The organism is candidate division WOR-3 bacterium (genome assembly GCA_011052815.1).
Taxonomy (GTDB): Bacteria; Hydrothermota; Tepidihabitantia; order SM23-42; family SM23-42; genus DRIG01.
Genome location: DRIG01000061.1, coordinates 1 through 46321, shown reverse-complemented (window position 1 = coordinate 46321; position 46321 = coordinate 1). Strand labels below are relative to the sequence as shown.

Genomic DNA, 46321 nt, shown 5'->3' with positions numbered 1-46321 from the left:
TTTCCATCGTATTACAACCATTCCGATTAAGGGAAGTGCTCCACACAGTGAGAGGTTTAAATATGAGGATAACAGTGTTATTCCTGGTGTTGGCTATTACTATAGATTGGAAAATCTGAAGCAGAACAGTGATCTTTAAAAGCCTCGGAAAGGAGAAGAATTGGTTATGTTCTTCCCGCAGGAGTGTATTTTGTGAAACGCAAAGGTGCGGATAATAAGTCTGTTAAAGTAGTAAAGATTAGATGAAGAAAAAAAGCAAAGGAGGCAGGAATGAAACGATTGATATTTGTGATTTTGTTTTTTCTCCCGGTTATGCTCAGTGCGCAATGGGAGAATGTGGGTCCAGAAGGAGCAATACTTTATTCACTTGATAGCCCACAGCCAGGGATATTCTATGCCGGTGGTTATGGCACAGGATTATGGAAAAGCACAGATAACGGTAACAGTTGGTCTTTAGCATCCTTTGTTTACGAGACACCCATCTGGGATATATGTGCAAGTCATCAAGACCCCAATCTTATATTTGTTCTTACTGCTGAATTATCTGGATGGGGTTATGGGGAAACCAATCTCTACAAGAGCACAGATGGTGGTGTAACCTGGAATCCCTGTTCTAACCCTGATGTTCTCACCTGGCCTATCCTTGTGCATCCGGAAAATGATAGACTTATCTTAGCCTGTGATGCACAGGGAGGTGCTGGATATAAAAGCACGGATGGTGGTGGGACCTGGACACAATTACCTTTTAGTGAATATGCACAGTCCTTTGGTGTTCATCCACTATCACCCAATATCGTTTTTGCAGGATGTGGTGGATATGGTGGTGCTGCACAGATATACAAAAGCACTGATTACGGTGCAACCTGGACACTTGTTTTTCAACCCACTTACGGTGGTATATGCCATGCATTTGCATTTGACCCGGTAGATACAAATATTGTCTATTCCACCTACAATATGTATGGCTATGGCTCTTACTTGTTAAAGAGTACGGACAGAGGGGAGAGTTGGGCTATTGGCGATAGTGTTGCAGGTTGGGTAAGAGAATTGTCGATAGACAAAAATGATGCTAATTTAATGCTTGCTGCCTGTGTGGGGGGTGGTGTTTATAAAAGCACTGATGGAGGACTGAACTGGTATCCGTCTAATTCTGGTATTCAGGTTCCCTATGCCTGCGAGATTGTGCAGGACCCTGATTCATCTTTCACATATTATATACCTAATGTTCAGGGGTTTTATAAAACAACAAATGCAGGGCTTTACTGGAGTCAATTCCAGAGTGGGCTCAGGGCAGTTTACGCAGACGGTATTGCATTTGACCCAAATGACGAAAATACCATCTATATTGCTTCAATGGCAAATGGTGTTTTCAAGACAACAGATGGTGGTGATACCTGGACACTTGGTCACCAGGGGATAACTGATTTACGTTTAAGCGATGTAGCAGTTGACCCGAATAATCCACAGAGAGTTTACACTGCACATTCTCCCGGTCATGAATACTGGGCGCCAACACCGAAGTTTTTCAGAAGCACAGATGGGGGTTTAACCTGGGAATATACAACCAATGTATGGCATGTTTACGGTAGCACAGGATGTGCTAAAATCCTTGTAGGTTCAACCTCTGCTATCTATTTTCTTTCACAGTCTACGAGTAATTTTGGCGATAGGGATGCTCAACTTTTTCGGAGTACTGACTTCGGCACTAACTTTTCTGAACCAATGGATTCAATTGTGGGTTGGAATTCTGGAATCACAATGGATGATAGCGAGAACGTCTATCTCTGTATGTCCGGTTCTTATTCAACAAGCCATTTTGGTGCTGTTGGTAAAAGCTGCGATGGTGGCTATTCGTATACAACCTTTGCCCCTCTTGGACCCTATACAGGTTCAGCAGTTGACGTATACGAGTCTGACACTAATTTTGCCATTTATGGGGATTTAGGTGGTAATGTTTACAAAACAGACAATGGGGGTAATTTCTGGTATCTTCTAGGCAATTTTGTCAAACCAGTATTCAATGTTTGCTTTGCACCAAATATCTCAAATCGAGTTGTAGTGGGAGTAGGAAACCCCAGTCACGCATATTATGTATACTATGAAATTGCACCTTATGATAGCGGAAAGATTTACTACACTGATAATGGTGGCGTCTCCTGGACAGAGCTTGACAGTCTTCCCAATCATCATCTTAATAGGCTTGTGATGCCCGACGATAGCACCATCTATGTTACCACAAGAGGTGGAGTATACAGGTATAGATTCCCCTCTCAAGGTGTGACAGAAAATGAAAGAAAACCTATAATGAGTTTTGTTAGCAATATTACACCAAATCCTTTCAAGAGGAGTGCTGTGATATCCTATTCAGTTTCAAGTTCTCAAACGATAAATATTTCAATATACGATATAACGGGTAGAAAAGTGAAAACGCTTGTCAAAGGAAGGAAAGAGAGAGGTTTCTATAAAGCCAACTGGGAGGGCACTGATGATTTCGGTAAAAAACTTCCTACTGGTGTTTACTTTGTGCGTTTGACGGCATCCGATGAGAGTTTTACCAAAAAGGTAATATTACTGCGGTAGAGACAAAGGAACGGAGAGATAAGGGAAAACGATGAATGTCGTACTAACTTGAAGTAGTTACTAATCGTGTGGAGTATTAATGTCTCCATTTCTCCGAAGCTCGGTCACTTCCCACACTCACTTACCATCTTTCTTATTTCTTCTGAGTCGGGTATTATCTTCAAAACTTTCTCGAGCACTTTTTTCGCATCGTTTTTATTGCGATGCTCCAGGCATGACTTGGCAAAATGAATCGTCTCAGTCTCTAAGTTATTCAATATCACCCGCCGCATGTTTTCTGACCACGGGTCGTACATCTTCTTAAACGGCTCACCCCGAAATACTCTAAAAGCCCTTAAATATTCTTTTTTTGCAAAACCCCATTCGCCCGCACGCTCAAGTGCCTTTGCCCGCGTTAGAATCTGTTCAAATTCCTGATAATCGGTCGTAATATATCCCTTGAAATGAAGAAATCCTTGTCTTATTGAAAGTGTATCAGGAGGTAGTTTGAGATATCTTCGAAGGTTATACAAAAGCTGAGAAAGTGAACCCTTTGGGTCTTTTGCAGTGGACCAGAAATTTCTATATATTGATTCCAATTCTATCTTTTTTTTGAGACCAAGGTGAATAATAAGACTTGCAGATATTGGCGTTGGGTCATTTCGCAGTTTTATACGATTTCGATAAATACGCACCGGGCCTAAGAATTTTAAATGATAAACTGGAATATTTTTTTGAAACACAGGGAGTTTTAATAATGCCTTGGGCAATCCGGTGGATTTTCCTTTGGCAATAAGATTGTTCACCGGCTCTGGGAAGAAGAGAAGTAACCGATGAAAAAGTCCCATAAGTTGCTGAGCAGTAGCATAGTTAAAGGCCTTTCTGTAATCTCTTATCTTCAAAGAATGTGAGGCCTTTTTCAATTGTAAAGCGAGTTTCAAAGAAGGACTTAACTTTGTATCTTTAGGAGGGATATCTTGACCAAGGAGAATGCGAGGTAGAAGAAGATCATATTCCATGCCGTACTTCTTCAGAACAGGTAATATCTTTCTCAGGAGTTTCTTCCCCTTTTTTTCATCACCAAGGGCACATAAGCAGCAACTAATGACCATGGAGGAGGTAGCAAAATAGTTGCGGATTATCTCCTCTTTTGATTGTTGAAGGGCTTCATTGGCGGATTTCATTGCTTCCTGAATCTTTCCTTCTCCAATAAGACACTGCGCTTCAATGATTAAAAAAAGAGTTTCAATGCCTCTTTTTTCTATATGAACTTTTTTTAACTTCCTTCTTGCATCGCGATACTTTCCTGCTTTGGCAAGTGTACTAGCGAGAAGTAGATTCAGAATTACCTTATCTTCTGCTTTGGCGTATTTAAAGCTCTTTAATAACCATTGATTAGATTTCCTGAATGAGCCGATTCTGGCATAGAGCGTAGCGATGTCCCTGTAGCTAGAAGAAGTTAATAAACATCGGCAGATAGTTTTACATTTCCTGATGCAGCAAAGAGCTGCCTTGATTTTTGCAAGAGTCCCAAGTGCCATTCCTTTTGAAACAAGAAGTTTGAAACGTAGAACAGCATTACTGTTATCACGCTTTCCTTGTTTGCGCCTCATCTTCATCAGAAGTGAATTTACAAGCTTGATCTGTTCTTTGGGGTTTCCTATCCATTCCAGTGCGTTAAGTTCAATACATCCTGCACGTATGGATAAGTTAAGAAAACCTTCTTTTTCAGCTTTTTTACGGAGAATCTTTGCTTTCCGTAACCGTTCCATAAAAGGGCTATCGCCAAATGTCATCTCAAGTTTCTCAACTTTCCTTGGAAGCGAGAGAAGTCTGTCTGGAATTCTCTTCAGAATATCCTTATTAGTGCAGGAAGGTAAAGCATTCAATATTCGTGCCGCTTTTTTTGGGTCTCCTTTATTCAATACCTGCTCAGCTTTTTTTAACCCATCATTAAGTTCTGGGGCTGTCTCAATTTTCTCGGTTTGTCGAGCATTTGTTCTATAAGAACCCACCAAATCATACCTTTCCCAAACACCCCAGATTCCATGAACAGAAATTCTAATCCCCCTTTTTTTGAGAAGTCTTTTTGCCTCAGAAAGTGTAAGCGAGGGGTAATTCTCTTTCAATAATACAATCTGATGTTCAACTGAAGGAGAAATTCTATTCCAAGCTCGGTAATAGGCTTTTTTCCTATTGAGACTTTCTTCACCACCTTCTTTATACCATTGAACCCAGCGTTTCAGAGTGAGTGGATGGACCTTATATAAATTGGCACATTTATTCAATAAACCCGAACCGAGATAGCATTTTACTGCCTTGAGTCTAATAATTTCATAATTGTTTCTCATAATAAGGTTGCGGGAAAATTATATAAAAAATTTGCAATTTTGTCAAGGAGGAAATATAACGCTTTAAAGTCTTTAAAATTCAAGCGTTTGAAGCAGGAAATGGCTATAAAAAATACATATTTATGATTATAATTTTGTGGATTAAATCTTGGGATAGGATTAAATATTCTAACCCGGCAAAAATTTGAAAGGAGGTTTAAATGAAAAGTGGCAACATAATGGTGCGAGGTTTTGTGATTCTGACGACTCTCTTGGTTGCGCATAGCTTTTCGGCAACCCAGATGTGGGACATTCCATGTCATGTCAGTCAATACAAGAATAGTAAAATGCAACGCGGCGAGTGCGAATATGGCGCTGGTGAATTAACTGATACTCAAACGATTAGTTTCCCTATAGTAGGTCAGGCAATGAAGGAGGAGAAAACGAGTTTGACTAGAGCTGATAGTTTGAATATGTATATGAAAGGAAGAGCACTCTTTGGCATAGCAGAACATGCTATAATAAGTGGCAACTATGCATATACCCCAGCTGGACACTCTCTGGTAGTCGTCGATATTTCTACCCCTGGTTCCGAGACTGTAGTAGGATACTATGACACAGAAGTATGGGTTTCGGATATCTACCTCGTAGACACTTTGATATATATAGCAAATAGCAAGAATGGACTCCAGATAATAAATGTAGCTGACCCCATGAACCCCAAAAGAGTTGGTCAGTGCGCCAGTGGTGCAAGTGCCATGGGTGTTTATATAAAAGACACTTTAGCGTATCTTGCAAATGTAAATCCCATCTCGGATGGCTTGCGAATCGTCAATATTGCCAATCCAGCGGCACCGTATGAAATTGGTTCCTTTATGACCTCTGAGCAGGATTGGGATGTCCATGTGAAAGATACAATTGCCTACATGGCTTCATCATATGATGGGACAGTGATCCTAAATGTGAGTGACCCAACAAACCCTATACAAATTGGGAACATTCCCAATGATTTTTATACTGACGGTATTTATGTTCAAGACAGCGTAGCATATGTTGTGGACGGTGGTGTGAGGATATTTGACATTTCTGATCCAACTAATCCGATTGAGTTAAGTAACTGGGGAAGCAACTATGTACACGATGTCTTCGTTGAAGACACTCTTGCCTATGTGGCTGAAGGAGACGGCGTGGCGGTTCTAAACTGTGCTGACTTGCAGAATCCTACAGTTGTGGGATTCTGCACAATAAATAGGGCGGCAGGAGTGAGATGGGTCCATAAGACTGGCGACTTGCTTGCCTGTGGCACGGGATATCAGGGAGTACGGATAATCAACGTTGCCAACCCTACTTCACCTATTGAAATCGGAGGCTATGTCACAGGCTTCAGAACTGAAGGTCTCTGGGTCTCTGATACACTTGCTTATGTTGCTAGTCTTACAAAAGGCATGGAAATAGTGAATTTTGCAGATTTAACATCCCCACAGGTAATCAGTACCTATCAAGACACAACTGATCAATCCGTGTATGGCGTATATGTCATTGATGATATCGCTTATGTTTGTGGTTATTACTGTCCTTATTATGATTGTGGCGGATTTCAGTGTATCGATGTATCAGATCCCACAAATCCGAACAAACTTGGTAAATATCCTGCTTTTGCTTATAACGTGGATATTAAAGACAGCCTTGCATACGTTACCTGTCGAACTGATGGTCTACGAATCATAAATGTTTCCGACCCGACTTCTCCGAATCAGATTGGTTTATGGACGACCACTGGCAGTACATGGAGAGTTCGTGTCATAGACACCTTGGCATATCTCGCAGATCACGCGGGACTTAGAATAGTTAGCTGTGCTACCCCCACAAACCCGGTCGAAATTGGATTTTATTCTGCAATCCAAGCATCTGGGATTGATGTAGTGGACACATTAGCTTACGTTTCTGCATTTGATGGATATCTAAAAATCATCAGCGTTGCCGACCCAACATCACCTTATGAAGTTGGGTCTTGCAGTACACCCAGTTCGGCATCGAGTGTAAGAGTTAAAGGTAATTTAGCTTATGTCACATGTTTTTCTTCAGGCATACGGGTAATTGATGTTTCTGACCCAACCACTCCATTGGAGGTTGGCTTTTACAATCCAAACACTGGTGGATGGGATGAAATGCTACACTGCTTTGTTCTTGATTCACTAATCTATACCGCTAATTCCAGAACCGGCATTCGTGTTTTTCAATGCTCTATCATAGGTGTTAAGGAAGACGCGGGTTTAAGTGGTCTACCATTGAAGACAACGTTGAAGTTGTATCCGAATCCATTTAAACGGATGACAGAAATCAGATATCAGATAGCAGATACAGATAAGACGAACAATATTTCGTTACAGGCTTATGATGCTGCAGGTCGGTTGGTTAAGCATTTTTCTTGCCCTCTGCTCGACGCTCAACGTCCTAAGCACATCCATTGGGATGGAACTGATGATTCTGGTTGTAAATTATCTACTGGCGTCTACTTTGTTCGCTTAACAACATCAAAGCAAAGTTATACTGCAAAGGTGCTACTATTGAAATGAAAAAGTTTAGGAAAAACTAAACTGTAAAAAGTTGCCAATAGGCTTTTATCAAGCCTAAGTATGATCTACATCAAGGTAAAGAAAGGAGGAATTATGAAATTTTTAGTTTTGTTAGGATTAGTAGTAATGCTTCAGGCCGATGTTGACACCCTAAACCCAGTGGAGGATGTCTACGTTGTTAGCTATGGCGGTGGTGAGGGTGGAAATCCATTCTTAAAATTTGACATCTCCTCGATCCCATCAAACGCACAGATCGATTCGGTGATTCTTGAGTGTTATGTCTGGCAGGTAGGTTATCTTTGGGATGCTGATGTAATCTACTGGAATGTCAACTCTCAAACCTGGACTGAGAATGATTCAGCTCACATAATTTGGCAGATTCCAACCTCTGATTCGACCCACCAGGCTTCAGGTTTTGGTGTCGATCTTGGTTGGGCAAGGTCGGTTGACCTGACGGACATCTTTAACCGGGATTACGAGGTCTCACATACATTCTGCACCATTAAGATGAAGGACCCCGATGATATGACCTCGGTGGTTCCATGGGGATTCATGCCCCATGACTCAAATGACAGTTTGTATGTCGGCCTTTGGGACGAGTGGGTCTTCTTCTATCCCCATGAGCATGGTTCTCAGATCCCAAGGCTGATTGTCTACTATGCCCCTATTGGCATTGAAGAAGAGATTACTACACCTTTGCAAGATTGGAACAGTGCAACGGTCATCTACGGGTCTTTACAGCTTCCAGAAGGTAAAAAGTGCAAAGTATACGATATCTCCGGTCGAGCAATTAATGCTAATAAGATAAAACCCGGCATCTATTTCATTAAAATTGAAGGGAAAATCAGTCGGAAAGTAGTTAAGATATAGTAAACAGGGCATCCGGCATAAAACACCGGATGCCCAAATATTTATTGGATTGTAAGTCCCCAAAGAGATACTACAAATTCCCAGGTGTTCCAGCAACCTCTTCTGAGCCGGGGATGATCCGCAATACCTTTTTAAGAGCTCTTTCGGCGCTCTTTTTATCTTTGTACGCCAAACATCTCTTTGCAAAGTGCACTGCCTCGGTTTCAAGTTTATTCAATATCACCCGCCGCATGTTTTCTGACCAGGGGTCGTACATCCTCTTAAACGGCTCGCCCCGAAACAAGTAGTATTGCTCGACTAAATCTCTCTATCCCGCGTCGCTGCTGAGTTCTGATCGGATATTTGATTTCTGCGTAAAGAAACTCACCAGCCAGGTAGCTAAGAATGATAATATAAACCCCGGGATAAGTTCATAGAGAAAATTTTTGAGCGCCGGCACATTATACCACACCACAATGGTCACCGCACCAACCACCATTCCGACAAATGCACCTATCTTTGTCGTCCTTTTCCATAACAGGGAAAGGATCAAAGGTGGACCGAAAGTCGCCGCCAGACCACCCCAGGCATACAGGACCAACCAGTAAACCAGTTGTTTGGCGAAAAGTCCTAAAATAAATGCCACCACAGAAATCACCACTGTGAAGATTCTCGCCAGTTTCACAAGGTATTTCTGCGAGGCGTCAGGATTGATCAGCTTGCGGTAAATATCTTCAGTAACCGCCGAGGCGGCTACAAGAAGCTGGGAATCCACAGTCGACATCATTGCTGCAGTCGCTGCTGCAAGGACAAAACCGACAAGCCATCCCGGCAGGATCTTCGCTGCAAAAGCAAGGGTAACGTGTTCCGGGTCGGTGATCTCTCCCCTTAGAAACGGAATCGCGATGAATCCCAAAAAAATCGCGCCGGCAACCGTAATTGTTGTCCAGGTCATTGCGATAATCGTCGCCTTTTTGACCTCTTTAACATCCTGCAACGCCATATAACGCATTACGATATGGGGCTGACCTGCATAACCGAATCCGATCGCCAGACCGCCGAGAATAAGACCGAGCCACAGTGCAGTTCCGCTCTTACCGGCGGATACAATCGCCGCCTCGGGATCAATGCCCTTTATATGAAGCATGATATTCCCGAGCCCTCCAGCAGCGACAACTCCGAGAATACAGAGCACGACGATCGCCACCGCCATAATCAATCCCTGAAAAAAGTCGGTCCATGATTCAGCGATAAATCCGCCCATCATTGTATAAAAGAGGATAATACTCAAACCGATCACCATTCCCACGACTTGATGGATATTGAATGTCGCGGCAAGGATCTTTCCGGCGCCGACGACCTGAGCCGATACATAAAGGGTGAAGAAGAAGACAATCAGAACAGAGGAAGTTATCCGTAGAAGATGTGATTCATCATTGAATCGGGATTCAAAATAATCGGGAAGTGTCAGGGCGTTGTATTTGCCCGCAAGTCTGCGCAACGGAGTTGCAATGACCAGCCAGTTGAACATGCTTCCCAACCAGACTCCGATGCCGGCCCAGATTGCACCCAGGCCCATCTTGAATGCCTGACCTGGAAGCCCGATCAATAGCCAGGCGGACATATCTGTTCCTTTTTCTGAAAGGGCGATGACCGGAGTCCACATCTTTCTGCCGCCCAGGATAAAATCATCCAGAGATTTTGAAGCAAGGCGGGCGGTTATCAGGCCAACGATTATCATACCGACAAGGTAAAGCAGAAAGACCAGCAGTATGGTACTCATAAAACCTCCAGATTTATACCTTTCTTATCTTGACAATAAAATAACCCTGAAAAAACCCTTTATGCTCCTATTGTATTCAAAAGCACTGGATCGTCAATAATATTTTATCCTTGCTTTTGTGCATTTCAGGAATATAATCTATTTGTCACTGTATTTGTAAATAAAGGAGGAAATAATGGTCAAACGTCTGATTACTTTTATGGTACTCCTCCTCTGTTTCGGGCTGTCGCAGATTGAGGACGTACCAAAGGCAAAACAACGTGCCGCACCGGCGTCAGAAGAAAAGATGACGGCTCAGGATGAACTGCTTATTCCCAGGTTGAGGTCGGAGACAGAACTAATTGCTGAAGAAGTCTCTTTCCCTTCAGGCAGAAAAGGCTGGAAGGTTTTGATTCCCGGCAGCCGCCCCCTTGCTACTGTAGCATATGAAGACGGTTTGATCTTTGTCGGCGGCGGATACGGCAGCTATGAATTCTATGCACTCAAGGCAAAGACCGGTGAACTCGCCTGGATGTTCAAGACCGGCGATGACGGACCGACCGCCGCGGTCGTAAAAAACGGCTATGTGGTTTTTAATACGGAATCCTGTATCATCTATGTTCTTAAGGCAAAGACCGGTGAAAAGGTGTGGGAAAAATGGCTGGGCGACCCATTGATGAGTCAACCTGCCGTGGATGATAAAAATGTATACATGGCATATCCCGGTAACGACGGCTTCCACCATCTCGCCTGTATGAAGTTGAAGACCGGCAAAGAAGTCTGGAATGTCAAAATCGCCGGCGATTTGATATCCGCACCCGTGATTTACAAAAACTCTGTTTATCTGACCTGTTTCGACGGCACCGTGTATAGATACAACACAATCAACGGCAAGCTTGTGTGGTCTCAGAAAAAGAACGCCACCTGTGCCCCCACGATCCACAACGACCGAATCTTTATCAGCCTCCGTCAGGAAGTGGAAAGCGGCAGGGATTCAATCAAACAGTACGAAGGTATCGCAACCTTGAACAACAAAGATGGCGCGCAGGAACAAAAAGAACCATGGACGCTCAGGGAAGCGCCGTATCTCGTGTATGGACGCACAACGGCGAATACCGCCGTTCAGGAAAATCTTGATGCAAGTGTCGGATTCGGAAGCGCTCCGGCGGCAGCGAAGCTTGATCAGGCGAAGACGAATGTGGGGCAATATTCTGTCGTGGGCTGCTGGGCATATCAGGGCTCGCGGCCGGTCGTACGCGGAGGCTGCTCTTATAATGCCATGGGAAACGAAATCCAGGCCGTGGATATAAAAAGCGGTGAGGTCAAATGGGTGCAGAAGTATGATGATTTAACCACCGAAGGTGTCGGCGGCAGAGTCTTTGCACCGCCTGCTTATGCAAATAAAAAACTCTTTATCGGCTCAGGAAACGGAGAAATCTTCTGTTTGAGGGAAAAAGACGGAAAGCTTCTCTGGAAAGAAAAGCTCGAAGGCGCGGTCAGTTTTCAACCGGCGGTGGCGAAAGGATTCGTCTTTGTCTCCTGTGATAACGGCCTTTTATACGGCATTGAAACCGGAGATAAAGATGACGACGGCTGGTATATGTGGGGAGGAAATTCCGAACACAATAAATAACAAAATTAAACAGCAGAATCTATCGCAAGAAAACGATCTTTCGGCTTTGTCTGACTCCACCTAGTGATCGAATAAACTAACTCTATAAAGATCAAAACCGGTCTTTGACAATCACCTGGCCCGCATTCTCTCCGGTAACCCTTCCAATCACCGGAGCAGGACCCGTATAGTGCTTTCTGAAAACCTCTAAATTCTTCTCAGGAAGAGCGATCGCCAGACCACCTGAGGTCTCGGAACTGAATATTATCTTACCAATGGACTCATCAACCGCGGTTCTGTCCACGCGACTATCGAATGAGGTCAGGTTCATGGTGATCCCGGGATCTTCCACGCCTTTACCGAGAATTTCCAGTGCGCCTTTGTGGATAGGAAACCGGGAGGCATCCAGTTCAATGCCGACCCTGCTTGCTTCAGCCATCTCAACCAGATGTCCGATAAGTCCGAATCCCGTGATATCGGTCGCCGCATTGACCCCGGCTTTTCTCATTGCAAGGGAAGCATCACGGTTCAGGGCCGTCATTGCATTAACCACCGGTGTGAAGTCGATTCCTTCGGCTTCACCGACCAGAACGGCCTGGATAAGAAGCCCGCTGCCGATCGGTTTTGTCAAAACAATAACATCACCGGGCTTTGCTCCGGCATTCGTGATGATCTTATCCGGATGAATATAGCCGATAACCGAAAGGCCGTATTTTATCTCTTTGGTGACAAAGGTATGTCCGCCGAGAATGGTCACACCCGCCTCCTGAGCCTTTTCATGACCGCCTCTTAGAATTTCACCCAGGGTCTCCGGATCTCCGTTGTCGGGAAAACCTATTATATTAAGAGCGAGTTTCGGGTCGCCTCCCATTGCATAGATATCAGAAATAGAATTGGCGGCGACGATCTTGCCGTACAGATAAGGAGACCTGACCACCGGAGTAAGAATGTCAACCGTATATACAACAGCCGAGTTTGCACTGATTTTATAAACACCCGCGTCATCAGCAGTATTTACGCCCACGAGGAGGTTTTTATCCTTTGGCCGCGGTAGGATTGCAAGCGCCTGCGCCAACTGCGCAGCTGACATCTTGGACGCTCAGCCAGGACAGGTAATGGTCTTGAGAATATCCATCTGTTTCTTCTCAAAACCTTTACGATAAAACAGCCGGCAGTGACAAAAACCTTCTTCCGCAACCTCCTTATCAAGGGTCGGACAGGGACAGACGACATCAACCTCTGGGTCCACGGGATGGTGCTGTTTACAGGGACAAAAATATTTTCCATACTCTTCAAAGTTATTCGTCATCAACCTGATTACCTGTTTCACCCAGTCCTCATTGGAGTTGAAGACATAACCCTTTTTCTCGGCGATCTTCTTTAAACGGGTAAGGTTTTTTTCATAGAGATTTTCTTTTCTATCCATAATCAAGGTATTATATTATAAATCAAGCACTCTGTCAACAATAACAATCTTTTATTCTCCGTTTCATCCAATATCGAGAATCAAGTACCCAGTGTAATAATTCAACAATTGTGTTTATTGACATTCTACTCTATTTTGAATACACTGTGGAAATGGCGAGGAAAAAATTCGAATATCTCAATCACACGGCCGACCTCGGCATCAGGGTTTTCGGCTCAACCGTAGAAGAACTGTTTATCAACACTGCTCAGGCAATCTTTGAAATCCAGATATCCGGAAAACTGGCGATAAAGAAAGAAATCGAAATAGTAGTTGAAGCCGAAAATCTTGAAGAACTGCTTATCGACTGGTGTCGGGAATTGCTCTATAACTTTTCGGTTCACAGATTTATCCCGATGAATTACGATATTTCACTCCAGCAGTTAAAACTTTCCGCACGGATAAACGGCGACCTCTTTGATTTGAAAAGGCATAAAATAAAAACCGATATCAAAAATGTCACCTACCATAATCTGACAGTAAAAAAGCAGAAAAACGGTTATGAAGCCACGATTGTCTTTGATGTATAAAATTTTTCAATGAAAGAAAGTGGAAGCAAAGAATAAAAGAAAAACCTTTCCCGGCATAGCATCCTTTCAAATTCTGGCGATGTTCAGACGGGGCCTTTTTTACAGCTATCTCTCTGTGTATCTCAGATTTTTTCTCGGCCTGAGTGTAACCGAAACCACGTTCTTTGCAACCTTTCCGATGATTCTAAATATTGTCTTTCAGACGTTTATCTGGGGCGTGCTCTCTGACCGCTATCAGAAGCGAAGAACGCTCATTATCGTCGGTGAAATCTTAGCGGCGTTATTTACGGTACTGGTCTGGTTCCTGCATACCCTTCCCACGAGTAAATATGTAGCCGGCTACATCATCATTCTCGGGTTGTCCTTTATTGAAATCTTCTGGTCCATGTCAAATATCGGCTGGAGTGCAATCATCTCTGATCTCTATCCAGAACAGGAACGAACCAGTATTCTGGGGAAGCTCTCAAGTATCGGAGCACTCGGAAGAATTCTGGGAGTATGGATCGGCGGGCTCGCCTATGACGGGCTGTCACGATACTATGAAGGATGGGGTTTTGACAAAGGACTTCTCTTCTTCATCGCATCGGGAATAATGCTCCTCTCGACCATACCGATGTTCTTTGTTCCTGAAGGAGGGATTGCTGAAAAAGAGAAAAAAGAAGGAACGCAACAGGGAATCAAACTCTTTGTCTACTCAAAACCATTTCTTATCTTTCTCCTGGCGATGATCTTCATCAACTTCGGAAGAAATTCAATAGCTATCATCAAGGCACAATATCTTGTCCTTGACCAGGGATTTAATGTCTCGAGCAATCTCCTGGGTTATATCGTCAATATGCAATCAGCAGCACTTTTCATTATGGGCATCCTGGTGTCAAAACTCGCCCGCCGCTTCAGTGACGCCGCTCTTCTTTTATCAGGAACGATCATCGCGATATTGAATCTGCTGGGTTTTATGCTCGGACAGACCCTCCAGATAATATTCTTCAGCAATTTCCTCGCCGGCGTCTCAGAAGTAATAATTCTGGCGGCTTCATATTCTTATGCTTCAAAATTGATACCACCTGAGCACCGCGGTAAACAATTTGCCCTCTTCAATGCCACCTTCTTCCTCAGCTGGGGAGTCGCCGGCACCCTTATTGCCGGTCCTTTAGTTGATCTTTTAATAAAATCAGGTTCAACTCAGGTATTTGCATATCGCATGGCTTTTTTATCTTCAACAATACTGGTTGCGATCGGTATATTCATTCTCCTCTTTGCCTTCCGTATTAAAAAACAGTATAAAAACGCTTAACTTTCCGCATAAAAAATTACCATCACCAGCAAATGTATTTGTGATTCTCTTTTCCTTCTTGGCTAATGCTGAATGTTGAGATTTGATCCCATTAGTTACTCAAATATTTACCTGCCAACAGCCGTTTTCTCTTGACTTTCTTTGGATTCTGGCTAAAATAACTGTTATGAAATTAATTGAAGAAATAAAGAAAGCCGAAGAAAAAGCCGAAAAATTAAAGAAAGATGCCGAAATTAAAGGACAAAAATTAGTGGAGCAGGAACTGACGCATGCCGAAGAATCATTGAATGCGCTGGACGCCGAGAGAGAAAAACTGATAGACAAAAAATTGTCTGAAGCCGAAGAAGTAATTAAAGAAGAGATCAAAAAACTGGAGAAAGCCCACGATAAAGAGATAAAAAAATTACAGGGTGCGTATAAGCAGAACAAAGAAAAGGCACTGAAAAGTGTCCAGGAAATAATTCTTAAATGGCCATCATCCCGGTAGAAAAGATTCATATAGTCATCCATAAAAGCATCAAGGAAAAATTCCTTAAGGAGTTGCAGAAAGAGGGCCTGGTACACATTACCGAGCTGGAAGAGTCCTCAGCAAGAAGCTCTGACCAGTTGATGAAGATCAGCGACGCCCTGAGCCAGCTCGCCGGCTATAAGAAAAGAAGCATTCTGGAAACATTCATTAAAATAAAAAAACCGATTCGCTTTGAAGAGTTTGAAAAGTCTGTCCGCTCTTATGACTATGCAAAAACAGTGGCTGAGCTCGAAAGGGTAAAAACAGAAAAAGAAAAAAGTGAAGTCCGCCTTCACGCACTCGAAGAAAAGCGCGCTCTTCTCACACCGTGGGCGCCGATGAAATACGACCTCGGGTTGTTGCGCTCTTTTAAACAGACCGAGGCGGTACCCTGCATCATCCCTTCAAAGGAAATTCTGGAAAAGCTTCTGGAAAAAGTCGAGGCGATCCCTTATTCCTTTGAAGTGGTCAATACAACAGGTCCGACTTTATATTACATATTTTTTATAAAGAAAGAACAGAGCCATCAATTCCGTGCCCTGTTAATTGAAAACGAGTGTGAAATAGTCGATTTCAAGGAGTTTACAGGAAAGCCCGAAGATATCCTTGCGTCAATAAGGAAAGAGATGAAAGAACTCAAGAACCGCCTTGAAGTACTGCAAAAGAGAGAAGCTGAACTGTCCAGGGAAATTTCCATCCTGGAGCTGACCTATGATCTGTTTGTAAACGAACAGAAGAAAGAAGAAATCGCAGAGTCCCTGCCTGAAACTGCAGCCACGGTTAACATTATAGGATGGATAAAAAAACGGGATATAAAACGCCTCGACGCATTGATAGAAAAAGCAGAACTTGCTGTTTATGAAAAGGTAAAACCAGAGCCCGACGAAAAACCTCCGGTTGCGCTTCAGAATCCGAAGTGGAGTCAACCCTACGAAATACTGATAAAACTATACAGTATGCCTGAACCACACGAGTTCGACCCCACTCCGTTTCTGGCATTCTTCTTCCCTGTCTTTTTCGCTTTATGTATAACCGATGCCGTATACGGCATAGTGTTAATCCTTTTCTCAATGTATCTTCTGAAAAAAGTCGCCGGCGACCGCAGTCTCATCTGGATTATACTGGTCGGCGGCATTCTCACGATCTTCGCCGGTGCAATGGTCGGCGGCTGGGTGGGCGACCTTTTTGAATACATCGGTATAACCCCGTTGATTCGATTCCGTCAGGCACTGATGCTCTTTGATCCATTAAAGGATCCGATGATCTTCATCGGCATCGCACTGGGACTGGGATTCATCCATATGATGCTCGGTATCGGCATTGAAGTATATGATTCAATGAAGAACCGTGAGTATGGTCAGGCGGTCTTTGCAAATCTGACATGGTTTATTTTCCTGCCGTCGATATTACTCTACTTCACACTATTCAATTCTTCCATCCTGGCTAAAATGATTCTCGAAATAATTCTGTGGCTCTGCGTGGTCGGGATCATCATCGGCTCACATCCTGAAGGAGACCCGCCGGTACTGGATCAACTCATCTGGGCGCCGATAATCTTCCTGGTCTGGGTGTTGTTAACAAGCACAATGGGTAAAGTGGTCGGGTTCAAGTACCAGATTCAGATACCTTCGTACATCTATGCCCTGATAATTCCTTTATTGATTGTGGAAATAATCCGTTTTAAAGAAGCAAAAAAAGTACTCGGAAAAATTGCCTGGGGATTGTATAATCTTTATGGAATTTCCAGTTACTTGGGGGTTATACTTTCCTATGTACGCCTTATGGCGCTGGGCATGGTCACCGGTGTCATCGCGATAGCGATAAACAAAATCGCCTGGATGATTACTGGTATTCCGATTGTGGGTTTTATCCTGGTCGTCTTGATTCTTATCCCCAGTCATCTCTTTAATATCGTGATCAACGCACTGGGTGGATTTATCCATACAATGCGTCTCCAATATATCGAGTTCTTCGGAAGATTTTACAATGGAGGCAGTAAACCTTTCAAACCGTTTGGTTTTGAGACCAATTATGTTGAATTTGAGTAAAGATATATTTATGCCGGCAGTTTGCGGCGGAGAAGCATCTGTCTGCTGTAATGCAGCAGAAGATAAAAAGGAGGTAAAATGACAGAATCTTTTGGCTTGGCAATAGCAATTGCAGGTGGTGCACTTGCTGCAATTCTTGGAGGAATTGGTTCAGCAATTGGAATCGGTTACGCAGCTCAAGCAGCCAATGGTGTTTTGAGTGAAGACCCTGAAAAATTCGGTAGCCTGTTGATCCTTGTCGCATTACCCGGTACTCAAGGTGTTTATGGTTTTATCGGAGCCTTTATGGTTCTGCAGAAAATCGGTATCTTCGGCGGAGAAATCGTCGCTCTAAGTCTGCAACAGGGACTCCAGATCTTCTTTGCTGCCATGCCCGTTGCGATCGCCTGCATCGCCTCAGCAATCTGGCAGGGTAAGGTCTGCACTGCAGGAGTGGAGATGGTTGCAAAAAGACCGACAGAAGCGGCGAAGGCGATGATTTATGGAATTCTGGTTGAGTTCTATGCGGTGCTGGGATTAATCGTCACGATTCTCGCCGTGGTTCAAATGAAGATCTAAAATGGCTACGCAAACCGTTACTGAAAAGATTATCAGCGATGCGAAAAAAGAAACTGAGAATATTCTGAAGAAATACAAAGAAGAGGCTGCCAAGATCAAAAAGGCTTCAGAGGAAAAGCTTGCGGCAAAGAGAAAAGAGATCGAGCAGGAAGCAGATGCCCGGAAAAAAGCCGAAATATTGAGGGCCGTTTCACAGAAAAGATTAGAATTGAATAAAGTCCTCGTTTTTGAAAAGAGAAAATTAATCCAGGAGGTTATTTCCGAAGCCCTTAAGAAATTAACGACGCACAAGAAATATCTTGATTTTCTCAAAGAGCTTATAGAAAACAGCGGAGAAAAAGACGGAGAGTTGATACTTAATAAAAAAGACCTGGAGAAGCACGGTGCGACATTAAAAAAATTTCTACAGAAAAAAGGATTGAAGTATAAAATCAACACAAACGACAAAATAATCGGCGGGGTTATGGTAAAACGGGAAAAGACCATTCATCATGGAACACTTGAATTAATCAGTGAATTATTAAAGGATGAGCTCACTATAGCTGTCTCAAAAAAATTATTCTGAAGGAGGAGTCAAAATGGCGGTAAAAAGTGTTAGAAATATAGGTTTTTTCGGACATGCAGGCTGCGGCAAGACGACGATCGCTGACGCATTTCTGTTCTGCACAGGAGCGAATAACAGATTCGGCAAAGTCGCCGAGAAAACATCGGTATTCGATTACGACCCGGAAGAGATCGAACGCGTATGCAGTCTGAATCTCGGTCTGGCGACCTTTGAATACAAAGACATTCTCATCAATATCGTGGATACCCCTGGTTATTCTGACTTTATCGGAGAAGCGGTCAGTGGAATTGAAGCCATCGACAATGCCGTCATGGTTATCGACGCAGCCAGCGGCATTGAAGTCGGCACGGAACGTCTTCTGCAAAAGATCGAGGAAAAAAATCTTCCCCTGATATTTTTCATCAACAAATTAAAAAAAGAGAATGCGGACTTTTATAAAGTGTTCTCTGAGCTTAAGACCATAACCAAACGAAGTATCGTTCCACTTACAATCCCGGTCGGAGAAGCCCAGGGATTCAAGGCGGTCATCGACGTGCTGAAGAAAAAGGCTTTTGGCGCTCAGGGAAAAGAAGAAGCGATGCCCGCAGAAATGGAGAAAAAAGTATCAGAATATGCCGAAAAGATGACTGAAGCGGCGGCGGATTTTGATGAAACCTTGATGAACAAATATGTGGAAGGACAGGAAATCGAGTTCAAAGAATGTCTTGATGCGGTAAAACAGGGAATTGTTCAGGGGAAGATCGCCCTATGTTTTGCCGGCGACGCCCTGGAACTGATTGGTATCCACAACCTCATCGAGGCGGTGACGACCTTTATGCCGGCTCCCACAGACCTGCCAGAACTTGATGTGGACGGAACAAAAATAAAAAGGAGTGAAGATTCGCCGTTTCTCGGCTATGTCTTCAAAACCACCGTGGAGCCGCATCTCGGTGAAATGTGCTTAATCAAGGTGCTGAGCGGCAAACTCAAGAGCGGCGACGTCGTCAAGAATACCACAAAATCGAGCGATGAAAAAATCAACCAAATCTTTCTTATCAAAGGAAAAGAAAGAAAAGAGACCAATCAGCTCAGCTGCGGGATGATCGGCGGTCTGGTGAAATTAAAAGACAGCCATACAAGTGACACCCTTGCTTCAAGTAAACTTAATGTCGTACTGCCGAAAATAGAATTCCCTCTGCCTTCGATCTCAATGGCGATCGTACCCAAGGCGAAAGGTGATGAGGAAAAAATTTCGAACGGCTTAACCCGCCTCCACGACGAAGACCCAACCTTCTCTTTTGCCTTTGATCCGGAAATAAAACAGCTGATAATCTCTGGAATCGGTGAACTGCATCTCGACATCATCCTCTCCCGCCTCAAGAGAAAATACGGGGTGAGCGTCGATTTGACCAAACCGAAAATTAAGTACCGTGAAACATTTACGAAAAAATCAGAGGCACAGGGTAAATACAAAAAACAGACCGGGGGCCATGGACAATACGGTGACTGTTGGTTGAGGATTGAACCTTTAGAACGGGGTGCCGGTTTTGAATTTGTCAACGCGATTGTCGGCGGTAAAATCCCCTCCCGCTACATCCCTTCGGTTGAAAAGGGTGTGAAAGAAGCACTTCAGCAGGGGTTTCTCGCCGGGTATCCGATAACCGACGTCAAAGTCACCGTGTATGAGGGTTCATACCATCCGGTTGATTCATCGGACATCGCCTTTAAAATAGCCGCCTCTATGGCGATCAAGGCGAATGCCGAAAAAGGCGGTGTGGTCCTGCTCGAACCGATCAGTGAAGTCGAGATTTATGTCCCGGAGACCTATATGGGTGACGTAATGGGCGACCTGAACAGCCGCCGCGGCAAGATAATGGGAATGGAGGGAGAGGGTAAAATCCAGAAGATTAAAGCCCTTGTTCCTGAAGCCGAGATGTATAAATATTCGACGAGCCTGCGTTCCCTCACCCAGGGCAGGGGATATTTTAATATGAAATTCCATCACTATGAAGAGGTGCCCAAGGAGATAACAAAACGCATAATAGAAGAGGCTAAAAAAGAGGAACAATGAGACCAATCCTGATTCAGATTGGTGAATTCGGCATCCCCTCTTATGGAGTGATGCTGGTGATTTCTTTTCTCTTTGCCATATTTTTCGTCAAAAAAGCCGCAAAGAAATTCAATATCCCCTTGGTGGTGATCGAAAATCTTGCTTTCTATGTCATGCTCGGGGTCATTGTCGGCGGAAGAGTTCTTTATGTGATTTTCCATTGGGCTCAATACGAACATAACGTTCTGGAAATCTTCGCCCTCTGGAGGGGCGGAATGATGTTCTTCGGCGGTTTTCTCGGCGGCCTGACGGCAGGGATCATCTATTTAAAGAAAGAAAAAATATCCGTCTTGCTCGTCGGAGACATCATCGCTCCGGCGATCGCACTTGGTGAATTCTTCACCCGCATCGGCTGTTTTCTGAACGGCTGCTGTTACGGCATTCCCTCCCATCTACCGTGGGCAGTGGAATTTCCGGGCAACTGTGCGGCAGGCAGTCAGTTCCCCGGGACAACGATTCATCCCACTCAATTATATTCATCACTCTTCGGTCTGGCGCTCTTCTTCTTTCTCTGGAGAAAACTTTATAAAAAGCACGTCCTCGGTGAAATTTTTTCTTTCTATCTGATATTCGCCGGCGGCTTCCGCTTCGGCATAGACTTTATCCGGTACTACGAAAACAACGCAAATCTCTGGATTAATCAAATAATTTCCCTGGCGACGATAATCCTGGGATTTGTGATTTTGGTGAAATCGTATAAGAAAAAAAGTTGAGGCTTCTCAAGGAAATTACAGCGGCGTTCCGGGATTTCCTCTTTCCGCATTCCTGCCTTGTGTGCGACAAAGAAACAACCGACGGTTTTCTTTGCAACAACTGCTATGAATATCTTCCGCTGGTGAACTCACCCGTTTGTCGTTTCTGCGGAAGGCCTGTAAAAAAAACCAGAACCTGCTTTTTCTGCAAAGAAGAAAAATACGTGTCCCACGGTCGTGCCTGGATGCTCTTCATCCCGCCGGTCGACAACGTCATTCACCACTTCAAGTACCGTAAAAAAACAGACCTCGCAACGATGTTGGGCAGAGGAATGGCGAACATCATACTCGCCGACCATCAACTGAAGAAAGCGGAAAAGATTATCCCAGTACCGTTGTTCTGGACAAAATTCCTGAAGCGCGGCTATAATCAAGCCGCGCTCCTGGCGAAAACAATCAGCCGTGAATGTGATATGGAATACGCCGACATTCTGAAACGTATCAAAGATACAAAGACCCAGACCCGGTTGAGTACGGAAGCCCGCAGAAAAAATGTTTACGGAGCATTTATGCTGAAGTCCGGCGAAGTAGAAGGAAAGAACGTGCTCCTCATTGATGATGTGATGACCACTGGAGCGACGATAAACGAATGCGCCCGCGTCCTGAAACAAGCAGGGGCGAAAGAAGTCTATTCCTGCGTCGCCGCAATCACCCCGGAATAAGAACAGTAAAAACAACGCATCTTAACATGTCCTTAACATGTCTTCGTATCAACGTGATATTAACACGGCGTCTTAATATGTCTTCCTGTCCGCCCCTTTATCGTTTTCACGTTTTGTCAATTGACAAAATAAGAAAATGATAACATCTGAATCCGCCTTCTTCCCCTGTCATTCTGAGTCCGCCGAAGGCGGACGAAGAATCTTTATCAATCATTGGAGATACAGAGAAATGGGGAAAAGGAGATTCTTCAGTCGTCTGCCCAGGGCAGACTCCTTCAGAATGACAAAAGGCGAAGGGAAACGGGTAAAATGACAAATATCACTCAATCAGTTCTGCTGATACTATGAGAAAAGGGAGAGGAGTCAAGTCGGGTTAGTCTTGATTTATGGATAATTGTCAATATAATAATATAAATAACTATATAAATAATATTATAATAATTATGAATATGAAATGGAAAATCAGGTGCAGATTATACAGCAGAAGATATCAAAAGGAGTAGAAAATGCTGGTTGGTCTGAATGAAATCTTACCCCGGGCGCGTAAAAAGAAATATGGTGTGGGTGCCTTCAATACCACGAACCTTGAAATAACCCAGGCAATACTTACGGCAGCCCAGGCCCAGAACTCACCCGTCATTATCGCGACAAGCGAAAAGGCGATAAAATACGCTGGAATGGAAAATATTTCCCTGATGATACGGACAATGGCGGAAAAGATTAAAATCCCGGTCGTTCTCCATCTCGACCACGGCAAAACTTTTGAGCTTATTAAAGAGTGTATTAAGTTCGGCTACACCTCGGTGATGATCGACGCCTCTGACTTACCTTTTAAAGAGAATCTACAACTCACCCGACGAGTCGTCCGCTATGCGCATAAAAGAAACGTAACCGTGGAAGCAGAACTCGGAATGCTCGCCGGAATCGAGGACGACATCAATATCAAAAGAGAACAGGCTGTTTACACTTCTCCGCAGGAAGCAAAACTCTTTGCAGAAGAATCTGAATGCGACGCCCTGGCGGTTGCGATCGGAACATCTCACGGCGCATACAAGTTCAAAGGGAAACCCAAACTACGTATTGATATCCTGAAAAAGATCGCCCGGCAGGTGAAAATTCCCCTTGTGCTGCACGGTGCTTCAGCGGTAAAAGCCCGCTGGATTAATCGGGTAAACAGATTCGGCGGTGCACTTAAAAGAACCAGGGGCGTGCCGGATGATTTAATAAAACAGGCGATCAAAAACGGGATATCAAAGATCAACACCGATACCGACCTGCGGATTGCCTTTACCGCCGGAGTCAGGGAATTTCTGAAAAACAATCCCGATGTCTTCGACCCCAGAAAAATCATCGGCAGAGGACGGGAGGCAGTGATTCGGGTCGTTACAGAACGGATAATTCTCTTCGGCTCCAAAAATAAAGGGTGATATTAAAACTTTCTCCTCAAATTACTTCATTCCTTAATGATTTAGGTAAAAGATTTTTTAAGTGGGGGTATTTTTCAATTAAACGGTAAATGTCCGCCAGATCCTTTTGACGTTTACTCTTTCGTCTTTGCTCGTCTAAGTACGCCCACACTTTGCCCTGGAGAACATCTTCAACGCTCGCCACCTTCATTTTATATCCCAGAACCTCTTTGACAGAAGCACGGGAAAGAAAAGACTGATAACGCGGATCTGTCTGCAACTGGATACGCAGCTCAGATTCCGGGCTGGTAAGGTTAATGCTGTGAGAAAATCTCTCAATCCGGAAAATATTTTTCACTGATTCAAGCAACCGTTCCATTTCTTTTGCCGCAATAACCAAATCGAGGTCCAGGCTGACCACAGGTTCCACATAAGCATTGACTGCCAGTCCACCGATTACACAGTAGTCAATTTTGAGATCTTCCAGTGAGGTAATCAACTCCTTCAAAATATCTTTTTTGTTCTTAGTTATGGAGTTCATAAATTCTTTTTTAGTCATAAACCACTCCTGGTGATTGTCAATCACTCCCGTTATTTTAGTCTACACAAAAACTACACAAAATCAAGTGCTGTATAGAAATCCGGGTTCTCCAAAATGGCGGGGGAAGAGAGGTTGTTAAAATCAAGACAGAAAGCGGCAGGAGTCAGGTGTTAAACAGATTGACAAAAAGGTGATTTTGGAATACAATCTCTTCATTATTATCAAGATGAAGATAAAACTCTTTTCCCGGCACATAATGGTTTTCATCTGCTTAATCCTCTGCTGTTTAAGCTGCGCAAAGAAGGAATTCAGTTATTCAAAATTTCTCGTCGGCGGTCTCTGTGAAGTGAAATTCTACCACCATAATGAAAAAGAAGCAAAGCGGATTATTTCAGAAATCGATACGGAACTTATCAGAATAGATTCGTTGTTGAACCGCTTCTCGGAAAAAAGTTTAATCACCAGGTTGAATAAAGAGCGGAAAATCCAGGCGCCCGAAGACATTGTCCGACTTTTTTTGTTGAGCGATTCGATTGCACGATTAACCGATGGAACATTCGATATTTCAATCGCGCCTCTGCTTGAACTGTGGGGTTTTTATGAAAATAACTTCAAGATTCCGGATACCGCGGAGATCGAACGGGTAAAAAAACTCGTCGACTATTCGCGGATTCAGATAAGGGGTGACTCGATAATCCTTCCGCAGTGGCTGAAGGTCGATCTCAGCGGCATTGCCCAGGGGTATGCGGCAGATCGGGTTGCTGACATAATAAAAGGGCACGGTATAAATTCAGCACTCATAAACATCGGCGGAGAAATGGTCTTGCTCGGCAGATCGTCAAAGAACAGACCCTGGCGGATCGGAATCCGTAATCCCCGGGGCAAAGGGATAATCGAAGTGATTGAAATAACCAACGGAGCACTCTCCACTTCCGGAGACTATGAAAAATTCTTTATGGTGGAAGGCATCCGTTATCCCCATATCATCGACCCCAGAACAGGTTTTCCGGCAATGCACTTTGTCTCGGTCACGATCCTGGCAAAAAGTGCCGCCTTTGCCGATGCAATCGCAACGGCGGTGGCTGTTATGGGCCCGGAAAAAGGAATGAATTTTCTTGATTCTTTGAAAATTCGGGGTATAATGTACTATGAAGAAAACGGCGAACTCCAGAGGGTGGAAACAGAATGAAGATTGAGGCTCTTTATTACGAAAAGCAGAACAGTACAATCCTCTGTCAGCTCTGTCCCCATTATTGCAAAATAATGCCGGGCAAGACCGGTTTGTGTCGAAGTCGGAAAAACGAAGACGGAAAATTGTGGGCGACAAATTACGGAGACACCACGTCCATCGCCCTGGATCCCATTGAGAAGAAACCCCTCTATCACTTTTACCCCGGGAATAAAATTCTGTCCATTGCACCCAACAGCTGTAATATGCGCTGCCCTTTCTGTCAAAATTGGGAAATTTCTCAGGAAACGGTTCCGACAAAATTTATCTCACCGGAAACCCTGGTGGGGATATACAAAGAACATTCCTCTTTCGGTATCGCCTATACTTATACAGAACCGTTGATGTGGTTTGAATATCTTCTGGATGCAGGAGAATTGATTCACAAAGAAGGGGGTAAAAACGTGCTCGTGACCAACGGAATGATAAATGAAGAGCCGTTGTTAAAGCTTCTACCCTTGATCGACGCGATGAACATTGATTTAAAAACAATAGACCAGGAAGTCTATAAAAAAGTATTGCACGGCGATCTGAACGCCGTAAAGAGAACTATAGAAATAGTTCATTCTTCTTCCTGTCATCTTGAAATCACCAATCTGCTTGTGACCGGATTGAACGATAAAAAAAGAGATATCGATAAGCTCATCGATTACGTCGCTTCAATCGACACAAACATCCCCATCCACTTTTCCCGCTACTATCCCAATTATAATTATGACAAACCTCCGACACCGGTGAAAAAACTGGAGTACGCCTATACAAAAGCACGGGAAAGAATGAATTACGTCTATCTCGGGAATGTTCCTTCTGAGGACGGCTCAAACACCTATTGTCCAAAGTGTAATTCACTGCTGATTGAAAGGATGTTTTTTCAGGCGATGATTGTCGGTTTAAAAGGAAACAGATGTAAAAAATGCGGTGAAAAGATAAATATTGTCATATAAAAAAGTTTATCCACCGCAAGGGAGGTGATATGGCAAGACGAAAATTGGCGAATATAACCCTGGGAATCGTAATCGGAGGGATCATCGGCTCGGCATTGTCTTATCTCCTGGCTATGGCTTTTCCTAAAGGTCCGGTGAAAAACTTTTTTTTCAGTGCACTGAAAGTGGGTTTTGACACGGTGCGTGTCAACCTGGGGTTTTTCGCTTTTTCCATCGGGTTGAGTCTCAATATCACGTTGTTAACCGTGATTTTTATTTTTCTGGCGATCTATCTGCTCCATAAGCTTTAAACAAAAACGCCTTTTTTCTACTTTACATATAAATCTATTTGCATATAATTATTCATGTTTTTATCAGGAAAAAGAATAGAAAAGAACAAAGTCTTCACGGTCAAGTCTCCTTACAATAATGAAATAATAGAAACACTGGCACAGAGTGAAGAAGATGATGTGACAAAAGCCGTAGAACTCGCTCATAAGGGGTTTGAGCTGTTACGGAAGATGCCCGCCGGAGAGAGGGCACGGATTCTTGAGCGCACCGCAAAAATCATTAAAGAAAAGAAAGAAGCGTTTGCAAAAACGATTTCTCTTGAATCGGGAAAAACAATCAATGAAGCACGCGGAGAAGTAAAACGGGCGATTAACACTATGAAACTCTCTTCTCAAGCGGCGATGGCGCTCACCGGTAAAACCGTACGTTTTGACCTCTCTTCAGAATCGTCTAAAATGGGTTTTTACATCCGTGTTCCCCTCGGAATCGTCCTTGCAATCACTCCCTTCAATTTTCCACTCAATCTATCCTGTCATAAGATTGGACCGGCGATCGCCGCCGGCAATGCGGTGATTCATAAACCCGCGACCAAGACACCTGTTTCTGGAATAATGCTTGCTGAAGCATTGATCGAAGCAGGGCTGCCTGAACAGGGGATTTCGGTACTAACCGGATCAGGAGGTACGATCGGAATGTTGCTTGTAAAGCATCCTGACATCCGAAAAATCAGTTTCACCGGCTCTCTGGAAGTGGGTAAACTTATTATGGAAAACTGCGGAATGAAGCGGGTGACAATGGAACTGGGTTCGAATTCGGCGGTCGTGGTCTTCAAAGACGCTCCCCTGGATTATGTAGCGAAAAAAATAAGAAAAGGCGGCTATACCCTCGCCGGTCAGGTCTGTATTTCGGTTCAACGGGTCTATGTCGAGGAAGAAATCAGCGATGAATTTCTAAGAGAACTCTCCATGGAAGTCGGTAAAATAAAATACGGCGACCCGCTGAAGGAAGATACGGAAATGGGACCGATGATCGACCAGGCTGCGCTGGAAAAGGCTGAGAAATTCTGTGAAGATGCGAAAAAGCACAAAGGGCTTATCATCCTGGGAGGAAAAAGAGAAAACACCTTTTTCCTTCCCACGATAATCTTCAACTCAACAGAAGACGCCCTTGTTGTGCAGGAAGAGGCTTTTGCTCCTATGGTGGTTGTCAATAAATTTACAACCCTTGAACAAGTTATAGAAAAGGTCAATAACACCAAATACGGACTTCAGGCGGGGATTTTTACAAAAGACATCAGCCGTGCACTGGAATGTGCCGAAAGGATCGATGCCGGCGGCGTGCTTATCAATGAACTGCCGACTTATCGGGTGGATAATATGCCCTATGGCGGAACAAAGGGCAGTGGTATAGGAAGAGAAGGTCCTGAGTTCGCAATAAAAGAGATGACTGAGGAAAAACTTATTATTTTCGACAAAATGCCTTAATCTTTCTTCTGTTTGAGTTTCTCCTCGAGTTCTGACACCATCTGAGCGAGTTTTTCCTTTTCTCCCTCTTTCTCCTTGTGCCAGATTCTGTTGAGCATACCAAGCGCAATGATAAAGAGAATGATGCTCCATATCCAGGGAGCAAAAGTCGCAAAGAGGCCAAATATATAGAGAAGAAAAACGATCAACCCCAGCAGGAAAATAATAAAAGCCCAGATAATCATAAGATATCCTCCTTTTCTATATAAATTATATCAACAATAAAATTTTTGTCAAGCCGAAATTGAGCCTATTTTCTGAATTTTATCAAAATGATATCGCCATCTTTTACTATGTAATCCCTGCCCTGGATCTTCGTCTTACCCTGCTGCTGTGCGGATGTAAAACCCTTTGTTTCGATAAAAGTATCATAATCCAGAACCTCTGCCTTGATAAAACCCTGCTTCATATCGGTATGGATCAAGCCGGCGGCATCAAGGACACTTGTCCCCTCGACTACGGGCCAGGCGCGCGCTTCATCTCCTTTGATTGTGTAAAAAATGATGACGGAGAGTTTTTTCAAACACAAATCCAGCAATCCAGCCAGCCCTGCCGGCTCAACACCTGCATCTTTTCTTAAAGCACGCCTTTCTTCTTCGGAAAACTCCTGGATGTCCTGCTCCAGTTTCACTGACAATCGATATCCCTCCAGACCGTCTTTGAACTTACCGTCTTCGTCCAGGTTTAAAACAACGATCTCTCTTTTTGTCGTAAGAAGGGGTAAATCCTTTATTTCCTCATCAGGAACTTCTCCTTTTTCAAGGGCTTCTTTTATCCGCTTCAAAAGAATTGCTTCTTCTCTACACTCGGCTTTTTTCTTTATCTTATCGAGTCTGCGTTCGGTTATCGCCAGGTCGGACAAGAAAAGTTCTGTCCGCACGATTTCATAATCTCTGTGAGGCAGAATTTTCTGATCAGTATGTGGAATATCCGCATCACCGAAGCAACGCAAAACATGCAGGATTAAATCCACATCACGGATATGAGAAAGGAATTTATTACCCAGTCCTTCTCCCCGGGCAGCGCCTTTTATCAAGCCTGCTATGTCGATAAAATCCAGGTGTCCATAAGTTATCTTCGGCGACTTTGTGATTTCAACGATCTTTTCCAGTCTTCTGTCCGGGAGAGAAACAACTCCCAGATTTCTATCGATGGTGGTAAAGGGGAATTTGGCGACCTGGGCGTTCGCATGGGTGAGAAGATTAAAAAGGCTTGATTTTCCGACGTTGGGCAGTCCGACAATCCCGATCTTCATTAAATCACCCTTAATGTTTGTCTTCCTGTACAGAAATTTTCCTTTGACGGCGGATTCATTCCAAGGACCCTTTTTCTGTCAGATCCACAGAATTTATATAGTTCTGAGCTTTAAGAAAGCCGTCTGTAAATATCATTTTGAGACCCTTAATTCCCTGTTTCATCACCGCCCGTAACAACTTCTTTTCAGAACGGGAAAAAGGACTGAGTACATACGAGGCGACGTCGAAGGTTTCATCGTTATAACCCACGCCGATCCGTAAGCGAGGAAAATCTGAATAACCGAGGATATTGATGATCGAGCGAAGACCCAGGTGCCCACCGTCGCTTCCCTTGGCTCTTAATCTGATTCTACCGAGAGGAAGAGCGATGTCGTCCACCACAACCAAAAAATCTTCGTCTCTTTTCTCCAGAATTGCGGCGACCGCAATACCGGAATCATTCATCCAGCATAGGGGTTTAATGAGTTCTACTTTCTGCCCGTTGACAACAACCTTTGTAAGCCGGTATCCCTGCAGGGTGCGGAATCTCTTTCGGTGCTCTTTTGCAAAAAGATCAAGAAAAAGATAGCCGGCATTGTGTCGGGTCGAGCGGTACCTTAACCCCGGATTGCCGAGCCCGAAGAGAATCATTATTCTTTCTTCTCTTTTTTCTGCTCGGATTCTTCAGTTTTTTCCGCTTCTTTTGCTTCTTCTTTTACCTCTTCTCCTTCTTTTTTCTCTTCTGCCACCTCTTCTTTTTCAGCCGCTGGTTTCGCCTCTGCTGCAACGGCACGCGGTACAAGGATGGAGACAATCGGAGTTTCCGACGACAATTCATATTCAACCCTGGGTAATTCTACGTCAGAAAGATGGATTGTCTGACCGAGTTCCAGATTGGAGACATCGACGTCAATATGCGAAGGCATGTCTGCAGGAAGACATTTGACGACAACCTCATGAAGGTGTTGATCCAGAATCCCTCCCTGTTTTACACCGGGAGCCTCGCCGATAATGTGAATAGGAATCAATGCCTTTATCTTCTCGCTCTTGTGGATGTGTTGAAAATCAATATGGAGCAGCTCGTCTGTGATGGGATTGTGTTGAATCGCCTTGATGACGCAAAGATATTCTTTGTCCTTTATCGACAGATTAACGGTCACAGCCTCTTTTCGTAAGGCATCAAGGACTTTTTTAAACTCGTTCTTTTCAATGTAGATTGTCTGAGTCTTTTCTTTGTGTCCGTAAAGAACAGCCGGAAGTTTTCCGTCTTTTCTCATTCTTTTGACATCACCTTTTTTCTCTGCCGTATAAGGTGTTGCCTGTAAATTAACTATCATTCTTCAACCTCCTTGAATAAAGAGCTTATGGATTCAGCTTGATGAATTCGTTTAATTGCTTCTCCCAGGAGTCCTGCGACAGACAAAACTTTTATCTTCTCTCCTCTTTTTGAGGAAGAAAGAGGAATCGTGTCTGTTACGATCAACTCCTTTATGCAGGATTTTTGCACCCGCTCCGTGGCGTTCCTCGAAAGCAGAGGATGAACCACACATGCAAATATCTCTTTTGCTCCTTTGTCCAGAATCGCCTTCGCTCCATCGACCATGGTTCCACCGGTATCAATCATATCATCATAGATTATCGCTGTTTTGCCCTTGACGTCTCCGATTACGTTCGCAACCAGAGACTGATTCGGCCCGATACGTCGTTTATCAACGATGGCGATTGGCAGGTCTTTACTCAGACGACGGGCAAAAGCCCGAACCCGGTTCACCCGCCCGGCATCAGGAGAAACAATAACAAAATTTTTCAAATCAAATTTTTGATAATACTCTATAAAGACCGGCGCCGCATATAAATGGTCCACCGGAATATCAAAAAAGCCCTGTATCTGCTCGGCGTGCAGGTCCATGGTCAGAATTCGATCGGCTCCGCTGACTGTCAGAAGATTCGCAATCACCTTTGCAGATATCGGCACCCTTGGTTCGTCCTTCCGGTCCTGTCTTGCATAGCCGAAATAGGGAATGACCGCTGTAATTCTGTCCGCTGAAGCCCTCTTTGCGGCGTCAAGAAACAACAATAATTCCAGAAGATTATCAGCAGGAGCATAGGTTGACTGAACAACGAAGACATCCCTGCCTCTAATGTTTTCCTCTATTTTGATTTTCAGCTCACCGTCGGCAAAGCGCCGAACCGTGGATTTACTCACAGGAACATCTATCTGCCTTGAAATATCATCAGTCAATTCCTGGCTCGCGCTTCCCGCAAACAGTTTTATCTCTCTCATTAAGCCCCCTTTGGGCAGATCGTCTTTCTTTTCCGCACACTGGCTGGGGCGGGAGGAATCGAACCCCCACGGCAGGCTCCAAAAGCCTGTGTCCTACCTTTAGACGACGCCCCAATCAAAAATCTATTGTTTTAACTTCAAAGTACTTGGCACCGATTCCATCCAGAAATTTAATCACTTTTTTTCTTATACCCTCGTCCACAACCGTAAAAAGACAAGAACCGCTTCCTGACAGAGAGATCAGAAAGGCTCCGGCGGCAAGGAGTTGAGCTTTTATATCCAGCAAATCCGGATGTTTATTAAAAACAACCTTTTCAAAATCATTCTGTATTTTAAAATCTATCCTCTTCTTTTTTTTCTTCTGTTCAGGCTCTTCAATAATTCTATTCATTTCCGGCTGTGGTGTCAATGCCATTCTATCATACTCTTCATACGCCCATTTCGTAGAGATCGGATAACCGGGATAATAGATAACCAGCGACATTCTCGGAAGCTTGAAATATTTCAATTCATCACCCCTGCCGCGCACATACGCAGCCCCTCCTTTAAGAAAGAACGGAACATCTGAACCAAGCTCTTTGCTCAGGACAAACAACTCCTCATACGACGCAGACAAGCCAAAAAGTTGAGCCAGCCCTTTAAGCACACACGCTGCGTCTGAAGAACCGCCTCCCAAGCCGCCGCCGACAGGAATGTTTTTTATCAACTTCATGTGAACGCCCTGCTTTATTTCAAATCGCTTGAAAAACAGCTTTGCCGCCCGATAGCATAGATTTTCCGCCACGGGAAGATCCAGGGATGGAGCGTCGAGCGAGATCCCTGCTTCAGTTTTTTCAAATTGAATAATATCCGCTAAGTTTATGGTCGTCATCGTTGTTTCAATATTATGAAAACCATCCTCCCGTTTTCCCAGAATTTTTAATCCGATGTTAACCTTTGCCCAGGCTTTCAGTGAAATCATTTCACCACCTCGATCTTTACTTTAACAACGCCGTATTTTACCAAATCTATCTTCTTGGCGGCAGCGTAAGAGAGGTCGATTATTCTTCCTTTTACAAAAGGACCCCGGTCATTGACCCTCACGATTACGGTCTTTTTATTCTTCAGGTTCGTAACCTTCACCCTGGTACCGAAAGGCAGTTTTTTGTGGGCGCAGGTATATGCCCATTTATTAAAGGTCTCACCCGATGCCGTCTTTCTGCCGTGGAACTCATCACCATAATAAGATGCCAGGCCGTACTGGACATAGCCGGTCGTCTGCACGCCGCCGACGCAGCAGCAAGGACCACATCCCCAGTTAAAGAGAAGAAAGATCAGAAGGAGTAATATCATCACTGTATTATATCATCATTTGAGAAAAAGTCAACGAACACCTGCGGCTGCGACCCTGATGCGGTCTGTTTTACTCCGGTTTTATAAAAAGGTCTACCATTTGTCCTTCTCTTGAAAAAATTCGGTGTTCTCCTTTATATACAATCTCGGATCGCCCGTCGTTGTCGATATTTAAAAAAATTTTTGTCCGTTTACAGGAAAGACATATTGGGAAAAGGTATTCCCAGGTTTCCCGTGTCTTTAAGTCGATAAAACAAATATGGTCCCACGCCTTCTTTCTTATCTGCCTGAGGGTATGAAGAAGCAGAAACCGATTGTTGTCGGAAAGGGCATAGTTTACTATCCTCATCCAGGTTCCTTTCTTTATAATAGTCTCTTTTCTGCCGTCTTTTATAATATATAACTCAGGGGTTCTGCCGTTGATGTCCGTCTCAATAATGATGAAAAGGCTGTCGTGGATATTTGAAAGGTCATAAGAAATTTTTCGTTTATTTTTCCTGGCTTCGCACCAGAGCACCTTTTTTTCCGCGGTATAAAAAGTTATCTTCGAGTCAAGTTTATCGTTTTTCTGATCGTACCTTTCTTCGAAAAGAAGAAAGATGCTGTGATCGTCAGAGACCTTGGCTTTTTTCACCAGAACCACAGGGAGTGAATCTTCTTCTGTTTCCGTCTTAAAAAGAACAAGTTTATCAAAAACACTGTCTTTTTCTCCAAAGAAAAGAGTATCTCCTTTTTGAAAAACCAGCGTACTCAGAAAAAATAGTACTATCATGGTAAAATTATAATAAAAGAATAAGATAAAGTCAATATCTTATAATCCGTTTTAAGGTATTGCAATTTTTGTGCCAAAAAAATCTGGTTGATTTTTAATTTTTGCTTGACTTTTTAGTTTTTTTGATTAAACTTAGAACCTGTTTAGTTTCTGTTTTCACAAAAAAATTGGGTGTCGAAAAAATGTTTTTAAAAATCGAGAGTTTTGTCCTTTTGGGGTGTGGATAACATTGTGGATTAGTGTGGAAAAATAAATTATGAATGAAAAAGCCAAAAAAACCTGGGAAAATATCTTAAGTTATATAAAAGAAAGAATAAACAATCAGTCTTTCAACACCTGGTTCCGCAGCAGCCAGGGTGTAGAGTTGAAAGACGATGTTTTGCTTGTTGAGTTTCCCAACGGCTTCTTTATCGATTGGATCCAAGAACATTATTACAACATCCTCGAGGAAGCGGTGCAACAGCTTAACGGTAATAAACTGAGGCTTGCTTTCAAGGCGTTGAAACAACAGGGAGATCGACCGAGAATAAAGAAGAAAAGAATCATTCTTTCCCACAATGGAACCCGGCTTCAAGAACGTTTCTCCTTCGAAAGTTTTGTGGTGGGAAAGAACAACGAATTTGCTCATGCCGCGGCACTGGCTGTCGCCGAGGCGCCGGGAGAAGCGTATAATCCTCTCTTTCTCTACGGCGGTGTTGGCCTGGGAAAGACCCACTTGATGCAGGCGATAGGCAACTTCATCTACCGACACAAGAACCTGAAGGTCTATTATACCCAGGCGGAGAACATAATGACTGAATTGATTGAAGCGATACAGAGGAATCAGCAAATGGAATACAAAAGGAAATACCGCACCAAGGATGTTCTCCTGATAGACGACATTCAGTTTCTCTATGGAAAAGAACGTTTACAAGAAGAGATCTTTCACACCTTCAATTATCTGTATTCCCAGGGCAAACAGGTCGTCATCACCTCGGATCGACCACCGAAAGAAATTTTAACCCTTGAAGAACGTCTGACCTCTCGTTTCCAGGGAGGACTGGTCGTCGATCTCCAGCCGCCTGACCTGGAAACCAGAATCGCCATTTTACAAAAGAAGGCAGAAACCGACAACATAAAACTGCCGCCGAACGTCGCTTATTATATCGCTTCTCGAGTGAAGTCCAATATCAGAGAACTGGAGGGCTGTCTTATCCGCCTTCTGGCACTATCTTCCTTATCCGGCCAGGAGGTTACTGAGCAACTTGCTGAAGAAGTGCTGAAAGACCTGCTCGGTTCACGCTGTAAAATATCAAAGCAGATGATTTTAAAAACGGTTATCGATGAATTCGGATTCTCTGAGGCAGAATTAAAGAGCAAAAAACGCACCCAGAAACTGGCGCTCGCCAGACAGACATCAATGTACCTGATACGGACCCTGCTCAATCTTTCTCTAACAGAAATCGGAGAATTTTTCGGCGGGAAAGACCACTCAACGGTTATCCATGCGATAGAGAAGATCGAAAAGTTAAAAAAGAGTAATATTGAATACTTCCAGCGCTTAGAGAGGATAACCAGTAAGATAACCGGTTGATAAAATGTTGAAAACTTTCTCAATAAAAAATTTTTTCAAGTTATCAAGAACTTTCCACATAAAAGAGAACATTAATGGTTTCGGTTTTTATTTGATTTTAAAAGATTTTTGCGGGTTTCAACATATCCACGATACAACAACATCAAAGGTTTTTATATATCTTTGATGTTATAATAAAGAGGAGGTATTATGGAATTTAAAATTGATAGAAAACTTTTTGCAAAGACTTTGGCAAATGTCATAAAGATAATTCCACCGAAGAGCACCTATACGATTCTGCAGAATATTATAATCGAAGCCAAAGATAACAGACTTTTGATACAGGCGACCGACCTTGATATTTTCGTCAAAAAGATAATTCCGGCTGAAATCAAAGAAGAAGGTAAAGTTCTGATTCCCGGAAAGAAAATTCTTGAGATAACCCGGGAGGCGAATACCGATGACATCAGTTTTAAATTAAAAGAATTGAAGTTAAAGATATCCGCGGGAAATGCGAACTTCAATATTCCCTCACTCGATTATCAAGAATTTCCCGAGGTACCGAAATTTCCGGAAAACAAATGGTTTGAATTGAACATTGGTGAAATCGAAGAGATGGTTAATTCGACTGTATTTATGGTTGCACGTGATATGAGTCGAAGACCGATGAACGGCATGCTTCTTCAGTTAAAGAAGAATGAATTTCGTATTGTCACAACCGACGGAGCACGTCTTGCTATGAGCAGAAAAGAAAAGAAAGGAACACCCGGAGATTTGATAATCGCGACAAAGGTCTTTGATTTAATCGATTACAGTAAACCGGAAGAAAAGATAGAGATATATACAGAAGAACGTATGATGGGAATAAAGTTTCTGGATACGACGGTCATCGCAAGGCTCATTGAAGGACCGTATCCGAATTATGAAGGTGTTATTCCGAAAGAGTTTACCGGTAAGTGCACAATCGAAAAAGATATTCTCGACGGTGCCCTGAAACGGGTTTCTCTTGTTGCAAGTCCGCACATTAAGAATGTAAAATTTGATTTTCATGAAAAAGGGATTCTTCTTTCCGCCTCATCTCCGGATATCGGAGAAGCACGGGAAGAGGTCCCCTGTGTTTACGAAGGAGAAAAACTGGGGGTGTGGTTCAACGCGAACTTCGTTCTTGAGATTCTGCGTCACATCGCCGTCGGTGATGTAATCTTTGAATTAACGTCACAGACGACCGCGGCGATCATCAAACCGAAAGCCGAAGAAAATCTTATGTATCTACTTATGCCGCTACGGATAGATAACTGGGAGTGATTTATGAAAAAAACAGTAATACTGTTATTTCTATTCCTTCCTTCGTTGTTTTTTGCTGAACGTTATGGCTTGGGAATCATCATCGGCAGCCCCACAGGGTTTTCCGGTAAATATCTGCTTTTCGATAAATCCGCGATAGAGGTAAACGCCGGCTGGTCTTTCTGGCATACCGTTGGAATGCACGCCACGGCTGACTATCAATATTTGTTTCCCGGAGTCATCAAAGACGAAGAAGGGAGGTCTTTAGATTACGTCGTACCCTACCTGGGGATAGGCGGCAGATTGAAGATCTATGATACAGACGACAATGAAACGGATTTTAAAATCGGCTTGCGTCTCGGCGGTGGGGTAGAATACCTGGTCTCCCGCTTCGGTTTCTTTCTTGAATTGTATCCGGTTGTCGACATCATTCCAGGAACAGAATTTGATTTTGAAGGAGGCCTGGGCGCCAGGCTCTATTTTTAGCTTGACAAAAAACAAAAAATGGTTATAATAATTAGCTGTAATGCTTTTTTACCCTTGACAATAGTCGATTTGCGACTATAATATATGGGTCTAAAATTTCTATCCTGATAGGATAGTCGATCTTTGAAAACTTATTTGTTGGCGGAAGGTCTGAGGTCCAAGTTACTAAGGACGTATGGTGGATGCCTTGGTATCTGGAGGCGATGAAGGCCGTGGTAGGCTGCGTTAAGCGTCGGATAGGTGCGAACAACCTTTGACCCGGCGATTGCCGAATGGGGAAACCCTTCCCGTTGAGAGACGGGAAATCCTCTGTCTCTGGCAGAGGAGGCCAACCAAGGGAAGTGACACATCTCAGTACCTTGAGGAAAAGATATTCCGAAAGTAGCGGCGAGCGAAATCGGAACAGCCCAAACCGAGCTGTATGTTCAAGCGGGCAAGCGTTGTACAGCCGGTGTAGTGGGGTTCAGTCGAACCTGAGTGCCCTGAGGGTTGTGAAGTTACAAAATCTTGGAATAGTTGAAATCTCCTGGAAAGGGATACCATAGATGGTGATAGTCCAGTAGACGAAATTCCCAAGATCTTCACTGACTGAATTCCCAAGTACTGCGAGGAAGGTGAAACCTCGTGGGAATCTGCCCAAACCACTGGGTAAGGCTAAATACTCCCAGATAACCGATAGTGAACTAGTACCGTGAGGGAAAGGTGAAAAGAACCCCTGGCGGGGAGTGAAATAGAACCTGAAACTATACGTCTACAATCAGCAGGAGTTTTGATCCCCTGGAAGCAATTCCGGGGGGCAATCAGAATGACTGCGTGCCTTTTGCATAATGAGCCGGCGAGTTACCCTGACCTGCAAGCTTAATCCTGCTACGAAAGTATCAGGAGGAGGCGTAGGGAAACCGAGTCTGAACAGGGCGACTTAGTAGGTTGGGATATTACCCGAAACCCAGTGAGCTACCCATGGTCAGGATGAAATTCCGGTGACACGGAATGGAGGTCCGAACCGGTGGATGTTGAAATATCTTCGGATGAACTGTGGGTAGGAGTGAAAGGCTAACCAAACTGGGTGATATCTGGTTCTCCCCGAAATGTCTTTAGGGACAGTCTTGGATGTTCAGTAGTAGTGGTAGAGCTCTGATCCGAGGAGGACCCTTCGGGGTTCAAATCCAGTCAAACTTCGAATGCTACTACTTATAAGTCCAGGAATGAGGCAGTGGGGGATAAGCTCCATTGCCGAGAGGGGAATAACCCTGACCGCCAGCTAAGGTCCCTAAGAATTGATTAAGTGGTAAAGGATGTAAAGTGACTTAAACACCTGGGATGTTGGCTCAGAGGCAGCCATCATTTAAAGAGTGCGTAACAGCTCACCAGCCGAGCCACTTTGCGCCGAAAATATACCGGGGCTCAAATCAATCACCGAAGCTGCGGTTCTTACATCTATTCGTAGGTGTAAGGAGGTAGGGGAGCGTTCCATGTTAGGTTGAAGTTTCGACGCGAGTCGGAATCGACGAAATGGAAGTGATCATGCCGGCATAAGTAGCGATAATCGCGGTGAAAAACCGAGACACCGTAAGCCCAAGGTTTCCTGGGGAAGGTTAATCCGCCCAGGGTTAGTCGGTGCCTTAGCTGAGGCCGAAAGGCGTAGGCGATGGGAAAGCCGTTAATATTCGGCTACCGTCTTGGTTTCGTTATGAACTATGGGGGGACGCTGATGGTAGAAGCGAGTCCTGTGTTGGAATACAGGATCTAAGCACTTCAAGGGAGATGCCAGGAAAATCCAGTGTCTCTTAACCTTGATGTGTGATGGGGAGACCCAAAAGGTCACAAACTCGCTTCGAGATTCAGCCGAGAAAAGCCTCTATGTCAGAAATCAGGATGACCGTACCGGAAACGGACACACGTGGGCGAGGTGAATATCCTAAGGTGCTCGGGAGAACCCTCGTTAAGGAACTCGGCAAGTTAACCCCGTAACTTCGGGAGAAGGGGTCCCTGTTATGATGAATAGCAGGGCGCAGTGAAAGGGCTCTAGCGACTGTTTAACAAAAACACAGGTCTCTGCTAAGCCGTAAGGCAAAGTATAGGGACTGACACCTGCCCGGTGCCAGAAGGTTAAAGAAGGTTGTTAGTCCCGGGATGGACTTCGGTTTAGCCCGGGATCATGCTTCCGACTGAAGCCCTGGCAAACGGCGGCCGTAACTCTAACGGTCCTAAGGTAGCAACAGCTGCCTGAACTCGGCTGTATGCGGGAAAATCCTTAGAGCCTTGACTACGAAGCTGGTAGACATCAGCCCGTAAAAATGTCAAGGATTGGATAATCCGCAGGAAATTCTATAAAAAGAAGATCCTCAGAGGCCATACGCTGAGCATTTAGTTCCTTAGGAGGTATTATGAAGATCAGTGACGATTGGATTATAGGTTTTGTTGATGGAGAAGGATGTTTCCATGTTTCGATTCTCAGACATCCAGAGATGACAACAGGATATCAAGTGCTTCCTGAATTTACAGTTGTCCAACACGAACGGGATAAACAAATTCTTTACGCATTAAAAGCGTTTTTCAAATGCGGTGTAGTACGACGAAACCATGGCGACAGATGGTGTTTTCGAATTCGGAAACTCAATTGTCTCGAATCTCTTTGCGACTTCTTTGAGAGGCATCCGTTGAAGACGAAGAAAAACGTTGATTTCAGAAAGTTCAGACGGATTATTCAATGCATGAAGCGAAGAGAACATCTCACCACCGACGGTCTGGTAAAGATTATTAAAACAGCCATGACAATGAATACTGCTGAACGAAAAAGGCTTCTTCAAATTAAACAAAATCTGGGAATTAAGTGAAGAGATGGTCCACACCATAACGAAAGTTATGGAATATGTGAGCGAAATTCCTTGGCGGGTAAGTTCCGTCCTGCACGAATGGTGTAACGACTAGAGCGCTGTCTCAACGAGGGACCCGGCGAAATTGAAGTGGCGGTGAAGATGCCGCCTACCCGTGATAGGACAAAAAGACCCCGTGAACCTTTACTGCAGCTTGCTATTGGATTTTTGTAAAGCATGTGTAGCATAGGTGGGAGGCGTTGAGATCCCGGCGCCAGCCGGGATGGAGCCGTCAGTGAAATACCACCCTTGCTTTATCAGAGGTTCTAATCTGCCGTGTGGAGCGGCGGAGACAGTGGCAGGTGGGCAGTTTGACTGGGGCGGTCTCCTCCTAAAATGTAACGGAGGAGCCCAAAGGTTCCCTCAGTCCGGTCGGTAATCGGACAGTGAGTGCAAGGGCACAAGGGAGCCTGACTGTGAGGCCGACGGGCCGAGCAGAGCGGAAACGCGGGCCTAGTGATCTGGTGGTTCCGTGTGGAAGGGCCATCACTCAACGGATAAAAGGTACTCCGGGGATAACAGGCTGATCGGGCTCGAGAGTTCATATCGACGGCCCGGTTTGGCACCTCGATGTCGGCTCATCGCATCCTGGGGCTGGACAAGGTCCCAAGGGTTGGTCTGTTCGCCCATTAAAGCGGTACGTGAGCTGGGTTCAGAACGTCGTGAGACAGTTCGGACTCTATCCATCACGGGCGTAGGAGACTTGAAGGGAGCTGTCCTTAGTACGAGAGGACCAGGATGGACGGACCTCTGGTTTACGAGTTGTTGCGCCAGCAGCAGCGCTCGGTAGCTATGTCCGGAAGGGATAACCGCTGAAAGCATCTAAGTGGGAAGCCCCCCCTAAGATAAGGTCTCCCGTCCCGGCACTTTTTCGGAAGTGCTGGGCCACAAGACAACCTGGAGATGACAGGTTTGATAGGCCACAGGTGTAAGTGCAGTAATGCATTGAGCCGAGTGGTACTAATCAGTCGAGCGACTTGGATTTCCTTCCGCCAACTTTTAATAAGATTTGATCATTGAGCCATTCAAAAGTCGATTTTGAACGGTTTAATGACTCAACAGAATTCCCGGTGGCTATACCGATGGGGAAACACCTCTTCCCATTCCGAACAGAGAAGTTAAGCCCATCAGGGCCGATGGTACTGTGCTGGTGACGGCATGGGAGAGTAGGTCGCTGCCGGGTTTTTGTTTTAAAACTTCAGCCCAATACCTACACGCGCACGGAATCCGGGTTTCCAGTGAAATGGGTTATTGTAATAAACACGGCGTGCCGCAATATATTCTGAATAGAGCTCTTCAGGAGTATTCAGCCCGTCATGATTGTAGTCTGCCTGGGGAGTATAATAAGCACTCGTCATAGAAATGGAGGAAAAGTCCTGGATTTGAATACTTACCTCACCGCCGTCGTCATCGGGTTTTCCCGTAGCACTGTAGACCGAGATAATCTGTTCGGTATTGAATAGATTATAGAACAGTCCGAAGATAGAAAACTTAAGCCCGAACAAAGAGATCTCTTTGGTTATGTTGGCATCGACATTTATATACCCGGGCAGCCGGGCGGAATTCTGGTCACCGAGGGCCTTTCCTTTTAAGTCCTGGGGAGTGTAGGGAAATCCCGAGTGATAAGAGATAATAAAATCGGTAAAGACGTTTTTAAGCGGGATAAAAGAGAAGTCCTCAGGAAAAGCAAAACCGACATTTGAATTTACGATGTGGCGTTCGTCAAAATCAAGCCAGTAATCGATTCTCGGCAGACGATATTCTCCGGTGATCGGATCCTGTCCCTGGTTACTGTTGTATATGTCGTAATAATGCTGCCAGGCGTCTGAGGCGGTTCCTTTGGCGAATTGAAGGGTGTACGATAGATCAAAGCTCCAGTAATTATACAACCTCTTTTTTAAAGTAAACTCGATCCCCTTGACGTTGCCGTAATCGACATTGGTGACCTGATAATAAGGATAGGGAAGAGTGATTACCTTCCTCGTCTGGATTAAATCGTAGATGTCTTTGTAATAAGCGATAAACCCGAAGGCGAAGATGTCTGATATCTGGTTTTCATAACCGATTTCATAAGCAATCGTCTTTTCCACTGTGAGATCCGGGTTACCCAGAACCGAGTTGAATCGATGGAGAAGAAGCCAGACAACCATTGGCTCGGTTGAACGATAAAGATTATGAGCGGTCGGGGTCTGGAAAAAGTGGCCGTAGTTGAATCTCAACTTGGATCTTTCCGTGATCGGCATCGAGAAACCGAGACGAGGGGAGAGGCGCCATTTCGGAGGGTATTGCACCAGGGTGGAATCGGTTATGTCTGAGGGGTTCCGCAGACCGCTTGCCTTGGAGTCGAAGTAATCAAAACGTATGCCCACGCGGGCGATTATTCCTTCAAAATCCATACGATCCTGTACGTATGCGGCGAGTTTTAATGGATCCTTTTCATAAATATCCCAGAAAGGAAGACTCGCCCAGGGCAGATTGTTGTCGTACCAGCCGACATACTGTTTTATGATATTAACTCCCGTTTTTACTTCGTGTACTTTCCCCATTGAACTCGTAAACGAAAAGACTCCTTGATAATCGTGGTTGTATTCAAATCTCCAGAGACGTTGATCTCCGACCGTGTAGAAGAAACCGGTTGCACCATAAGGATTGTTCCTCAAACTGGCTGCATTTCGTCTGCTCATCTCTTCGTAGTAATTCATCATGGAATCCACAAGATAGTTCTTCTTTAAAGTATCTTCCTCCAGAGTCGGGATTATATCAGGGAAATGATTCGCCTTGAAAATATAATCTTCATACCACTGTCGATCCGCCGCGACTTCCGCCTCAAGGTCGCGCACGGCACGAAAACGGGTATATTTGGTGTATCCGAATTTCGCTTCCAGCATCGTGTTTTTGGTAGGCATATAGTTGAGGGTTACAGTCGACAGATAATTCTTGCGCAGCACTCCGTAATTATGGTCCAGATGATAGATGAAACTGAGGTCACCCCAGATGTCCTGATAATGCATAAACTGTTCACGTGAATAAAAATTTGTGAAGGTTATCTTGCCCCTTGCTCCGGGCAGGCGGTAAGAGAGCTTGCCCTGCACTTTATAATCAGTCCTTTCCGACGGCACTTTATATTTTGCCGCCTCATAGGCATCCGTAAGCATCGCCTCTCCGGAAAGAAAATATCGCAGACGCGATTTGGCAAGAAGTCCGCCGCCCATGCTCATTTCATAAAAATTGTAGCCGAAATTCAGTTTGTCAGTCGTAAAGACTTCGTCGGTGGTATAACGAAACAGACCGCCGAATTTCTCCGAGCCCTCACGGGTTACGACGTTGATCACACCGGACAGCGCTTCACCATATTCCGCATCAAAACCACCGGTCGTTATCGCCACCTCCTCGACAGCCTGTTTGTTTATCCTGACCGACTGCTGTCCATAATGGGGTGCCTTGGTCAATATTCCATCGACGAAATAAGCAATCTCGGTCGCCCTTCCTCCTCGAATATGGGTACCGCGGTCACTTGTGGATACCCCTGCCTGAAGTGTGATGATCTGGTTTATGTCGCTGATCGGCAACATATCGATATCCTTCGCCGTGACGGTTCGCTCGGTCTGGGTCTGGGTTTTTATCACCATATCCCGTTCCGCGCTGATGACGATTGTCTCCATCGTAATTACAGTCGGTGCCAGCTGAAAGTTCACGACCGAGGTCTGGGTAGTATATACAAGGACATCTTTCTTGGTGACGGAATTATAACCGATATATGACGCCGTCACTGAATGCATCCCAGCGGGAACAAACGGAATCAGATATTCACCTTCTTCATCAGTAGATGCACCCAATTCTGTCCCCTCGACAATTATATTTACACCGATCAAAGGTTCGCCTGTGTCGTCGACGACTTTGCCCTTAATCTTTCCCAAATTAGAGCCGAGAACAAACGACATCAGTAACAGAGTTAGTAAGAAACATTTCTTCATTATTTACCTCCTCTTCTTTATTATTTTATCAAATAATTTCAGTTCGTCAAGGGAGTTATGGGGAACCTCCTATTGAAATCAGCTTTGCCGAATGAAAATTTTTCTCACTTAACATTTCCCTTGACAATCTGGATATTATATATATAATCTTATCAAGAAGGAGGTAACTATGACTTTGAGTCAATGTCGGCAGAAGTTACGTCAGTGTGTTAAGGAGCAGGAAAAGTTATTAAGTATTTTGTTGGCACATAAGGTATTAATCAAGGGTGGGGTGTATCAGACCTTGAGCCGTTGTGGCAAACCTAATTGTAAATGTGTTCGAGAAGGCGCTTTACATGCTGCCTGGCGGTTGTATTGGACCGAGGGTGGTAAAACTCGTCTAAAAATCTTACATCCATCTGAAGTTGCTGATTATCAGCGATTAACCGGAAATTACATACGTTTTCGTAAAGCCCGTGCCCGCTTGGTTAAGATTCATCAAAAGATGATCGCGTTAGTTAATCAATTAGAAAAGGGGATGACGAAAAGTAGTGTGAAGCGGTATCTTGGGCGGCGGGCGCGATGAAGTTGATTTTGTATAAAACCGTGCATCATTTTTTTCCTGGTTTACTGAGTTTTTTAAGGACTTTACCCGAACCCCGGCGCAAGAATGCGATTACTTATTCTTTACCCACCCAATTTTGGGTGGGTGTTTTTTTATTCTTATTGAAGTTGGGATCCCGTCGGCAGATTGATTATGCTTTTAATACCGAGAAGTTTCTTAAGAATCTTGCCGTTTTTACCGAACAGAAGCTGGTCAGGATGTTAAGTAATGATACCTTAGCTTATTTTTGGATGCGTTCTGCCGAAACGGTCTTAAGGCAAGTACGTTATTGGCTGATTAATCAGTTATTACGGCGTAAGTGTTTAGCCAAGTATCGCCTGGAGGGTTATTATTTAATTGCGGTTGATGGGACGGGTCATTTAGTCTTTAAGCGGCGGCATTGTCGGTATTGTTTAACCAAGAAACAGCGGGGCAAAGTTATTTATTATCATCAAGTATTAGACGCCAAATTAGTAACGGCTAATGGTTTTGCCCTGAGTGTCGAGACCGAGTTTATTGAGAATCAACCGGGTGCCCGGCGGCAGGATTGTGAATTAAAGGCATTTTATCGATTAGTGAAACGATTAGCTAAGAACTATCCGCAACTGCGCATTTGTCTGTTACTGGATGCTTTGTATGCCAATGAACGGGTTTTAGATTTGTGTGAACAGTATAATTGGCGATGTTTGATTACCTTTAAGCGTGGTTCTTTACCCGAGACCTATCAAGAATATCAATCATTGAAAAAACGTTCGTTGGATCAAACAAAAGAATTTGATTATAAGGGAGAACATCAGCTTTGTCATTGGGTTTTGGATCTTAATTATAAGTTTAGAGATCGACATTACATTAATGTCTTGGAATGTCTGGCGATCAATAAAAAAACGCTTAAAAAGACACGATATCTTTGGTTAACCAATATGAGTGTCAGTCAAGATAATATCTTTTGTTTAGTCAATCAAGGAGGTCGTTTACGATGGAAAACTGAAAACGAAGGATTTAATATACAAAAGAATGGGGGATATAACCTAGAGCACACCTATTGCCACAATTTGGTGGCTATGAAGAACTTTTATTTACTGATGCAGATTGCCCACATCATCAATCAATTAATTGAAAAAGGCAGTCTGTTGTCAGTCGAGTTCAAGAAGCTTCTGGGCAGTATTCGAAATATTGTCCATTGGCTCTTAGAAGATTTAAGAACCAGTCTTTTTGAGCCTCACGAAATCGAAACCGCTGGAACCCAACGATTCCAGATTCGCTTTGATACTTCTTGATAAAGCCTTCAGCTCTGGGTTTATCCCCCAAATAACTCTTAAAATAAAATAAGTATATAAAATATCAGGGAGTCGTCTACCCTTTTGTTTATCCCCTGCAAAATCTTACAATTTAACCCACCAATAACCTTAAAAAACCAAAAATCAACAATTTGATTCGGCATAGCTGTATTGAAATTGTCAATATTGACCTCCGGGTTATTTATTGATATAATCTTTTAGGACCATGAGTCTGCCTGTGCTCCAGCAGACAGGTCAGTCACCTATGCGTACTCGTGCTACAGGATGTTGTACGACTCCGGTTGCGCAATCAAATCTGGGAACCTTGATGGTTATGACCCCAGGGCGTTGGCCGGAGTCTTTTTTCCTGATAAGTTCGATTATATTTGAGCATTGCGTAGATTGCCCGGAGCATACTGCGGGCGATCGCAACCCGGGCCGTTCCGTTTCCATGTTTTTGTGCCACTCGTGTATATAAGGCATGATAGTGATCTGATTTTTTAATCGCATGTAAGGCGCATTCGACCAGGATCCAGCGTAACCATTTTGAGCCTTGTTTGGTGATTGAACCCATACGCACTTTACCACCGGAAGC

General features: G+C 44.1%; 38 protein-coding genes, 1 tRNA gene and 2 rRNA genes. 25 read left to right on the top strand and 16 right to left on the bottom strand.

Features of this window, described 5'->3' with window-relative positions:
• The first annotated feature begins 270 nt into the window (after positions 1–270).
• The gene (locus ENI34_05680; protein HEC78618.1) at positions 271–2580 is read left to right on the top strand and encodes a T9SS type A sorting domain-containing protein; all 2310 of its coding nucleotides are present in this window, start codon (positions 271–273) and stop codon (positions 2578–2580) included.
• Positions 2581–2684: 104 nt separating this feature from the next.
• On the opposite strand, the gene ENI34_05675 is transcribed toward ENI34_05680, so the two are convergent.
• Positions 2685–4331 (bottom strand): hypothetical protein, encoded by a 1647-nt coding sequence (locus tag ENI34_05675; GenBank protein HEC78617.1) that lies wholly within the window; start codon positions 4329–4331, stop codon positions 2685–2687.
• A gap of 779 nt (positions 4332–5110) precedes the next feature.
• Here ENI34_05675 and ENI34_05670 point away from each other — a divergent pair.
• Together ENI34_05670 and ENI34_05665 are read left to right on the top strand one after the other, a co-directional pair.
• A complete protein-coding gene (locus ENI34_05670; protein HEC78616.1) occupies positions 5111–7465 on the top strand; it encodes a T9SS type A sorting domain-containing protein in 2355 nt (784 codons plus the stop codon).
• Between the two features lie 93 nt (positions 7466–7558).
• Positions 7559–8335 carry a T9SS type A sorting domain-containing protein gene (locus ENI34_05665; protein HEC78615.1) on the top strand — a complete coding sequence of 259 codons (777 nt, stop codon included), beginning with the start codon at positions 7559–7561 and terminating at the stop codon, positions 8333–8335.
• Positions 8336–8642: 307 nt separating this feature from the next.
• Here ENI34_05665 and ENI34_05660 read toward each other — a convergent pair whose 3' ends face one another.
• The gene (locus tag ENI34_05660) at positions 8643–10097 is read right to left on the bottom strand and encodes a sodium/proline symporter (GenBank protein ID HEC78614.1); all 1455 of its coding nucleotides are present in this window, start codon (positions 10095–10097) and stop codon (positions 8643–8645) included.
• Positions 10098–10272: 175 nt separating this feature from the next.
• Between ENI34_05660 and ENI34_05655 the strand changes: the two genes are divergently transcribed.
• The gene (locus tag ENI34_05655; GenBank protein ID HEC78613.1) at positions 10273–11709 is read left to right on the top strand and encodes a hypothetical protein; all 1437 of its coding nucleotides are present in this window, start codon (positions 10273–10275) and stop codon (positions 11707–11709) included.
• Positions 11710–11800: 91 nt separating this feature from the next.
• On the opposite strand, the gene selD is transcribed toward ENI34_05655, so the two are convergent.
• Entirely contained in the window at positions 11801–12778 is a 978-nt protein-coding gene (gene selD / locus ENI34_05650; protein HEC78612.1) for a selenide, water dikinase SelD, read from the bottom strand.
• Between the two features lie 9 nt (positions 12779–12787).
• The gene (locus ENI34_05645; GenBank protein HEC78611.1) at positions 12788–13114 is read right to left on the bottom strand and encodes a ferredoxin:thioredoxin reductase; all 327 of its coding nucleotides are present in this window, start codon (positions 13112–13114) and stop codon (positions 12788–12790) included.
• Between the two features lie 152 nt (positions 13115–13266).
• On the opposite strand from ENI34_05645, the gene ENI34_05640 reads away from it, so the two are divergent.
• The 10 genes from ENI34_05640 to fba all read left to right on the top strand — a co-directional run bounded on the left by ENI34_05640 (position 13267) and on the right by fba (position 23586).
• On the top strand, positions 13267–13683 hold the full coding sequence (locus tag ENI34_05640) for an archease (protein HEC78610.1): 417 nt from the start codon (positions 13267–13269) through the stop codon (positions 13681–13683).
• A 19-nt stretch (positions 13684–13702) separates the two neighbouring features.
• Positions 13703–14977: an MFS transporter gene (locus tag ENI34_05635; GenBank protein ID HEC78609.1), complete on the top strand. Its 1275-nt coding sequence runs from the start codon at positions 13703–13705 to the stop codon at positions 14975–14977.
• A 166-nt stretch (positions 14978–15143) separates the two neighbouring features.
• On the top strand, positions 15144–15464 hold the full coding sequence (locus ENI34_05630; GenBank protein ID HEC78608.1) for a hypothetical protein: 321 nt from the start codon (positions 15144–15146) through the stop codon (positions 15462–15464).
• On the top strand, positions 15446–17533 hold the full coding sequence (locus tag ENI34_05625; GenBank protein ID HEC78607.1) for a hypothetical protein: 2088 nt from the start codon (positions 15446–15448) through the stop codon (positions 17531–17533). The genes ENI34_05630 and ENI34_05625 overlap by 19 nt, the downstream gene beginning before the upstream one ends.
• A gap of 78 nt (positions 17534–17611) precedes the next feature.
• Positions 17612–18091, top strand: coding sequence for a V-type ATP synthase subunit K (locus ENI34_05620; protein ID HEC78606.1), 480 nt, complete (start codon positions 17612–17614; stop codon positions 18089–18091).
• Between the two features lies 1 nt (position 18092).
• Positions 18093–18656, top strand: a complete 564-nt coding sequence (locus tag ENI34_05615; GenBank protein ID HEC78605.1) for a hypothetical protein — start codon at positions 18093–18095, stop codon at positions 18654–18656.
• Positions 18657–18669: 13 nt separating this feature from the next.
• A complete protein-coding gene (gene fusA, locus ENI34_05610; GenBank protein HEC78604.1) occupies positions 18670–20706 on the top strand; it encodes an elongation factor G in 2037 nt (678 codons plus the stop codon).
• Positions 20703–21458, top strand: a complete 756-nt coding sequence (gene lgt, locus ENI34_05605) for a prolipoprotein diacylglyceryl transferase (protein ID HEC78603.1) — start codon at positions 20703–20705, stop codon at positions 21456–21458. The genes fusA and lgt overlap by 4 nt, the downstream gene beginning before the upstream one ends.
• On the top strand, positions 21455–22159 hold the full coding sequence (locus ENI34_05600) for a ComF family protein (GenBank protein ID HEC78602.1): 705 nt from the start codon (positions 21455–21457) through the stop codon (positions 22157–22159). The genes lgt and ENI34_05600 overlap by 4 nt, the downstream gene beginning before the upstream one ends.
• A 506-nt stretch (positions 22160–22665) precedes the next feature.
• Positions 22666–23586 carry a class II fructose-1,6-bisphosphate aldolase gene (gene fba / locus ENI34_05595; protein HEC78601.1) on the top strand — a complete coding sequence of 307 codons (921 nt, stop codon included), beginning with the start codon at positions 22666–22668 and terminating at the stop codon, positions 23584–23586.
• Between the two features lie 16 nt (positions 23587–23602).
• Here fba and ENI34_05590 read toward each other — a convergent pair whose 3' ends face one another.
• The gene (locus ENI34_05590; GenBank protein ID HEC78600.1) at positions 23603–24124 is read right to left on the bottom strand and encodes a hypothetical protein; all 522 of its coding nucleotides are present in this window, start codon (positions 24122–24124) and stop codon (positions 23603–23605) included.
• 172 nt (positions 24125–24296) lie between these two features.
• Between ENI34_05590 and ENI34_05585 the strand changes: the two genes are divergently transcribed.
• From ENI34_05585 to ENI34_05570, 4 genes are read left to right on the top strand one after another with little or no spacing between them, the layout of a single operon-like run.
• Positions 24297–25295: an FAD:protein FMN transferase gene (locus ENI34_05585; GenBank protein HEC78599.1), complete on the top strand. Its 999-nt coding sequence runs from the start codon at positions 24297–24299 to the stop codon at positions 25293–25295.
• On the top strand, positions 25292–26278 hold the full coding sequence (gene amrS / locus ENI34_05580) for an AmmeMemoRadiSam system radical SAM enzyme (GenBank protein HEC78598.1): 987 nt from the start codon (positions 25292–25294) through the stop codon (positions 26276–26278). Before ENI34_05585 ends, amrS begins: the two co-directional genes overlap by 4 nt.
• A gap of 29 nt (positions 26279–26307) precedes the next feature.
• Positions 26308–26568 carry a DUF4321 domain-containing protein gene (locus tag ENI34_05575; GenBank protein ID HEC78597.1) on the top strand — a complete coding sequence of 87 codons (261 nt, stop codon included), beginning with the start codon at positions 26308–26310 and terminating at the stop codon, positions 26566–26568.
• Between the two features lie 54 nt (positions 26569–26622).
• Positions 26623–28032, top strand: coding sequence for an aldehyde dehydrogenase family protein (locus tag ENI34_05570; GenBank protein ID HEC78596.1), 1410 nt, complete (start codon positions 26623–26625; stop codon positions 28030–28032).
• On the opposite strand, the gene ENI34_05565 is transcribed toward ENI34_05570, so the two are convergent.
• The 9 genes from ENI34_05565 to ENI34_05525 all read right to left on the bottom strand — a co-directional run bounded on the left by ENI34_05565 (position 28029) and on the right by ENI34_05525 (position 33694).
• Positions 28029–28256, bottom strand: a complete 228-nt coding sequence (locus ENI34_05565; GenBank protein ID HEC78595.1) for a hypothetical protein — start codon at positions 28254–28256, stop codon at positions 28029–28031. The two genes, ENI34_05570 and ENI34_05565, sit on opposite strands and share 4 nt — an antisense overlap.
• A gap of 65 nt (positions 28257–28321) precedes the next feature.
• Positions 28322–29326 carry a redox-regulated ATPase YchF gene (ychF, locus tag ENI34_05560; protein ID HEC78594.1) on the bottom strand — a complete coding sequence of 335 codons (1005 nt, stop codon included), beginning with the start codon at positions 29324–29326 and terminating at the stop codon, positions 28322–28324.
• Positions 29327–29381: 55 nt separating this feature from the next.
• Positions 29382–29957, bottom strand: a complete 576-nt coding sequence (locus tag ENI34_05555; GenBank protein ID HEC78593.1) for an aminoacyl-tRNA hydrolase — start codon at positions 29955–29957, stop codon at positions 29382–29384.
• On the bottom strand, positions 29957–30643 hold the full coding sequence (locus ENI34_05550) for a 50S ribosomal protein L25 (protein HEC78592.1): 687 nt from the start codon (positions 30641–30643) through the stop codon (positions 29957–29959). Before ENI34_05550 ends, ENI34_05555 begins: the two co-directional genes overlap by 1 nt.
• Positions 30640–31590, bottom strand: a complete 951-nt coding sequence (locus tag ENI34_05545; protein HEC78591.1) for a ribose-phosphate pyrophosphokinase — start codon at positions 31588–31590, stop codon at positions 30640–30642. Before ENI34_05545 ends, ENI34_05550 begins: the two co-directional genes overlap by 4 nt.
• Positions 31591–31630: 40 nt before the next feature.
• A tRNA-Gln gene (locus ENI34_05540) sits at positions 31631–31704 on the bottom strand.
• A gap of 1 nt (position 31705) precedes the next feature.
• On the bottom strand, positions 31706–32551 hold the full coding sequence (gene ispE, locus ENI34_05535) for a 4-(cytidine 5'-diphospho)-2-C-methyl-D-erythritol kinase (GenBank protein ID HEC78590.1): 846 nt from the start codon (positions 32549–32551) through the stop codon (positions 31706–31708).
• Positions 32548–32922 carry a septal ring lytic transglycosylase RlpA family protein gene (locus ENI34_05530; protein HEC78589.1) on the bottom strand — a complete coding sequence of 125 codons (375 nt, stop codon included), beginning with the start codon at positions 32920–32922 and terminating at the stop codon, positions 32548–32550. Before ENI34_05530 ends, ispE begins: the two co-directional genes overlap by 4 nt.
• A 70-nt stretch (positions 32923–32992) precedes the next feature.
• Positions 32993–33694, bottom strand: coding sequence for a hypothetical protein (locus ENI34_05525; protein HEC78588.1), 702 nt, complete (start codon positions 33692–33694; stop codon positions 32993–32995).
• Positions 33695–33950: 256 nt separating this feature from the next.
• On the opposite strand from ENI34_05525, the gene dnaA reads away from it, so the two are divergent.
• The 5 genes from dnaA (at position 33951) to rrf (ending at position 41075) form a co-directional block, all read left to right on the top strand.
• A complete protein-coding gene (gene dnaA / locus ENI34_05520; protein HEC78587.1) occupies positions 33951–35267 on the top strand; it encodes a chromosomal replication initiator protein DnaA in 1317 nt (438 codons plus the stop codon).
• A 189-nt stretch (positions 35268–35456) separates the two neighbouring features.
• The gene (gene dnaN / locus ENI34_05515; GenBank protein HEC78586.1) at positions 35457–36551 is read left to right on the top strand and encodes a DNA polymerase III subunit beta; all 1095 of its coding nucleotides are present in this window, start codon (positions 35457–35459) and stop codon (positions 36549–36551) included.
• 3 nt (positions 36552–36554) lie between these two features.
• Positions 36555–37016, top strand: coding sequence for a hypothetical protein (locus ENI34_05510; GenBank protein HEC78585.1), 462 nt, complete (start codon positions 36555–36557; stop codon positions 37014–37016).
• 157 nt (positions 37017–37173) lie between these two features.
• Positions 37174–40878 (top strand): 23S ribosomal RNA (locus tag ENI34_05505).
• 80 nt (positions 40879–40958) lie between these two features.
• A 5S ribosomal RNA gene (gene rrf, locus ENI34_05500) occupies positions 40959–41075 on the top strand.
• Positions 41076–41082: 7 nt separating this feature from the next.
• Here the strand turns inward: rrf and ENI34_05495 are convergent.
• Positions 41083–43866: a TonB-dependent receptor gene (locus ENI34_05495; protein ID HEC78584.1), complete on the bottom strand. Its 2784-nt coding sequence runs from the start codon at positions 43864–43866 to the stop codon at positions 41083–41085.
• Between the two features lie 169 nt (positions 43867–44035).
• Here ENI34_05495 and ENI34_05490 point away from each other — a divergent pair, with 169 nt between their 5' ends.
• Both ENI34_05490 and ENI34_05485 read left to right on the top strand, forming a co-directional pair.
• On the top strand, positions 44036–44431 hold the full coding sequence (locus tag ENI34_05490) for a hypothetical protein (protein ID HEC78583.1): 396 nt from the start codon (positions 44036–44038) through the stop codon (positions 44429–44431).
• Positions 44428–45726 carry a hypothetical protein gene (locus ENI34_05485; protein HEC78582.1) on the top strand — a complete coding sequence of 433 codons (1299 nt, stop codon included), beginning with the start codon at positions 44428–44430 and terminating at the stop codon, positions 45724–45726. The genes ENI34_05490 and ENI34_05485 overlap by 4 nt, the downstream gene beginning before the upstream one ends.
• Before the next feature lie 310 nt (positions 45727–46036).
• On the opposite strand, the gene ENI34_05480 is transcribed toward ENI34_05485, so the two are convergent.
• On the bottom strand, positions 46037–46321 hold a 285-nt coding region (locus ENI34_05480), incomplete at its 5' end, for a hypothetical protein (protein HEC78581.1).

What these genes read in the sequence shown, in the direction of transcription:
- ychF (HEC78594.1), bottom strand. Translation starts at nt 29,326, where the DNA reads ATGAAGATCGGGATTGTCGGACTGCCCAACGTCGGAAAATCAAGCCTT.
- ENI34_05655 (HEC78613.1), top strand. Translation starts at nt 10,273, where the DNA reads ATGGTCAAACGTCTGATTACTTTTATGGTACTCCTCCTCTGTTTCGGG.
- ENI34_05660 (HEC78614.1), bottom strand. Translation starts at nt 10,097, where the DNA reads ATGAGTACCATACTGCTGGTCTTTCTGCTTTACCTTGTCGGTATGATA.
- selD (HEC78612.1), bottom strand. Translation starts at nt 12,778, where the DNA reads ATGTCAGCTGCGCAGTTGGCGCAGGCGCTTGCAATCCTACCGCGGCCA.
- ispE (HEC78590.1), bottom strand. Translation starts at nt 32,551, where the DNA reads ATGATTTCACTGAAAGCCTGGGCAAAGGTTAACATCGGATTAAAAATT.
- ENI34_05545 (HEC78591.1), bottom strand. Translation starts at nt 31,590, where the DNA reads ATGAGAGAGATAAAACTGTTTGCGGGAAGCGCGAGCCAGGAATTGACT.
- fba (HEC78601.1), top strand. Translation starts at nt 22,666, where the DNA reads ATGCTGGTTGGTCTGAATGAAATCTTACCCCGGGCGCGTAAAAAGAAA.
- ENI34_05525 (HEC78588.1), bottom strand. Translation starts at nt 33,694, where the DNA reads ATGATAGTACTATTTTTTCTGAGTACGCTGGTTTTTCAAAAAGGAGAT.
- ENI34_05680 (HEC78618.1), top strand. Translation starts at nt 271, where the DNA reads ATGAAACGATTGATATTTGTGATTTTGTTTTTTCTCCCGGTTATGCTC.
- ENI34_05625 (HEC78607.1), top strand. Translation starts at nt 15,446, where the DNA reads ATGGCCATCATCCCGGTAGAAAAGATTCATATAGTCATCCATAAAAGC.
- ENI34_05575 (HEC78597.1), top strand. Translation starts at nt 26,308, where the DNA reads ATGGCAAGACGAAAATTGGCGAATATAACCCTGGGAATCGTAATCGGA.
- ENI34_05485 (HEC78582.1), top strand. Translation starts at nt 44,428, where the DNA reads ATGAAGTTGATTTTGTATAAAACCGTGCATCATTTTTTTCCTGGTTTA.
- ENI34_05630 (HEC78608.1), top strand. Translation starts at nt 15,144, where the DNA reads ATGAAATTAATTGAAGAAATAAAGAAAGCCGAAGAAAAAGCCGAAAAA.
- ENI34_05565 (HEC78595.1), bottom strand. Translation starts at nt 28,256, where the DNA reads ATGATTATCTGGGCTTTTATTATTTTCCTGCTGGGGTTGATCGTTTTT.
- ENI34_05640 (HEC78610.1), top strand. Translation starts at nt 13,267, where the DNA reads ATGGCGAGGAAAAAATTCGAATATCTCAATCACACGGCCGACCTCGGC.
- lgt (HEC78603.1), top strand. Translation starts at nt 20,703, where the DNA reads ATGAGACCAATCCTGATTCAGATTGGTGAATTCGGCATCCCCTCTTAT.
- ENI34_05530 (HEC78589.1), bottom strand. Translation starts at nt 32,922, where the DNA reads ATGATATTACTCCTTCTGATCTTTCTTCTCTTTAACTGGGGATGTGGT.
- ENI34_05615 (HEC78605.1), top strand. Translation starts at nt 18,093, where the DNA reads ATGGCTACGCAAACCGTTACTGAAAAGATTATCAGCGATGCGAAAAAA.
- ENI34_05675 (HEC78617.1), bottom strand. Translation starts at nt 4,331, where the DNA reads ATGGAACGGTTACGGAAAGCAAAGATTCTCCGTAAAAAAGCTGAAAAA.
- ENI34_05555 (HEC78593.1), bottom strand. Translation starts at nt 29,957, where the DNA reads ATGATTCTCTTCGGGCTCGGCAATCCGGGGTTAAGGTACCGCTCGACC.
- ENI34_05665 (HEC78615.1), top strand. Translation starts at nt 7,559, where the DNA reads ATGAAATTTTTAGTTTTGTTAGGATTAGTAGTAATGCTTCAGGCCGAT.
- ENI34_05510 (HEC78585.1), top strand. Translation starts at nt 36,555, where the DNA reads ATGAAAAAAACAGTAATACTGTTATTTCTATTCCTTCCTTCGTTGTTT.
- ENI34_05620 (HEC78606.1), top strand. Translation starts at nt 17,612, where the DNA reads ATGACAGAATCTTTTGGCTTGGCAATAGCAATTGCAGGTGGTGCACTT.
- ENI34_05645 (HEC78611.1), bottom strand. Translation starts at nt 13,114, where the DNA reads ATGGATAGAAAAGAAAATCTCTATGAAAAAAACCTTACCCGTTTAAAG.
- ENI34_05490 (HEC78583.1), top strand. Translation starts at nt 44,036, where the DNA reads ATGACTTTGAGTCAATGTCGGCAGAAGTTACGTCAGTGTGTTAAGGAG.
- ENI34_05495 (HEC78584.1), bottom strand. Translation starts at nt 43,866, where the DNA reads ATGAAGAAATGTTTCTTACTAACTCTGTTACTGATGTCGTTTGTTCTC.
- dnaN (HEC78586.1), top strand. Translation starts at nt 35,457, where the DNA reads ATGGAATTTAAAATTGATAGAAAACTTTTTGCAAAGACTTTGGCAAAT.
- ENI34_05670 (HEC78616.1), top strand. Translation starts at nt 5,111, where the DNA reads ATGAAAAGTGGCAACATAATGGTGCGAGGTTTTGTGATTCTGACGACT.
- fusA (HEC78604.1), top strand. Translation starts at nt 18,670, where the DNA reads ATGGCGGTAAAAAGTGTTAGAAATATAGGTTTTTTCGGACATGCAGGC.
- amrS (HEC78598.1), top strand. Translation starts at nt 25,292, where the DNA reads ATGAAGATTGAGGCTCTTTATTACGAAAAGCAGAACAGTACAATCCTC.
- ENI34_05570 (HEC78596.1), top strand. Translation starts at nt 26,623, where the DNA reads ATGTTTTTATCAGGAAAAAGAATAGAAAAGAACAAAGTCTTCACGGTC.
- ENI34_05550 (HEC78592.1), bottom strand. Translation starts at nt 30,643, where the DNA reads ATGATAGTTAATTTACAGGCAACACCTTATACGGCAGAGAAAAAAGGT.
- dnaA (HEC78587.1), top strand. Translation starts at nt 33,951, where the DNA reads ATGAATGAAAAAGCCAAAAAAACCTGGGAAAATATCTTAAGTTATATA.
- ENI34_05590 (HEC78600.1), bottom strand. Translation starts at nt 24,124, where the DNA reads ATGACTAAAAAAGAATTTATGAACTCCATAACTAAGAACAAAAAAGAT.